Source organism: Dyadobacter jiangsuensis (assembly GCF_003014695.1).
Lineage (GTDB): Bacteria > Bacteroidota > Bacteroidia > Cytophagales > Spirosomataceae > Dyadobacter > Dyadobacter jiangsuensis.
The window spans coordinates 1-57671 of sequence record NZ_PYAS01000007.1 but is presented as its reverse complement, the minus strand read 5'-3'; the positions used below and the strand labels follow the sequence as shown (position 1 = coordinate 57671).

The window sequence follows — 57671 nt, the reverse complement described above, 5'->3', positions numbered from 1 at the left end:
GACAAAGTACAACTTTCGCTAACGAGCTATCTCATTGGTATTTGTATCGGACAGGTATTGTACGGCCCGCTGCTCGACCGCTTCGGTCGTAAGAAACCGTTGTACGCAGGGCTGATATTGTATGTGATAGCGTCGTTTGGTTGTGCGATGACGTCGTCGGTGGATGCGCTGATCGCCATGCGGTTTTTTCAGGCAATGGGAGGGTGTGTAGGCCTGGTGGCTTCGCAGGCGCTTGTGAGCGACCTTTTTCCTGCCGATAAGCGCGCGGAAGTTTTCTCGCTTATCACATTGGTTATTGCGGTTTCGCCTATGATCGCACCCACGGTGGGCGGTTACGTGACGGCTTCGATCGCCTGGTACTGGATCTTCGTGATCCTGGCCGGGATTGTCAGTCTGATTATCCTCGCTATCTACTTCTTCCTGCCCACCGGGCGCAGTGCCGATGCCACGGTTTCGCTCCGCCCCGAGGCCGTATTGGGAGGATATATTACCGTTATTTCGCAGCCCCAATTTTTGATATACACGCTCGCGGGTGGTTTGGCCACAGCCGCGCCATTCGCCTATATTTCAGGTTCTTCGGATGTGTTTATGAATATCTATAAAGTATCCGAGCAGCAATATGGCTGGATTTTTGCGTTCCTGGCCGTGGCGATGATCGGCTCCACCCAGCTGAATCACTTTTTACTCAAAAAATACACGAGCGAACAGATTATCCGCTTCACGCTCATTTACCAGAGCATTGTCGGGCTGTTTCTGATCGTTGGCGTGTACAATAACTGGTTCGGGCTTTTTTCGCTGATCGGGACGATGTTCGTTTTCCTCACCGGACAAGGCCTTACCGGCCCGAATGCTTCGGCGCTTTCGCTGGCTCCTTTCCGCAAGCACACAGGTAGCGCGTCCGCACTCATGGGTAGCTGGCGTATGGGCGCGGGCGCCGTTATCTCGGCGATCGTGAGTTTCCTGCATAACAATACCGCCATGCCGATGGTAGGCATGATGGCCTTCTGTGCCTTCGGAGGGTTGGTTATCCTTCACGCGGGCAACGTGGTGGTACGCCAGCGCGCCGCACGCCAGGATGTAGAGGACGAGATTTCGGTACTGCTCTAAGGCAATACCTTAATCGCGTTGAAAAGCATATCCATAAACGCGTCGCGGTCGATATCGTAAGCTACGGTCGCGTTCGGCTCCATTTGAAGGGTATTGTAAAAATCCACCACTGTCGCGCCGCGCGTAAGCTCCCCTTTTGTTTCCACATCGACATAGCAAGATTTTGTCTTGAAAATGCCTGGATTGATCAGCCACGCAATAGCGCAGGGGTCGTGCAGGGCGGCACCGCCGTTAAGTTCCACGCGGTTTTCGCGGTAGAAAATGGAAAAGAAATCCATCAGGTCGGCAGCTGCCTTGCCGGTCTGATTCCCCAATGCGCGTAAAAGCTCGATATCCTTCTGAAAAACAAGTGCCTTGTGTGTCACGTCGAGCCCGCACATGGTGATCGGGACGCCCGCTTTGAATACAATCGCGGCTGCCTCGGGATCCGCGTAGATATTGAACTCGGCAAGGGGCGTCATGTTGCCCCGGAATATCCCACCGCCCATGAGCGAAATGCGTTCGATTTTACTTTTGAGATGCGGGTAGGCGAGAAGAAATGTCGCGATGTTGGTCAGCGGGCCGGTGGGCACAATGGTAATGGGCGTTTCGGATGCTGCAAGTAGTGCTGCAATACCTTCCACGGCGCTTATCGGCTGGGCCTGCATAACAGGTGCCGGCAGGGAGGGGCCGTCGAGGCCGGTCTCGCCGTGTACATAGTCGGCAATGACGAGTTCCCGGAACAGCGGCTTGTCGGCTCCATGGTACACGGGAATGCCCGTCGCGCCGATGAGCGTCAGCACTTTCAGCGCATTTTGCAAAGTTTTGGCCTGGGTCTGGTTGCCGGCCGAAATAGTGACGGCCTTAATATCGAAATGTCCGCTTCCGTGCGCGAGCATGAGCATCAGCGCATCGTCGTGGCCGGGGTCGCAATCTATGATAACGGGGATTTTAGTCATGTTTAAAAAAGGATTCCAGTTCATGTTGATAAGGGGCTGAGCTTTGCGCGCCCATACGCGTAACGGAAATGGCCGCTGCCCGGCAAGCGAAACGACTAGCCTGTTCAAGTGATTGACCGTCGGCAAGCGCTTTCAGCAATGCGCCGTTGAAAACGTCCCCGGCGGCGGTAGAGTCCACTGCTTCTACGACAGGCGTAGCGATGATGCCTGTGAAACTGTCGCTGGCGAGGTAAATACCTTTGCTGCCGAGTGTGATAATGACGTTCTGCACGCCCTGCTCAAACAGGTATTGCGCCGCCTTTCGAAGTGTCTCTTCGCTTTCTACGGCAACGCCGGTAATGAGTTCGGTTTCGGTTTCGTTGGGGGTAATCAGGTATAGACCGTTGAGGAACCCGGAGTCCAGCTGCATGGCAGGCGCAGGATTGAGGACAGTGCGGATCTGCTTTTCAGCGCATTTCGTCAATGCCCAGCGCACTGTTTCTGCCGGGATTTCCAATTGAAGAAGAGCCATCCCTACATTTTCAAATGCGTTGTCCGGGATATCAACCGGTTGCAGGTCCATATTCGCGCCGGATGCGACAACGATCTCGTTTTGTCCCTGCGCATTGACGGTAATCAGCGCAACACCGGAGGCCAAGGTGGCCGATTCCGACACGAACCGCGTATCGATTCCCTCGTCTTTAAAACCTTCGAGCGCCTGTTTACCGAAAATATCATTTCCTGTTTTGGCCACAAAACGCACATCCGCACCGAGCCTCGCCGCGGCTACGGCCTGGTTGGCGCCTTTCCCGCCGGGGTTCATCAGAAATGTTCCGCCCAGCACAGTTTCGCCGGGTTTGGGGAAATGCTCCGTTTTGACCACCATGTCGGTATTGGAACTTCCGATAATCAGCACGCTCTGTCTCATTTCCGTTTTGCGATTGATTTTGTGTCGACCAGGATACCCAGTCCGTAATGATGCGGATAGTTGAACAGCTGCTGCCCGGTGGCCCTGGCAATGTCCTTAACGGCCTTGCGGACCTCGGGAAAGCTCTCGGTATCGTGAAAAACAACGCATTCGCTGTGCCGTGCGGCCCATAAGCCGCATTCGTAGGTCTCCTTGTAGTTGTGTACAATGTCGACGTGCGCGAAGTTATACCGCTGGTTATCGCGTACGATCCAGTCGCGGTAATCGGATTTCACCAGGTGGATATTGCCGTAGGGTTTCAGCCTTTCACGGGTCTGTTGAAAATGCTCCTGTTTGTTATTCGTGTGGATATCGCCTTCAAAGGTATCTACACCGGTAACCCGTTCGAAGAAATTGGAGAATACGACGGCCGAATAGCCAAACTCCACGCCGAATTCAATGCATTTTTCCCTCCCTATCCCAAAGCGGGTAATGATGTCTCCGATGATCATTTCGAGGCCTTTCCAGGCCGAAACGGCGTCGAGCAATTGCGCCGGCTGGGTCAGGCTGGCCGGTTTGTACGGCCGGATGTCTTCGAGGAAATGCTCGCGTATGTAAGTTCTCAATCCCATGGCTTTTCAGAATGTTGTCCTGCGCAAATTAATGCACCCTCATTTCTCTTCATAATGTGGAATGAAATAAAACCTGACGAATAGTTTTCATGTGTGTCTAAATTTCTTAGTGCATTTGTAGAAGAATTTTAAAGTTTTTTTTCGACTAAAAAACGGCTTTTGAACCATCCCCAAGGGCTATTTGCTTGATAATTACTGTACTTTTACCAAATACTAAATAATTTGTAGTATTAATTGGTATGATTTTGTACCACATTATGTGACGGATTTATTTTATATTTGATGTAGTATTGAATAACCTTATAACTATGCCTAGAATTTGTTCTATAATTCTATCTGTGTTGTTTTTCTGGGGAGGTATTCGGGGAGTAAGCGCGCAGGACAGCAGCGCGATCTTCACTAAGAGAGATTCTCCCATTGGTATCGTAAGTTTCGGAGCAGCAGTTACTTCCGGTGTGCTGGGTGCTGGCTGGTTTATCGACGGCTATATCAAAAAGACGGGTTCGGAACCATTCATTTTCCCGGTCGGCGACAACGGTGCATTGCGACCCTTTTCGGTAGGATCGGATCAGGCGATTGGCGCCTACTATGGGGTCAATCCGGCGGTAGCCATCACGAGTAACCCTGCCGGTGGCGATTACGGCGTATTGCCTGCTGGCGGGCCGTTCAATACCAGTACCATGGGAGAGGGGCTGGCAGCCATCAGTACCAGTGAGTACTGGGACATCAATGGCACTTCGCCGAGCCGCATTACACTTTCATGGAATGGCAATAGCGCAGTGAATGCGCTGGTTACCAACCGGGGGCTTTCCAAACTGACTATCGCCGGCTGGGACGGCACCAAATGGGTGAATTTGCCGGCAACCGTCGATGCTACCTCGCTTTTCGGACAAGCCAGCACGGAAACGTCCGGATCGCTCACCACTATTCTCGATGTTGTCCCCGACACTTACAATGTGTATACGCTGGCTGCCTTGCGCGACGGCGCCCTGCCCGTTGTGCTGGTAAGTTTTACGGCCGTCGCGCGTGAGCACACGAGCTATCTCGAATGGTATACATCCGAAGAGGTCAATAGCAGCCACTTTGATATCGAGCGCAGCGATGATGCGAAGTCCTGGCGGCAGATCGGCACGGTCGCAGCCCGGGGGGAGGGCGTTGCTACTCCATCGACACCATCGCAATATGTGTTTACCGACAAGAATCCCCAGGGCGGAAATAATTTCTACCGGCTAAAAATGGTGGACCGCGGGGACGAAGCCTTTGCGTACAGCCGTATCGTGAAAGTAACGATGGATGGGCAGCCCGACTGGGCCGTTTATCCTAATCCGGTCGCTGAAAAGTTGTTCTTTTCTTCCGATATCAGACAAAAACTTTCATCTGCACAGCTCACAGATGCTGGCGGACGAACGATTTATGCGTCGCATGAGGTTTCAGGCGACGGCATTGATGTAAGCCGGATGCCTGCCGGCCTTTACCTGCTGAAATTCTCCTTTACCGATGGGTTGTCAAAATCATATAAGGTGCTGATCAACAGATGATCGTGCGCTGAACGGAACGGAAAATACTAATTCAATGACTTATGGCTTATCTTGATCCTTATACCACACCACTAACGGCCAGCAAAGCGGCGCACCTCCTGAGAAGAGCTACTTTCGGGCCCACCCGGTCGGAAATCACCGCGTTCACCGGGCTGAATCCCGGTACGGCGGTAGACCAGTTGTTTGCGAATGTCGCCCTGACTGCCGACCCGCCGCCACCCATCGACCTCACACCTACCAGTCCTACTTATCAGCAAGCATTGACGAGTCTTCCGTTTAATGCGAACAAGAGCGGTGAGCATAGTGTCCAGCTGCGTTACTGGTGGATCGGGTTGATGATGCAGCAGAACGGGAAGCCGTCGATCCTGGAAAAAATAGCCTTTTTCTGGCAGAACCATTTTGTGGTTTCCCAGAATGTCATGGCCGACTACCGGCTGATGTACCGCTACGTCAAATTTCTACGCGATAACAGCCTGGGAAATTTCAAAACGATGGCGATCGGCATCACGAAAGACCCGGCCATGCTGATCTTTCAAAACGGAAATGGAAACAGCAAGGAGCATCCCAATGAAAACTATGCAAGGGAATTACAGGAGCTGTTCACGGTGGGGCAACACGATTACTACGGCAATCCAAACTATACGGAATCGGATGTGAAGGAAGCCGCGAAAGTACTGACGGGCTGGATGGTTTCTAACTACTACCTTCACGGAAGTACCAGTTTCGGGACGGTATTCGGCAAAGCGTACCACGACTCGTCGACTAAAACCTTCTCGGCGAAGTATGGAAATACGGTTATTGCCGGCCGCTCGGATGATACCGCAGGCGATGTGGAGCTTAATGAGCTGATCGACATGCTGCTGCGGCACCCCGAAGCACCGAAACACATTTGCCGGAAGTTGTACCGCTGGTTTGTAAACCAGAACGTGACACAGGATATCGAAGATAATGTGATTATACCGCTCGCGGCGTTCTTTTCGAGCGCTGAGAATAACTACAACATCAAGCCGGTAGTTGAAAAGCTGTTGAAGAGCCAGATATTCTTTGACGATCGGAACCTGGGAGCCAATATCAAAGCACCTACGGAATTTCTGATGGGAATGGGGCGGTTTTTTGAGCAACCTGTTCCGGATATGATGTCGGACACAGCCGCATTTACTACATACATACGCTTTTTCCTATGGGGAATGGGCGGAATGAATCTTGAACTTCTCAATCAGCCCCTTGTGTTTGGTTATCCACCCTATTATCAGGTGGGGTACTCCAAAAACTGGATCAACGGCTCGACGATCACCGCCCGGCGGGGTAACAGCGATACGATCGTTTTTCCGAGTCTTCAGATCAAACCGGGCTATATGCTGGGGATCGACTTTTTGAAATGGATACAGGCTATACAACCCAACTTTTCAAGTGTCGCCACCACTCCGTCCATTACGCCGGACGTTGTTTTGGCCGAGTTTTCGAAGAATCTCTTCGCACTCGAGCTGACGGATACGCAGAAGACCTTCCTTATCGATGCGGTATTGATGAATTACCTGCCAAGAATTGAATGGCAGTACGAGCTGAACAATTACCGCAATAATCCCGCGAGTACCAGCGCCCAAAAGGCTGTTCGCGACAGGTGTTCGACCCTCATGCGATATATGATCAGAATGGCCGAATACGATGTTTTTTAATCGAGCAATTTTATGAAAAGAAGAGATTTTCTCGCATCCGCGTCAGCCATGACTTTACCTGTAATGGTAAACGGATTTGGCATAACCAGTTTAAGCAGCCGTTCATCGCTCGTGCAATCGCTTATGAACACCGCTGCTGTCAATACGGACCGTATCCTGGTAATTATTTACCTGAATGGTGGTAACGACGGGCTCAACACCGTCATACCGCTTCAATATTATTCCAAATATCAGAGTATCCGAAGCAATATCGCCATTCCGCAAGCTAAGGTGCTGACGCTTTCGGGTATGCCGGAGGCCGGTCTTCACCCGGTGATGACGGGTATGCGCGACATGTATAATAACGGCGAGCTGGCGATCATCAATTCGGTTGCATACCCGAATCCTAATCAATCGCACCACCGGTCGTCCGATATCTGGATGACTGCCGTGGATGCCGATCAGTATGTCAATAGCGGGTGGGCCGGACGCTACCTCAATAATCGCTTTCCCGGATATCCTCAAAACTATCCGAACGATACGATGAAGGATCCGCTGGCTTTGCAGATAGGCGTGCTGAATTCCACCAGCTTGCTGGGGCCGCAAAGCCCGATGAATATTTCGGTGGAAAACATTACCAATTTCTACAACCTGATGAACGGCGGTCGGGGAATGTCGACGACCGACCTGCCTTGCTGTGACGCGGGCGCCATGATCCAGCACGTGCGGCAGCAGCAGTTGCTTTCCACGGGGTATTCGGGCCAGATTAAGAAGGCGTACGATCTGGGAAGTACCAAAGCGACCTATCCGACACCCGGTGCTACGTCGGACCTTTCCGAGCAACTCAAAATCGTGGCCAGGCTGATACACGGTGGCATGCAGACCAAGATCTATTTCGTGGAGCTGGGCGGTTTTGATACCCATGGCGATCAGGTTACGGCCAGTGATACAACAATTGGTCTGCACGCCAATTTGCTGAGAAAGCTTTCCGAAGGCGTGGCGGCATTTCAGAACGACTTGAAGTTGCAGGGCACGGCCGATAAAGTGGTGGGAATGACTTTCTCGGACTTTGGGCGACGTGCCAATTCCAATGCATCCCGCGGTACCGACCACGGCGTTGCGGCTCCGATGTTTGTTTTCGGGAAAGGTGTCAAAAGACAAATGGTAGGTGTCGTGCCCGACTTGAACAATGATCTTGATCCCAAGACTACATCGCCCGGTAATGAGAACCAGGAAGTGAAGATGCAGGTGGATTTCAGAAGGGTGTATTCTGATATTCTTCGTGACTGGTTCGGTACGGAGGGTTCGACAACCGACTCATTGTTATTCAGAAACTACAAAACAACCTCGCTGTTTTCAAATGTAATCGAGACAACTGCTTCGGGAGCCTGGCCCGACCGCTCGATATGGTCGGCGGGACGGCCGCCGGGTGTAGGCGATTATGTTAAGGTGAATGCAGGTCATATCATAGCATTAGGGCAGAATATTACTGTCCGGAACATTCAGGTAGAGGGTGGCGGAGAGCTGAATATCCTCGGAAATTATACCATTAACACCACAGGATAAGCAAGAAACTTGCCTGTTGCCTGATTGAAAGTGCCGGAGAACGTTGATTTCTTCCGGCACTTTTTGCTTATTTTACGCTGTCTCAAACGATATCATTCATGAAAAAACTGGTTTGTTACGCGTTTATCGCAACGGTCCTGCTCATGCAGGCGTGTCAGAAAAAATCAGAAAAAGCAGAAGTTACTATGCCGCCGATTAGTGAAGTATTTGCCCGTTATTATGAAGAAAGGCTTCCGCTTTATCCCCTGGAAGCGACTATGAACGGCGACAACCGCTACAACGACAAGATGTCGGACGACCTGTCCCAGGCAGGAAAATCCCGGATGATCACTTTTTACCGAAAATACCAGGACGAGCTCGCCAAGTACGACCGCGGCAAGCTGACCCCGGAGGAGAAGGTGAGCTGGGACCTGATCGAGTGGGAATGCGGCATTAACCTGGAAGGCCTGAAGTATCCTGTGGAACTAATGCCGATCAACCAGATTTTCTCCACCCACCTGATGATCGGGCAAATGGCGAGCGGCAGCAGTTTGCAGCCGTTTAAAACCGTGAAAGATTATGATAACTGGCTGAAACGGGTGGACGGCTTTGTTGTGTGGTGCGATACGGCTGTGGCGAATATGCGCGATGGAATCAAGCAGGGCTATGTATTGCCTGCGCCGCTGATCAAAAAAGTGATCCCGCAGTTTGCCGACATGGACCACGGGCCTGTGAAGGACCATCTTTTTTATTCACCTGTCAAAAATTTCCCCAAGGACTTTTCCGACGAGGATAAGGCGAGGCTCGAAAAGGAATATGCGGCGATGGTCGAGTCGAAAGTCATTCCGACGTTCCAGAAAATGCATGTTTTCATGGAAAAGGAATACCTTCCTGCCGGCCGGATGACCGATGGTTTCGCGGCGCTACCGAATGGTAAGGCTTTGTATAACTATTATATTAAATACTATACTACCACTGATCTGACCGCGGAGGAGATCCATCAGATCGGATTGAAGGAGGTAGCGCGTATTTCGGCTGAAATGGAAAAGGTGAAGGCGCAGGTAGGCTACCAGGGCGATCTCAAATCCTTCTTCAATGCCGTGCGGGGCAACAAGAAACTCATGCCTTTCACCAAAGCTGAACAGGTAATCGCGCATTTCAACGAGATTCATGAGCGGATGAAGCCGAACCTGACCAAGCTCTTTGAACTTACGCCTAAAACGCCGTTTGAAGTCCGGAGGACGGAGGCATTCCGGGAAGCATCGGCTTCTGCGGAATACAATCCGGGGTTGCCCGACGGCTCACGCCCCGGGATTTTCTATGTGCCGGTGCCGGACGCCAAAGAATACAACATCGTTTCGGACGAAAGCCTTTTTCTGCACGAAGCCATTCCGGGGCACCATTATCAGATCTCACTGCAGCAGGAAAATACCGCCCTGCCCGAGTTCCGGAAAAATCTTTGGTACAGTGCCTATGGCGAAGGCTGGGCGTTGTATACCGAGTCGTTGGGTAAGGAGCTGGGGCTCTACACCGATCCATATCAGTATTTCGGGATGCTGAGCGCCGAAATGCACCGTGCTATCCGCCTTGTGGTAGATACCGGCCTGCATTCCAAAGGCTGGACGCGCGACCAGGCGATTAAATACTCGCTGGATCATGAAGCGGAATCGGAGGAGAGCATTACGGCGGAAGTGGAGCGCTACATGGCGGGCGCGGGGCAGGCATTGTCGTACAAGATCGGCCAGCTGAAAATCCGGGAATTGCGTTCGAAGGCAGAGAAGGAAATGGGGCCGAAGTTTGATATCCGGGCCTTCCACAAGCTGGTGCTGGAATCGGGCTGTGTACCGCTCAAACTGCTCGAAGATAAAGCGAATGCATGGATAACAACAGGTAAGTAAGTTTTTTGCGGACACCCGACCGGCGAAAGAGCAATGTCTGAACGGCATTGCTCTTTTTGTTTGGTTAAAAGCAAATAATTGGACAGGAGCAGTATAGAACAGGACAGTTCGTTGATCCTGAATTGGTATTATCGCTTCAATAAATGTGCATTTTTTTAGTTAAATTTATATAACAGGTAAAAAATGTCACAGAACCTGAACCCAAGATGATGTATTTAAGGACTAGTTTTTTGCTGCTGACCGGAGCGGTTGTAGTTGCTTTGGGCGTCCAGTCGTGCAACAACAAGCAGGGGAGTGCCACGGAAGAAAAGCTGCCCGAGCAGGTGAGTTACAACTTCGATATCCGGCCGATTCTTTCCGACAAATGCCTGGCCTGTCATGGCCCTGATGCGAATAAGCGAGAAGCAGGCCTGCGCCTCGATGACCCAGTGAGCGCATTCGCCGCATTGAAGGATAACCCCAAAGCGCACGCGCTGGTGGCGGGTAAGCCTGATCATTCCGCCGTTTACCTCCGCATTACCACCGAGGATACGACCCTCCGGATGCCGCCGCCCGCCTCCAACCTCAAATTATCCCAACGCGAGATCGACCTGATTGGTAAATGGATTAAGCAAGGTGCGAAATATGAAAAACACTGGGCATTTGTAGCTCCCCAAAAACCGAAGGTGCCGGAGGTAGACCATAAAGAATGGGCCCAAAACGATATCGACTATTTCATTCTTGAAAAACAGGAGCAGAAAGGGCTGGAACCTAGCGCCGAAGCCGATAAAGAGCGCTTATTGAAACGCCTGAGCCTCGACCTGAACGGCCTGCCGCCGAGCTTGCAGCTGATGGACGAGTTCCTGGCCGACAACAGTCCGAATGCGTACGAAAAGGTGGTCGACAAATTGCTTGCTAACCCGACCTACGGTGAAAAAATGGCGATCCACTGGCTCGATCTCGCCCGCTATGCCGATTCGCACGGCTATCAGGACGATGGCTACCGTACCCAATGGCCCTGGCGCGATTGGGTAATTCACGCCTTCAACAAAAACATGCATTACAATGATTTTGTGACGTGGCAACTGGCCGGCGACCTGCTTCCCAATTCTTCCAAGGAACAACTCCTGGCCACAGGCTTCAACCGCAATCACAAGATTACGGAGGAGGGCGGGGTGATCCCCGAAGAATACCGCATTATGTACGTGACCGACCGCAACGACCTGTTTGGCAAAGGGCTGCTTGGCGTTACGCTCGAATGCGCGCATTGCCACGACCACAAGTACGATCCGTTCTCGCAAAAGGAATACTACCAGATGTTCGCATTCTTTAATAATGTGAATGAGGTCGGTATTGAGTCGGTGATTGGCGGGCCGGAGACTTATGCCAAGAAGCCGCTGATGGAAATCAGCAACGACGAGGTCAAGAACATCCTGACGTTCATTAATAAACCCGATACCAACCGGCTGATCGTATCGGTCATGGGTGATCTGGACACGTTGCGCAAGACTTACGTCCTCAAACGCGGGGCATACGACGCGCCGGGCGAGGAAGTGCAGGCCGGGACGCCGAATGCAATCCTTCCATTTGACAAAAAATATCCTAAAAACCGGCTGGGCCTTTCACAGTGGCTGTTCGATAAACGGAACCCGCTGACGGCGAGGGTGTATGTGAACATCCTCTGGCAGGAGTTCTTTGGAAAGGGTATTGTCAAAACCTCCGGAGATTTCGGTATGCAGGGGGAGTTGCCGACCCACCCGAAACTGCTCGACTGGCTGGCAGTGGATTTCATGGAGCATAACTGGGATGTCAAACGGTTTGTGAAGCAAATGGTAATGTCGGCCACCTACCGGCAGTCGGCGGTGGTGACCAAGGAACATCTCGCACGGGACCCGGATAATGTGTACCTCGCACGCGGGCCGCGCTACCGCATACACGCGGAGTTTGTGAAAGACCTCGTGCTTGCCAGCAGCGGGCTGCTCAACCGCACCATCGGAGGGCCGAGCGTGAAGCCTTACCAGCCTGCGGGCTTGTGGGAAGGTGCTACTTCGGGGCGCGGGTTGCTTTCGGTCTATAACCAGGATCATGGCGCGAGTCTTTACCGACGCGGCATGTATACGCTTATCAAACGCACGGTGCCGCCTCCTACGATGGCAATTTTCGATGCCAGTAACCGGGACTTGTGCGAAGTGAGGCGTCTGAAAACCAATACCCCCTTGCAGGCATTGATGATGATGAACGACCCGACGGTGCTGGAAGCCTCGCGTGTGCTGGCGGCGAAGCTGTTGCAGGAAAAAACCACTACCGAGGACAAAATTACCAGGGCATTCAGGCAGATTGTTTGCCGGAAACCGAGCCAGAAGGAGCTGGAAGTGCTTACCGGGTACTATGCGAAGGAACTGAAAGAAATTCAGCCTAAAACGGCCGAGAGGATGATCTCGGTAGGAGAGTACCCGCTCACCAAAAACGTGGATAAAAAGGCGCTGGCGTCACTGATGCGCGTCATTTCCACGATTTACAATTTGGAAGAAACCATCACCAAATCATAAACGAAAGCCGGCATTGACGGCAACGGATGACCATGGAAAAGGAAATCATTGAACACGGGTTCAGTTTCAACAGAAGGCGCTTCCTGTCCACGATGAGCCTCGGCATTGGGAGTGTGGCATTGGGCTCGCTGCTCATGCCCGATCTGCTGAAAGGCGGCGGATTCGAAGAAGAAGGGCTTGCGCCGGGTATCCCTCATTTCGCCCCCAAAGCCAAGCGGGTAATTTATTTATTCCAAAACGGCGCACCCTCGCAACAGGAGCTTTTCGATTACAAACCGAAGCTGCGCGAAATGTTCGGGCAGGAAATTCCGCCTTCCGTGCGCGGAACGCAGCGGCTCACGGGCATGACGGCCAACCAGGCGTCGTTTCCACTCGTCGGGTCGTTTGTGGATTTCAAACAATATGGCCAGTCGCAGGCTTGGGTGAGCAATCTCATGCCTTATACCTCCAAGATCGTGGACGACCTATGCTTCGTGCGCTCGATGTATACCGAGGCGATCAACCATGACCCTGCATTGACATTTCTGCAAACCGGATCACAGCAGGGCAACCGGCCGAGCATGGGTTCCTGGCTGAGTTATGGATTAGGTAATGAGAATAAAAACCTGCCGAACTTCACGGTGCTACTCTCGCGGGGCGTCGGTAACGGGCAAGGGGTGTATTCCAAATTATGGTCGAATGGCTTCCTCGACTCGGTGCACCAGGGCGTGCAGTTCAGCAAAGGGGAAGATCCGGTGCTTTACCTGCGCGACCCCGAAGGAATGGACCGGAAAGAGCGCCGCGACATGCTCGACAAGCTTTCGGAATTGAATGAAATATCGTACCAGGAATTCGGGGATCCGGAGATTGCGGCGAAAATCAAACAATATGAAATGGCTTACCGTATGCAAACGGCGGTGCCGGAGGTAATGGATCTGTCCAAAGAGTCGGATGATATTATCAAGCTGTATGGCCCCGAATGCCTCGTGCCGGGTACGTACGCGGCCAACTGCCTGCTCGCACGTAAGCTGTCGGAAAACGGCGTGCGATTTGTACAGCTCTACCACCAGGGTTGGGACCAGCATGGGAACCTGCCTTATGAAATCACCAAACAGGCCATGGATGTCGATCAGGCATCTGCCGCATTGGTAACCGATTTGAAACAGAGGGGATTGCTGGATGAAACGCTCGTGATCTGGGGCGGAGAGTTTGGCCGTACGAGCTATACCCAGGGTAAGCTCACGCCCGAAAATTACGGTCGCGATCACCACCCGCGCTGCTTCACGATCTGGATGGCAGGCGGCGGTATCAAACCGGGTATTGTGTACGGCGAAACCGACGAGCTCGGCTACAACATTGCCAAAGACCCCGTGCATGTGCACGATTTCCAGGCTACGATCCTGCATCAGCTAGGCCTGAACCACGAGAAGCTGATATTCAAGCACCTCGGTCGCCGCTACCGGCTCACCGACGTCTCGGGCAAGGTGGTCCGGGATATTATCAGCTGATTTTTAGGAAGTTGTTTATCATTGGTCAATTTTTGGTGGAATTATAAATGCATTTGAAACTCAGGGTTTTCGCGGAACAGTTACTGGTTGCTTCCAATATTTTCATATTGTTTTTACTGCTCTTCGAAAGCAAACTCGTGATCCCGGCGTGGCTGCAAACCATCGGCCGGATGCACCCGCTCATCCTGCACTTCCCGATCGTAATCCTGCTGCTGGCAATGCTGCTCGAATTCTTCCGTTTCAAACCGGAATATGTCGGCAATGCATTTTACCGTAACTTTTTGCAGGGATTGCTGCTGATCGGGGCACTTTTCGCGGCGGTGACGGTGATTATGGGTCTGTTTCTGTCGAGAGAGGAAGGTTATGAAGGCGCTACTTTGACCTATCACAAGTGGACGGGAGCGGGGATTTTCTTTTTTGCATCCCTCATTTACTGGATCAGGAATGCCGGATGGTACAAATCGATAGCGGCCAAGGCAGGTGCATTGCTGACCGTAATCGCCCTCGTATTGACCGGCCACTACGGTGCTGCGCTCACCCATGGTAGCAACTTCATTTGGGAACCCATTTCCAATAAAAAGGAAATCGCCGAGGTACCGTTGGAAAAGGCGGTTGTTTATACCAATGTGATTAAACCCATTCTGGAACAAAAGTGTACAAGCTGCCATAATCCTGAGAAACTCAAAGGCGAGCTCATTCTGACCGACCCGCAGTCGATCATGAAAGGGGGGGAATCGGGTAAGCTCCTTGTTCCCGGCAACCCGCAAATGAGCCTTTTGCTGCAACGCGTGCATTTGCCGATGGAAGAGAAAAAACACATGCCGCCGTCGGGAAAGGCGCAGCTTACTTTGCAGGAAATCTCGCTGCTCACCTTATGGGTGAAACAAAAAGCCGATTTCCAAAAGAAACTGACCGATTTGCCCGCTTCCGACTCGCTGCGAATGCTCGCTACCGCGTTCCTGCAACCGCATACGCAGGAAGAGGAATACGCTTTCCCGGCCGTAGACGAGGACAAAGTGAAGGCGCTCAATACCGACTACCGGACCATATTACCGCTCGCACGCGAGTCCCCTGCATTGGCGGTGAACATTTACAATGCCGCGGCGTACAATGTGAGCCAGCTGGATGAGCTGGGCGACATCCGCAAACAGGTTATTTCATTGAACCTGAATAAAATGCCGGTCAAAGATGCCGATCTGAAAACCATTGCCAAATTCGAAAACCTCCGCAAGCTCGACCTCAACTTTACAGATGTCAGCGCGGTAGGTTTGAAAGAACTCTCCGGTTTGAAGCACTTGCAAAACCTTACCTTATCCGGTACGAAGCTCGGTTTGAACGATTTGAAAGGGTTGTTACCGCAATTGAAAAGTGTCAAAACGGTTGCCGTTTGGGATACCAAACTGTCGGCTGCGGATGTACAACAATTGCAGGCTGCTAACAAAAGCATGAACATCATTGGAGGTTTTAAAGACGATGGTAAGAACCCGTTGAAACTCAATCCGCCGCAAATGAAGAATGCCTCGCCGATTTTCGCGCAGTCGCTCGTGGTGGACATTCAGCACCCGATCAAGGGCGTGGATGTGCGTTTCACGATGGATGGTTCGGAGCCGGATAGCATTAAATCACCGTTGATGGATCACAAAACTGTGATTAACAGCAATACCACCATTCGTGCCAAGGCCTACAAAAATGGCTGGTACGGCAGTGACATGATCACTTTCGATTACTATAAGAGTGCATACCAACCCGATAGCGGCACATTACTGGCCCCGCTGAACCGCGTGCACCAGGCCGAGGGGGTGAAGACGTTCTTTGATCATAAACTGGGTGTTATCGGTGCCAATAATCCTGCCTGGGCTAATAACTGGGCGGGGGTCAGGGACAATGACATGGCTTTCGTGTCGGAATTTAAGAAGCCCGTAACACTGTCGTCGCTTGGCGTACGCTACATGGTGGAAGAGGATACGGGCATTTTTCCGCCTGAACTGGTTGAAATATGGGGTGGTACCACGCGTGAGAATATGAAGTTGCTCACGAAGTTCAAGGCGCCGATGCCGGTGAAAGGGGAGCGGGCGTCGCTGCGCAGCGTGGCGGGATCGTTTTCGCCGCAGCAGGTTTCTTATATTAAAATCGTGGCTAAACCGCTCAGCAAAATACCTGCGTGGCACCGCAACAAAGACAAGCGCGCATTGTTGCTCGTGGATGAAATGTTCCTGAATTGATTACGCTTTGCCGAGCCTGCGCCACATTTCCGCGCAGGCGCGCGCATTGTGGTAAGGACATTTCCAGAAGTTGATCTTGTCGCCTTTTACCGGTGTGCCGTCCTCCTTGACGGTGCCGAACCATTCGCCCTTGTCGTTGTCGACGAATTCGTTGACGATGTAATCCCAGCTTTTCTCGGCTTTTGTTTTAAACTGCGGGTCTTTCGTCAGCTGGTAAGCATTGTAGAAACCGACAAGCTGCTCCGCCGCAACCCACCAGCTGCGGTCGGTTTGGGTATGCTTCGTTTCGGGATCGTATTCGTAGTTCAATGCGCCGTCCTTTCCGAGTCCTTTGGAAGCCGCCGTCGCCATGGCGATGGACTTCTTTTTCATCCGCGCTATCAGCTTTTCGTCGTGTAATATCTCCGCTGTTTCGAAAAGTAGCCACGAGGCCTCGATATCGTGCCCGAATGAAACAATTTGGTCTTTGGCTTTCCATTGCTCGTCGAAGAACAGCTGCATGGTTTCAGTCTTCGGGTTCACGATATGCGTGATGATCGCGTCGAGCATGCCTGCCGTCTGCTTTTTGAGTTTTGCATCCGGCCACACGCTGTACAGGTTGGTATAGGCTTCTACCAAATGCAAATGCGTGTTCATGCTCTTGTTCCAGGGGCTTTTGCTCAGGATGTAATCGTCCGTCGTCGACCAGTCACGGGCGAATGCCTCGCGGTAACCGCCATTTACGGGGTCGAACGCGTGTTTTTCAATTATTTCAAAAAGGGATTGCGCTTTTTCCAGGGCTGGTTTGAAATGGGTAACCCGGTAGTATTCGGCTAACCCGTACATGGCAAATGCGTTACCGTAGATCTGCTTTTTCGTTTCGAGCGGTGAGCCATCCGCATTCACCGACCAATATACCCCGCCATATTCGGGATCGAAGAAACTTTTGACCAACTGCTGATAAGCCCGGTCGGCGAGTGTCAGGTATTTGGTCTCTTTCAATAACCGGTGTGCCAGCGAAAACGTCCACAGAAGCCGCCCGGTAAGTACTACCGATCGTGCGGAATCTTTCACCGGCTGGTTTTCATAATTAACCCGTCCATAAAACCCGCCCTTCTCCGGATCCGGCCCATACTTTTCCCAATAGTCGAGAATCGCGATAAATTCTTTCTTAAATGCTTCAGGCGTAAATGCGGCCATGGTTCTGGGTTGGTTTTTTCAGGAAAAAGCAACCCGGAGCAGGTTCATACTGTTTGGTTATTTTTCGTCAATTTTTACAGTTCTTTCGGGCAGGTTCCAGCCCTCCACAGAAACAACCGGCGTCAGCCCGTTTTTGGCGGTATATTCAAGCAAAACAGTCTTGCTTTCGCCGGGCAATACGGAGACATAGTTGTCGTCGTAGAATACAGGCAGGATGCGCTGTTTCGTGGTCGGATCAACCAATGCGATGCGGTTGAAGAATGCGAGCGGCGCGTTGACGGGGTTTTTGAGGGTTACCTCCACTTTGCCGTTGGAAACGATGCGGGCCGTTGTGGTAGCCTTCGATTCCGGCATGGTTTGCAGGCCGCTGTAATTCCCGGATGCATCGGGCAGCCAGTACAGATTGTCGCTAACGGGCTTTTTGTCCAGGTTCAGCAAGCGCAGGGAAAGGAACATCCCTTCCTTCTTCGCCATTTCTCTGATCTCGCGGTTGATATCAATGATCTTGCGAGTGGTTGAAGGACCTATTTCCACGAAAACCTGGGTGAGATTTTTGACGTTACCTTTCATGTCGATGGCATTGATGACGAGCATCAGGTCGTACTGGTGCCTGAACGTGTTGTTGACGATCGCTACGGCGGTATCTGCCGGGTTGTACATGACGTGCAATGGTTCGCTGCCGGAATGCAGGCCGTAGAGGCAGGCATTTGGATCAAGGTAGTAGTCGTACATCTGCCCACGAAGCGACGTCCATGGATTTTGGGTTTTCCAAATGATCACGCCGGTGTACCAGTCCCACATGCGCGCGCTGAAACCTTCCATCAATGCACGGTACTGGTCAAAGTTGACGAGCTGGGCTTTCTTCCCGAAGTCGCGCATATCCGTGGCCTTGCCGTAAGGCTCGATAGCGCCGTCGTAGCCAATGTATTTATGGTATTGCCAAACCGAATCCACTTTTTCGCGACGTGTTTCTGCCGAGTATGCAGGGGCAATGCGGTTGGCTTCGGGTAAAAATCTTTCGAGCGAGTGATGGTCCCCTACGCCCACAGAGCCGATTTCAGAATTGAAAGGCCAGGTGCGGTAATTCCAGAAGCGGGTCAGCGGCTGAATGCCGTAAGGGCCGTCGCCATTGCCGCCCAGCGCGTTGAACGACATGTCGTCGGAGTTGGAATAATCCACAAACCAGCGTGTTCCGTCGAGGGCGGGCAGGATGGAATCGCGCAGCGGCGTCATGATGTCTACCGGCAGGGTAATCTCGTTTCCGCCACACCAGATAGCCAGCGAGGGGAAGTTGCGGATCATTTTGATCTGATCGGCTGCCGATTCGAGGAACAGGTTGTGGTCGTCCGGGTATTTGCGGCGCGTCCATTGATCGTCGGCCTTGGCAGGATCGATCCAGCGGCCGTTGCAGTCGCCGGAGCCCCAGAAATCCTGCATGACCAGTATTCCATAACGGTCGCAGGCTTCGTAGAATTCGGGTCGTTCGGTTAATGCGCCGCCCCAGATCCGCAGCAGGTTCAGGTTCATATCGCGGTGGAAGCGTACTTCTGCATTGTAGCGCTCATCCGAAAACCGGAGCATGGCGTCGGAAATGATCCAGTTGCCGCCCTTGATGAACACTTTCTGGCCATTCACGGATATTTGTTTGCTGCGGGTGGTCGTGTTCCATTCGGTTTGTATTTCCCGGACGCCTACTTTCAGCGTTTCGGTATCGGAGACTTTCCCGGTTTGCGTGAATTGCATTTTGAGATCATACAAATCCTGTGCACCATAGCCATTCGGCCACCACAGTTTCGGGTTTTTCAGACTCAGGTCGGGCAATTTTACCTCCACCGTCGAATGCGGCTGGATGGTAACCTCTTTCGAAACCTTGTTGCCATCCAAAATATAATGCAAAATGCCCTTCTGTGGTGTTGTGCCCGCATTTTCCAGCTCGGCGCTTACCTTAATAGTTGCCGGCTGCTGGGTGGCACCGGGTATTCTTTTGCCGGGTACAAGGGTGATTACGTGCGGGTTTTTGATGTTGACTTTGCCGGTTTTTTCGATGGTGACCTTGTCCCAGATGCCGGTGTTGCGGTCGCGGACGGGCTGGATCCAGTCCCAACCGGCCACGTACTGGTGCGCCACATTCCGCGCGATGGTACCATCGCCGCCTTGGCCGCCGTTCGGATTACCTACCGGGTCCGGCGGGTACACGATCACCGCAAGCCGGTTTTTACCTTGTTTGCGCAGCTGGCCTGTAATGTTGTAAGTCTGCCGCAGGAACATACCCGAATGCAGTTTGGCATTCAGTTTTTTGCCATTCAAAAACACGTCGCAGCTGTAATTCACGCCACGCAAATGCAGCCAGGCCTCCTGCCCGGGCTCCACCTTTTCCTCAAAATCTTTGACGAACCAGTAAGTGTAGTAATCTCTACCCGTATTGTAAATATCCGGAATCTGCTTGTTGTTCATTCCGAAAAATGGATCGGGAACCTGCTTGTTTTCCAGCATGGTAGTGAGCACGGTGCCGGGTACAACAGCCGGTTGCCAACCGTTGAGGGCGAAATCGGGAGAGGAAATAGCAGTGCCGGTATCTTTCATTTTCGAGACCGGGATGCATTTCCAGTCGTCGCGGAGTTCGTATCGCTGGGCGTTGGCGTTGATCGTCCACAGGCAGACGACGGATAGGAGGAGGGTTCGCAGGTTAGTCATAGAAAACAGAATTTGTCGTTATCGGCGATACGGCAAATATATCTGATCCAAATGCCTCCAAACAAGGAAGGATATTGCATTAATTAAAATATTAACGAATGTTCTTCTTATTTTTAAATTTAAATAAAAATTATATTTGGAACCTGCTGAAACAAAAAAGCCTGACGCTTTCAGCATCAGGCTTGCGGGAAGAGAGCGGTTGGTTAATCACCCTGGTTTTCTTCCTGCCACTCGTGGTTATCGCCACCGAGGCTGTAATAGTTGTTTTCTTCATCTTCCCTTCCAATTTCCTCGTCGTCATCGTCATATTCTGAACCGGGGACGTCGAGATCGTCGCCGGTCAGGTCGTCTTCAAACGATTTTTCGTTCCATTCGTCGGCGTCCAGGTCGAGAGCACGCTTGACGCGGGAGATATCTTCGGGATCAATATCCGGGTCAATAAGTCCCTGACGGTAAATGTCTTCGCCTGCTGGATAATTTCCGGGAAGATCATCATCATATAGTTCGTCGTCTTCATCGTATGGGCCCATAGCTGTAATGGTTAAATGTACTAAAATCGGGTAGTCGTTTTGGGTATTGGTTAAAAAAGCGTTCCCGTACGCTTTTACCTAAAATAAGTGTTTTCACCCAATTTTACGATTGCATGCAAAGAAAATTAATCCGGTCAACCGGAGCCCTGGCAGTTTTGGCCGCTACGACGGCCGCACTGTTCGGTTACCGAAACGAGGCCCCCCTTAAATCACCCCTCTACGTGCCTGTTGAAGCCAAAGAACTGAAACTGCCGGCTGGCTTCTCGGCTACCGTGCTGGCTACCGACCTGGGCGCTACCCGGCATATGGTAGTGGGTAAAAACGGCGACATGTATGTGAAGCTCTCCAAACTGAAAGATGGCAAGGGTATTTACCGCCTGCGCGACACCAATGGCGACGGCGCCATCGACGAGCAGAAACTTTTCGGCGATTATCCCGGTACGGGCATTGCCATCAAAGACGGTTTTTTGTACAGCTCTTCCAACAAAGGCGTTTTCAGATATAAGCTGAATGAAAAGGACGAAATCATCGATTTTGACAAGCCGGAGAGCATTATCAGCGGACTTACCGACCATGGACGCGACAATGCAAAGCCTCTTGCCCTGGATAACAAAGGCAACATTTACGTAACCGTAGGCTCCTATAACGACAACTGCCGTGCGGCAGGCTCTGCGAAAGGTATGTCGCCCTGCTCGATCCTCGATTCGGCAGGCGGGATCTGGCGTTTCAAGGCCGGACAGCTCAATCAGCAGTTTTCCGACGGTACGCGTTATGCCACGGGCGTGAAAAACGCAGTGGGGATCGATTGGGACAATAAAACCAATGCCTTATATGCGACTACGCACGGCCGCGGGAAGTTCGATGATATGTACCCGCAATATTATACTCCGAAGCACAGCGCCGAGCTGCCATCCGAAACGCTTTATCGTCTGAAAGAGGGCGACGATGCGGGTTGGCCGTACATTTATTACGACCATTTCCAGAACAAGAAAATGCTTGCGCCTGAATATGGTGGTGACGGAAAGAAGACGGGCGGAGAAAAGGCGATCAATCCAATCGTAGCTTTCCCGGCGCATTTGGGACCGAATGCATTGATGTTCTACACGGGCAATATGTTCCCGGCGCGGTACCGCAACGGGGCTTTCATTGCGTTCCACAGCCAGTCATCAGAACTGAAAAAAGGCTACCTCGTGGCATTTGTACCGTTTGTGAATGGCAAACCGGGTAAATGGGAGATTTTTGCCGATAATTTCGCAGGTACCGACCTCGCCAAACCCACCGGCCCGATTCAGCACCGCCCATGCGGGCTCGCACAGGGGCCCGATGGCGCGCTGTACGTGACCGACGACCTCAATGGGACTATTTTTAAAATTGCTTATAAGAAAAAGTAAGCTGGAAGTATAAATAAAAACGGGATTGTCAGCACGACAATCCCGTTTTTATTCTTACCCCAAGTAAGAATTAGGCTTTGGATAATGTAGCAAACGGCCGTACCGGAAATGTACCCACGCCTTTGAACTTCGGCGGCACTGCGCTGAAAAGGTAGCCTGATACCGGCAGTTTTTCCAGGTTACAAAGATGCTCGACGATCAGGATTTCGGCGCCTAGCAAGATGGTGTGTACCGGGCGGCTGTTGCCGCGGGTGTCGTCGATGTTGTGGCTGTCGATTCCTACCAATTTTACACCGCAGTCGCGCAGGTATTCGGCCGCTTCACGCGTAAGGAACGGGTGGTTTTCGAAATAGGCTTCCGTATTCCAGTTTTTCGACCAGCCTGTGTTTACAATAACAGCCTTGTTCCGGATTTCCAGGTTTTGGAAAAATTCAATCCCTATTTCCAGCGCGTCCGTTGCATTGATCGTGATCGCATCCAGGTTTGCAAAAGCCTCCAACTCAACCTCCGAAAGATCTTTTCCATGGGCATAGCGGTGAAAGGGGCAGTCGATATAAGTGCCCGTGTTGCTCACCATTTCGATTTTGCCGATCTGGAACGAGGTACCTTCCTCGTATTTGCCGATAGAATCTTCGCGGCTTAGAAAATCACAGATGACCGGTGCCGGAAGGCCTTTGTAGGTAATCAATCCATCGAAAATAGTATGGCTCAGGTCAACGAGCAGTTCCGGCGAAGGCAAGTTTACGGGCTGGCGTTTGTGTTTTTCCTGAATGTAAAACTTGTTGAGGATGTCAACTTTTCCAACCATCAACAGCCGCAGGTCTTTGATGATGTAGTCAGCCAGCTCTGCATCGGTGATTGTTTCTCCGGCAATATCGAGTCGGAAATCCTGTCCCTGAATGCCTCCGCCGTTGGTAAATTCAATGGCAAAATCGAAAACTACTCTGTGATCCATAGGTGATTATTGTGTGTCTTAGAAATTGGTATCCGGCTTTGCCAGTTCCACGTCTTTGATCCAGATATTGCGGTAATATACATCGTGGCCTTCTGATTGCAATTTCAGGCCGCCGGGAGTATCGGTAATGCCCTTGCCGCCGTCATTACCGCCATCGATTCCTGAGTTTTTGCCGCCCCAAACCTGGCTAATCTTCTGATTGGTATGTACTTTTTTACCATTGAAATAGACGGTTACCATAGGCTGCTCTACCAGTTTTCCATCCTTGAAACGCGCCGCACGGAACAGAATATCATACGAATTCCACTTTCCGATGCCATTGTAGGCATAGTAAGGTGATTTCGACTCATTGATCACCGCACCCATCCCGTGGGAAGTCGTATCTCCGTCGAGCACCTGGATTTCGTAACGGTTTTGCAGGTAAACACCGCTGTTGCCGCCTGGTTTGGTGATTAGAAATTCCACATGCGCGCGGAAATCCTTGAATTGCTTTTTGGTAACAATATCCGCCGAACCATACAAGCCTCCCGCGGATGCCGGATCATTACAGTTGATGACGGTGCCTTTGTCGACTGGGTCATTCACAACCGTCCATTTGATCGGTGGCTTAGCTGCAAAGCGTGGACCTTCCCAGTAAATCCATTTTTCATCCAGCATCTTGCGGCTGCCGTCAAGGTATACTTCTGCGCCTTTGGGGGCTTTTACGCCGACGCCCACTTGCGCGTATGCGAGACCGGTGAATGCAAGGGCGAGCACCTGGCCGAGGAAGATGCTTTTCAGCTTCGGGAAATTTCGGTTCATGTTGTTTTCGTTTTTTATGCAGGATATAAGGGTTGGAAATTTTAGAATTTACTCACTGGGCGGCTACAACTTCTCTTCAAACAGCTTCAAAATGCGCTTGTACTCGTCGGTCCACGACGATGCTTCCACAAATCCATGGTCCTCCATGGGGTAAGAAGCGAGCTCCCAGTTGTTTTTGCCCAGTTCAATCAGCCGTTGCGAGAGACGCACCACGTCCTGGTAATGCACATTCACGTCCACCATTCCGTGGCAGATCAGCAGGTTGTTTTTCAAACCGGCCGCATGGTAAATGGGGGAGCTTTTGCGGTAAGCCAGGCTATCGGCTTGCGGCTCGTTGAGGATATTGGCCGTGTACGACTGGTTGTATGCGGCCCAGTCGGTAACGGGGCGCAATGCAGCACCGGCCGTGAACACATCGGGGGTCGTAAACAATGCCATCAATGTAATGAACCCGCCATAGGAGCCGCCGTAAATACCGATCTTTTTGGGGTCGACACCGTAGGTTTTCACTAGCCATTGTGCGCCGTCGGTGTGGTCGGTGAGATCCTTGCCGCCCATGAAGCGGTAAATGCCTGTGCGCCAGTCGCGGCCATAGCCTGAGCTCGCGCGGTAATCCATGTCGAGCACGGTGTAACCTTTGTCGGTGAGGAGGTTATGGAACATATATTCCCTGAAATACTGGCTCCACCATTTATGGGCATTCTGCAAGTAGCCCGCTCCATGGACAAAAATGACCGCCTTGCCGTTCGATTGCTTCGGTTCGTAAACCCGGGCATAAATGTCCTGGCCGTCACCGGCGTTGATGGTCACGACCTTCGCTTCGCGCCACGGGTAGGAGAAAAACTCGGCGGAAACGGAACGGGTAATCTGAACCGGTTTCACGTTTTTTTCGGTCGTATGATCCAGCAAATAGAGCTCCCACGGCGCGGTGCTTTGAGAAAAGCGGATCGCAAGGGTCTTTTCGTCAGGCGAAAGCGTCATCTCGTGCGCGCCGGGCGTGTGCGTGAGGCGCGTACGAGCGCCTCCGGTTACGGGCATGCGGTACACGTGCTGCTCGCCGGGGTGTACTTCGTTGGTAATGAGGTAGAAAGTCTTTTTATCTTTCGAAAGTACCACATTCTGCACCTCAAACTTCCCGGAAGTCAGCGCGATTTTCTTCCCGGTGGCAATATTAAACGCATACAAATGTGAGTAACCTGTGGCTTCGCTCTGGAAGTAGATCGTCTGATCGTCGAGCCAGCCTATTTCCCCGGCGCTTTGCGGATACCCGCCCACGCCCGGTCCGCCGATCCACGCTTCATCACGCTGGCGGTCGAGGAGTTTGAGGGAAAGCGTCGCCGGGTCGAAAGACATGATCCAGCGGTCTTTGCTATCGAGCGAACGGATTACCACCACGGCATGCTGCCCGTTATCCGACCAGAATGGTCCGTGGAAGATCACCTTCCGTTCCTTTTTCTTCCAGGCGGTATCGAGTTTGGGGTAGTCTTTGAGGTAGTCCGGCTTGTCGTAGATGCCTGGAATATCCGCTGTCGACACCTTCCTGGCGGTGTCTTTTTTTACATCATATACCCAAAACTCGTTCTCGGAAGCAGGTGCCCCGACTTTCGTCCGGGCCGGGATATCCTCAGTGAACCCGCTCTCCGTTACGTAATTCGGCACAATCGTCGATTTGGCGCTTTTGTCCATTTGCACCAGCCCGTACGTAACGAACCGTCCGTCGGGGCTCGCCTGTGGATTTGTTACGTTTTTATCGCCGAGGTAAATTTCCTTCGGCCTGGCTGGTTTGTCGGCCTCGGTAACCTTCTTGCCTGCGTCTTTCTTGTCTTTTCTTTCTTTCAAAACCTCAAACATAGCCAGCTGATCGGCTTTCAGGAATTTCTCCTGCCCGCCGGGTTGGCTCTCCGGCTTTTTGGTGCCTGATTTGAAATCGGTCAGCTGGCTGACAAGTCCGGAAGTGAGTGAAATGCTGAAAAGGTTATTGGTCCGCTCGAAGATGACGGCGGTTTCATCGCCGCTGAATACGGGGCTGGTTTCGCGTTCGGTCGTATTGGTAAGCTGGCGGATCGCGAAATCCTTGTAATTTACGATAAAAATGTCGCCGTTCTTTTCGTAGAGGCGCATCGAACGGGCGCGGTTATAAATACCGTTTTTGCCGGGCATACGCCTTCGATCGGCCGGGGCCACTTTGCTGATTTTCTTGCCTGCAAGCGAATAGGCATACAGTGAATCGGAAGGGTTTTTGTCGGGATTCCAATTGAAATACACCGTTTTCGAATCATCGCCCCAGGTGATGTCGCTCGGAGATGTCCCGATCCACATTTTCGGGTCCCGCATGATTTTCTCGACGGTCAGCGGAGCGAGGGATTGGGCTTGCAGGTAATTGGTATAAAGGAGTGATGTGAAAAGAAAGAGCTTATTAAAGTGGTTCATGTTCGAGTTTTTGAAATGCAATGCTGTTAGTTGCTATGAGCAACCTTTTCTTCCTGATAAGGAATGGCTTTAATGAGGCGCGTGTTGTTAAGTTCTTCAATGATCACCATATCCTCCGCCGGAATAATGCCTCGTTTGATCCAGTTGCTAACCGTTTGTGTATTAGGGATGTTAAAGCGCCTGCAATATTCGGCTACGGTCACCCAATCGTGCAGTTCGTAAATTTTACCATCCTTCGATAGATAGTTCTGGGCTTTTTCCAAAGTTTCCCTTGCCGCTTGGAGCAGCACTTCGAGCTCGTCCGGACCTGATTCTGTGAATGTTTTCATATGCATGATATTGCTACCTTTTCCTTTTTTCTAACTCTTCGAGCACCTGCATTAACTTTGATATTACGTCCAACACTTGGTCGATCTGTTCAGTTGTCATCTGATGCTGAAAATCGCGCAAGTATTGTCGGAGCGAAGCGATCCGCATGCGAACCTCCATTTCGTTCATAGTGTGCAAATTTTTTGAAGCAATATACAAAATGTTACGTTTCGTAACGGAATGCGAAGCAAGATTTGTCCAGTATTAAAATGGATATGCTATTTTTGGGCGTATCCTTAATCCAATGACTTTCATACGCTCCTTCATTCTCTATACGGCTGCGATTTTCGTGGCCTTTGCCTGCACGCGCCCGCATGGCCCCGCCCCTGAAAAAGGCGTCTCGTTCGCCCTCAATCAATACCGCAAGCAGCATATCGACAGCATTCAGTACCATATCGAACTGGATATCCCGGCAGGTAAGGCGGGAAAAATCATAGGAAAAGAGACCGTTGCATTTCGCCTGAATGCACTCGATTCGGCGCTTGTGCTTGATTTTAATGTGGATGCCAGTCATTTGCAGGAGGTGCGCGTGGGTGGCGAAAAAGTCGATTATCAGTTTGTCAATGAACATATTGTCATCGACGCAAAGCATTTGAATAAGGGCAAAAATGAGGTCGGGATTGATTTTATCGCCGGAGATTTGTCGCTGAACAGGAGTGAAGATTACTTGTATACGCTTTTTGTTCCCGACCGCGCTTCGACTTGTTTTCCCTTGTTCGACCAGCCGAACCTGAAAGCTTCTTATCAGCTGACTTTGAAAACGCCGGAAGATTGGGAGGCTGTTTCAAACGGTAAGCTGCGTGCTAAAACCGTCGAAAATAGCAAGAATGTGTACCGATTCGGCGAGACGAAGCCGGTGAGCTCGTACCTCTTCGCATTCGCTGCGGGTAAGTTTTTCAAGGAAACGCGTGTGGTGGATGGCCGCGAAATGACGATGTACTACCGCGAAACCGATACCACGAAAGTAAACCGCAACCGTGACGAAGTTTTTCAGCTCCACGAGAAATCGCTGGCCTGGCTGGGAGACTACACGAATATTGATTACCCGTTTGGGAAATTTGATTTTGTACTGCTGCCGTCGTTCCAGTATGGAGGAATGGAGCATCCGGGTGCTATTTTTTACAATGAGCCGGCCCTTTTTCTGGATGAAAATGCATCGGTGAACCGGCGCATGGCCCGCGCGAGTGTGATCGCACATGAGTCGGCGCACATGTGGTTTGGCGACCTGGTTACGATGGACTGGTTTAACGACGTGTGGCTGAAAGAGGTGTTCGCAAACTTTATGGCCGCCAAGATTGTCCATCCCAGTTTCCCGGAGATCAACCACGAGCTGCGTTTTTTGCTGGCGCATTATCCCAATGCCTATGAAGTAGACCGCACGGCCGGTACCAACCCGATTTTACAGCAGTTGGGGAACCTCAAAAATGCCGGGACCCTCTACGGAGCTATCATTTATATGAAAGCACCGATTGTAATGCGACAGTTGGAGCGGAAGATCGGGGAGAAAATGATGCAGGAAAGTCTGCGCGAATATTTGAAAACGTTCTCCTTCGGAAATGCCCGTTGGGACGATCTGATCGGCATTATCGACAAGCGTTCACCGGAAGATATTACTGCTTGGAGCAATGTTTGGGTGAAAACGCCCGGCATGCCGGAGTACGTTAGCGAGTCGGGCAAGCTGGCGCAGCAGAAAGATTCGGTTTCAGGGCGCGTGTGGGAGCAACCTCTGGTTTTGAAGACCCTGCAAAACGGGCAGCTGGTTTTTCCCAATAATGACGGGACGGGGTATGGCTATTTTAAAATGGATACCGCTTCCAAAGCGTGGTTCTTTACACATTACGGCAATGCGGAAGTGTCCGATCCGGTTTTCAAAGGGGCTATGCTGGTGAATAGCTGGGAAGGGCTGTTGCGCGGCGACGGCCCGGGGCCGGAGAAGCTGGTGAATTACATTTTGAATGCATTACCCAAAGAACAAAATCCGCTTTTGGTTGACTTTTTGCTCGGTAACCTTCAAAGTGACTGGTGGGTATTCCTGAACGCAGACCAACGGGTCGCCTATCAGACACGTGCTGAAAGCGAAATTTGGGCACTTTTGAACAGTACCAAAGACAAAGGCATTCAGACATCCTATTTCCGGGCATTCAAATCGCTGGCGCTGACGGACGACGGCTGGCAAAAAATGCAAGGGCTCTGGACCGGCAAACTGGAAGTGAAGGGCCTGGTACTCTCGGAGGAAGACAAAATTTCCCTGGCTTACGAGCTGGCATTGAAGGGAAAAGGGGATGGGAAAGCTATCCTGAAAAGCCAGTTGAATGCGACGAAGAATCCCGACCGGAAGGCACGAATGCAGTTTGTGATACCCGCGTTGAGCGCAAGCGAGGCGGAACGCGATGCGTTTTTTGAGACATTAAAAAAGGAGGAAAACCGAGAAAAGGAGGCCTGGGTGCTGGATGCCCTAACCTACCTGCACCATCCGCTGCGGGCCCAAAGCGCATTGAAATACCTGCGGCCATCGCTCGACCTTTTGCAGGAAATCCAGCTTACGGGCGATATTTTCTTTCCGACGCGTTGGTTGCATAACACGTTTGCCGGGCATTCGTCGCGAGAAGCCGCGCAGATCGCGCAGAGTTTTTTGAAAGAGCACCCTGATTATCCCTATTTCCTGAAAAACAAAATACTGCAGGCGACCGATCTGCTCGATCGCTCCGTAAAACTGTCGACTACTTATGCCCAAAAAGAGCATTCCCCTGCATTATCTCAGCAATGAGTCGGCCCTGGGCATTTCCCTGCACCGCATCGACCGGATGAACCGGGTGAATGCGCCGCATATGGACGCGCACCGCGACGATCACGGGAATTTCTTCTTCCAGGAAGACGGCCATGCGCGGCTGATGGTCGATTTTCGGGAGGTTGAGCTGAGAGGCAGCGGGGTGTTTTGCATTATGCCGGGGCAGGTGCATTATCCGCTCGAAACGGAAGGTTCGTATGGCTGGTTTCTGGGCGTGGATATGAGCTTGCTCGACGATCACCACCGCGCCGTAGTGGAGGAATATGCCTTGCATGGTTTCCCGATCAGTCTGGACCAGGAACAAGCTGACTTGCTGACGCGAAGCCTCCATCTGCTGCTGGGATTTTACGAGGCGCCCGCACAGTATGGACATCCGGTGATGCAATCGATGCTGAAAACGTGCCTGGGCATTTTTACTTCGCTTTTTGAAAAGGAGATTTTGCAGCGGACCGTACATACGCGTCCGTCGGTCATTACTTCGCAGTTTCGCAAACTTTTATCGCAACACTTCAAAACTGTGAAAAGTCCCTCGGAATACGCGGGGATGCTCAGCATCACTTCGTCCTATCTGAACGAGGTTGTAAAAGAAACGTCCGGGCAGCCCGTGAGCCACTGGATTCAAAACGAAGTGATGATGGAGGCTAAAAGACTGCTTTATTACACCGATTTGAGCATTAAAGAAATTGCATTCGGGTTGGGTTACGAAGACCATACCTACTTTTCACGACTGTTTAGAAAGGTTGCGGGTAAATCGGCCGGGCAGTTCAGGGAGGAGTTCCGGAATTTATAGTTTCCGGAAAAACCGCGATTTGTCCAATGATTACCCCTCTTTTGCCCTTTATTTCCTTCGCGCGGGCGTGTTGTTTTGTAAAGTAAAATTTCGGCTGGATCGTCAGCCATGGAACAACACCATCCAATCGCAAGAAAAATGAACATCATCAAACAGAAAGCGCTGCACTTGCTCGAAAATGCCTTTGGAAAAACAGGAACTGTACTTGCGATACGGGCCTGGGAACCTGCTACCTTTTTTGAAGTGGACGTCCATTTTCCCGAAATGGACATGAGTGGCTGGAAACGTGTCCAGCATATTAAAGTTCGGGTCGGAGATGGAATTTACCGCGATTATACGCCCGCCGGCTGGGATGAGGATATCCGTACCTGCACCTTATACATCAACGCCGAACAGGACGGTCCCGGCGCGCAATGGATACGCTCGCTGCGCACAGGCGACCGCATTACATACGTGGGCGTGGGCGCGACCATGCACCGGCCTACCTATGGGGGAGAAATGGTCGTTCTGGGGGATATGAGCAGCATTGGCCATTACCTGGCTCTGCAGCAGCTGGCCGGTACGCGTAAAATCAGCGGCGCGATCACGATCGCCCACGAAAATCACCGCGAGGAGTTTAAAGAATATTTCAACTGGAATATCCAGCCGGTGAAGAAGAACGGTGACGGAGGACTGCATTCGATGCTCAAATGGACCAGCGACAGGCAGCTGGCCAATTCGAACATCTATATTTCAGGGCATATCCCCACCTGCATCCGTTTGCGGAAAGAGCTCAAAAAAAGGAATGACTCGCCGCTAGGGATCCAGGTGCAGGGATTTTGGTCTTAATCAATCGAAAATTCCATTCATGGCCGTGAGGATCACGGGTTTGCCGTCCGTGACGATGATCGTGTGCTCGTGCTGCGCCACATACCCGCCGCGCGAGCCTACGAGCGTCCAGCCGTCGCGCTCGGTAGCCGCGTTTGTGGAGGCGGTTGAAATGAACGTTTCGATAGCCACCACACTGTTTTTGCGGAAGCGGGTCGTATTGTACCGATCGTAGAAGTTGGCAATTTCATGCGGTTCCTCGTGCAGGCTGCGCCCAACGCCGTGGCCCGCCAGGTTTCTGATCACCTTGTAGCCGGAGCGTTTGGCTTCGGTTTCGATCAGCCGTCCGATGTCGGCAATCCTTACGCCGCCCTTGATTTGACTGAGTGCTTTGCTCAGGATCCGTTTCGAAGCATTCACCAGCTTGTTGTGCCCGTGAATATCTTCGCCCAAAACGAACGAACCGCCGTTATCGGACCAGAACCCATTCAATTCGGCCGAAACGTCGATATTTACCAAATCGCCTTCTTGCAGGACCTTTGTTTCGGAAGGTACGCCGTGCGCTACCTCGTTGTTGACACTAATGCAGGTCCAGCCCGGAAAGCCATAGGTAAGCTTCGGGGCGGATTTCGCGCCGAGGCTATTCAGCATTTCTCCGCCGAAATCGTCGAGTTCCTTGGCCGTCATACCGGGCTTCGCATGCTCACGCATAGCACGTAAAGTAGTAGCTACCGCACGGCTGGCTTCCTGCATGCCGGTCAGTTCGGATTCTTTTGAAATAGACATGATGATGTGTCCGTCTTACTTTGTAATATTTTCTACCGCTATTTCCTCATAAACACCATCCCATAATGCAATACGCTTTTCGAGGGAGGCGATCGTGGCCTGTTCTGCTTCTTGCCAGAACGCCTCGTTCTTTTCGCAGAGGTTAGCGGTCATGCGAAGCGCGAGGTGGCTGTGGTGGTCGCCGTCGACTTCGATATGGCGTTCAAGGTAGTATTTAAAAATGGAAATACTGTCGGGGAAATTGCGGTGGATATCCTCGATAATCGACATGAACATGCCCGGAATGAGATCCTCCCGCCCGAAGGTAAAAATGGCTGCTTGCAGGTAATCCTTGCGCGTGCTGATGGTATCGAAAGTGAAACGGACAAATTCACGGGCTTTTTCGGGTGTTCCTGCTGTATCGAATGCTTTTTCAAAGTCGCCCGTCTCGCGCAGGGTGGTGATAAACCGCCCAATTTCAGTGGTGTCGGCGCCGCATTGGGCCATGGCATCGAGGTAGAGTTCGAAATGGCTTTTGAAATTTCCCTCGCTATCCACATCTGATTCTTCTCCGGCTACGATCTCGTTGATAAGATTGCGGGTTTCGCCATCTCCGGTCGGAAACCAGGGTACAGATGTGCAGGTAAGGCTGTTCTGGAGTGATTTTAGCAACGACATAAAATCCCAGACCGCGTACACATGGTATTTCATGAATACTTTAAGGTCCTCGATGTCATTGATAACCGAATAAACTTTGTGCTGGATAATCTGCTGCCGCAGGGGCTCGATGTTCTGCTGGATTCTGGTAATGTGGTCGTTCATTATTTGCGTAGTTCTTTCTTCTAAACTGTTGTTTGAAAATCTTTGTTCGAATTTTTTGCAAATAAAGGGAATCCTGGAAAGTGGTCGCTTGGGATTTACTGAAAATACCATGCAGGTGATTTTAGGGCACCAGCATGGTATGGGGAGGGCTACTTCCCTTGCGGCGAATACTTCACAAGATCGATCCCGATGCCATTAGGGTCCTGGATCGCGAAATGCCTGTCGCCCCAGGGCTCGTCACGGATATCGATTTTGATCGGTACGCCTTTGTTTTGGAGTTCTTTGTAAAGTTTGTCGACGTCGTCTACCTCGATGGTCAGATACATGCCTTGTCCCTGAAATGCGTTGTGAAACAAGGGCTGTTGCGAAGGATGTTCGGGCAGGAGGAAGCTGAGCTCCGACGCACCGCCCGGCGTGTGGAGCAGCAGGTAAAACTCGTTTTCGAATGTGACCCCAAAGCCAAGTGTCTGGGTGTAAAATGCTTTGGTTTCAGCCAGTTTGGAAGTGACAATACCTGCGTTCAGTTTCATTTTGTCTTTAGTTTGAGTGGATGGACTGGTTTGGGAGAATGCATTGGCACAGATGCAGACCAATACGAATAGTGAAAGGAGCCGTTTCATCATGCTGTTCGTTTTGTTGATGATGCAAATATCGGCCCGGACAGCGAGGCAGGATTGTAAAAAACGGACAAAGTCACCTTCCGAATGCTTTGCCGGGCGTCACGCCGTAAAGATTTTTGAACTCCTTGATGAAATGGGCCTGGTCGTAATAACCGTTGTCGTAAAACAACTTGTTCTCGCGGAGGCTTTGCTGGGAGGGCTTGGCACGGAGGATATTCTGGAAACGCACCACCTGGCTGAACGTTTTGGCCGAGTCGCCGATGTAATATTCGAAGAGCCGTCGGAGTTGGCGTGGACTGAGCCCGGTGTCGAGGTCTTTTTCGACATTCAACACACCGAAATTTTGGAGGATCATGGCTAATGCCCCATACAAACGGGGATCGTGATTGAAATTAACGTCCGCTATCCAATGCAGGAAATAATCGTCAAGCCTGCGCTTGATCTCTGCCAGAGGTAACTCCGGCTCAAATGCCGTGGCAATGAATTGCGCTGTGCCGGGTATTACAACGCCCAGGTTTTCGAAGCGATTGCTCAGTTCGGAAGCATTGATTTTGAATAGTTGCGGAAACATCGAGGGTAAAAAACGTATGCCCACGTAGTCAAAACTGTTTTCGAGCGGAAACTCTGTGTACTTTTTGCAGAAGCCCATTACAAAATTTTCGGCGGGATTATGCAGCTCGAAGAAGATATCGATACAGCCATCGGCGACCACGCGGTAGAGAAAAGGTTCATTCAGCGGGGCAGTGGTACGCAATTGCCAATAGCAGTAAATAAAGCCCTGCAATGCGCTATCCGGAAGAAATTCCTGGTACGTAACCCGCTCCGCCGACTGCTTCACGGTCGGTTGAATTGGCATATACAGCCCGCGAATATCTGGGGTTTTATACATCCGGGTAAGGGATTTTTACTTTTTCTTCTGCGACGCCTCGTGAGACCGAGATTGACGTATGTTAATCATAGCTACCGGCATTGTTTTTTAAAGGATATGAGAAAAAACGAACAATACTATGAGCAACAGGACCTTAGTAGATGCCTACATCAAAGAGCTGGAAGCAGAGTATACTTCGACCCGCAAATGCCTGGAAAGGTTTCCGGTGGCATTATTTAGCTACAAGCCGCACCCTACTTCCATGGAGATGGGCTACCTCGCGCTTTTGGTGGCTGAAATTCCCCTTTGGATCACTTTTATGGTTGAGGAGGGCGAAGTTGATTTTGCCACTTACAAACGATTCGAGTTCTCTACCAGCAAGGAATTGCTTGACCACTATGAGGAAGTTTTCAAGGGCGCCCAAAAATCGCTTGCGGGCATTACCGATGATGAACTCGATGCCCCGTTTTATCTCAAACGGCAGGGCCAGGTACTATTTACCCAGCCCAAACGTGAGGGAGTCGGCTCTACGATCAATCACTGGGTGCACCACCGTGGCCAGCTCACCGTGTACATGCGGCTGAACGAAATTGCCGTTCCTTCTATTTACGGGCCCTCCGCCGACGACCGTACATTCTGATCAACGCGGGGGACCGAAGCGGTCGAACTGTTCTTTTTTCAGTTCTTCGAGAATCTCCTTCGTCGATTCGAAACTGGTGTGCTGGAAGGCACGCAGCCCGAGTGTTTTGGCCATATTGGCGAACATAATGCGATCGTCGAAATACACGCATTGGCTCGGTGTTGCCTGTGCGATCCCCATGGCAAGCTCGAATATCCGCGGATCGGGCTTGCGCATTTTTACTTCGCAGGAAGAAATGAATGCATCGAAGCAAGTATGCAGTTTGAACTTCTGAATGCGGTAATCGTTCAGTTCTTTACCTTCATTATTGATGGAAATGATGCGGAAACCGCAATCCTTTTTCCATTCTTTGAGCCACGCCAGCATGCCGGGCAGCTCCACCGACTGCGAATACATGAATTCTTTGAAATCTTCCCGGACGAAGTCGCGCGGGTGATTGAATATCACGGTGTCGAGGTACTGATCGAGATTCACACTCCCGATTTCGTAGACATTGAAGATGAAATTATGGAGTTGGTCCATTTCCTTATAATTGAGGCCGAATTTCTCCGCCGCCAGAAGACGGGATTCATGGCCCCATCCATTACTCAAAAGGACGCCGCCAATGTCGAAAAAGAGGATTTTGAGATCGCTGATCTGCATGATAGATAGTAAAGTGTAAAGGTTCGGGAGTAAAGATGCGCGGATAATTCGTGATTTCCATCCGGCGAGGTGACAGATTAGCGCCCAGGTGATGTTTTGTAGATGATATATAACAATTTTGTTGACATTTGCATCTATATTTGTATTCTATAATCTACTCAAAGTTCCTTGATCATGATGAATGAAACTGTAAAACTTTACGAACGCATTGTTATGAATATTGGAGAACTCATTGAGGTTTCGGGGTATCGGAATGATTACCTGGCCGGCAAGTTGGGATTGACGACCGTCAACTTCTCAGCCAAGAAAAAACGGAAGACCTTCACATTGGAGGAGATCAGAAAACTGGCTTATATTATCGATAATGATGATGTGCAGGACTATTTGTTGGCTCTCGAAATGGACGCGCGGCAAGGCGAGGAGACCATTACCCATGAAGAATTTTCTAAGCTGATGGGATGGAAATAGTCTATAAAAACTCATTTATCAGGGAATTTACACGACTACCAACCAATGTTCAACGGGCTACCCAGGCTATAATCAATAAGTTGGAATGGGCCAGCACTTTGGAAGCGGCAGGTGTCGACTACGTCCGTATTCGGGGGCAGAAAGTCGGTCATCATTATTATCGGATTCGTATCGGTCAATATCGAATGGGTGTTGAATACATTGCGCCAGACATCATCATCATAACGATAGGTGTTCGTGGCGATGTTTACAAAACATTTCCACCAAAGTAAAAGCCGGTACGAGTTCGGACTGGTACCGGCTTTTAGCCTCTAACTCTGTGTTGCTTTACCGTCTTCCCCCGCGGAAGCCACCACCACTAAAACCACCCCGGCTAAATCCCCCGCCGCCGCCATTAAAAGTTCTGCCTCCAAAAGATCCATACGACCGGGATGGGGCGCTGAACGAATTACTCCGGGGCATCGACCGGTAGCTTTGCGCATTTATCGAGCGCGGAGCTGAACGCATACCCTGGCCTCTGTCGAACAGGTAGGACCGGGAGCCGGTCGACGGATTGAAGTGTCTCGCTGCCGAACCGATGAATGCGGTTCTCGGCGAATACATATAATTCCGTGGGGCGATGGTGTGGTAGTAGTGGTCGTACTGGCGGTACAGGTGCGGGTAATACCGGTAGGCGCCTCCGAAGAACCATCTCGAAAAGCCCAATGACGGCATTGCGTAAACCATTGGATAGCCACCCAGGCCGAAATAGAAGCCGGAACCATAGCCATACAAGCCAGGATACCACATCGGCGAACCGTACCAGTAAGGATAGCCAAACCAGTAGGAATAAGGGCTGCCGTAGTTGACCACCTTGTCGCCGGTGGGCGCGGGGTAGCTGTAACCTCCCTGCGACGCGTATTCTTGCGAAGCCTGGTTAAGTTCCTGCATGGCCTGCGGATTTTGTTTCAGCTCGTCCTGATAGGCGGCCAGTTCCTCTTTGTTTTGGGCCTCCATCTGGTCATGAATGCCCGCGAGGTCGTTGCGTACGTCGGCCGGGTTGTCCTTGAAACGCTCACCCAATCGGGTCACCAGGTCGGAGTGGTCGTTCAGGAGCGATAACACGTCCGGCATTTCTTCCAGGGTTTTAAATGCGTGCTGGGCATCGGGGTCCAGCAACGCGATCATGCTCTGGAAGGATGAGCTTGCTTCTTCGTTGAGGTTGTCGACTGCCACCAGGTCGCCATGGTGGTTGTTATACAACTTCCAGGCAGCTTCTTTCAGCTCGGGGGAGGGGTTCACATTCGCCAGCATACCGTCGATCGTCTCGTGCGAAGTTTTACGCGGAAGCATTGCCAGTTTATGCATCAGGTCGGGATACCGGCTGACTTCGTAAAACCAGTTTTGTTTCTTTTGAGCGTAATTTTGAATGATTTGCTGGAATCCCGCGCTGCTTTTTTCCCGGATCCCGGCAAGCTTGCCAAGCACATCGGGGTATTGGGTAGCTACGAGGATATCATTGCGGACGTCGTCATTGTAAGGTGCAATGGCTTTGAGCAGGCTTTGGTCAGTGACAATGTTTTGTTGCGCATTACTAACCATTTGATCATCCTGGCCGTAGCCTGTGAGGCTGGCGGCGGAGAGCAGAATAGCGGCGAAATATTGAAGCGTTTTCATGACACAGGGAAGCTTTTCATTAACTTCTTAACTCCTTTATTGATCTGTTTTTCAAGCCGGTTTGGATTGCTCACATCACCGGAAATCGCTTTTTGCCAGATAATATCCCCGGTTTTGGTATCCACCACGTCGAGGATGAGCGTACCGTCGGTGGCGGTGGTGGAATAGGGGTAACCGCCGTAACCATAGCCGCCGAAACCACCATAATAAGGATATCCCCAGCCGTAGCGGCCCCAGCCCATCATCGGGTAAGCGCCAAATGGATAAGCCCCGCCACCGTAGTAGTTCTTGCGTACGCGCTGCGTATAGGTGTGGAATTGCAGGAGCAGGTCAGGGTGCTGGGTGTTGCGCGTGAGCCCCCGGCTTTCCAGCGCCTTATCGAAAGCAATCTGAATGCGGTGACGCGATAAAGAGCTGGCGTACATCGGATTCTGATTGGTTTTCATGTCGGGGACAATCCAGTTATAAGTTAATGCCTTGCCGGAAGTCGGCTGTTGGGGACTTTGCGCGAGCACCACACTGCCCAGCACAGTCAGCATTCCCAACAAAATCAGATTCTTTTTCATGTCAATGAGTCACTTTAAAGGGCTTTCCGGGAGCCTCCCGGAAAGCCCGGGTTTACTACAATCCAATTGCGAAATATTGGGTTTCATCGTTGCCGGGATAAAGCCCTTCGATCATCACCCCGCCTTTTTTGCCTTGCAGCATTTTCACTGCTTCACGGGCATTGGCAACCGGTGTTTTATCAATTTTGGTAATCACAAAACCTTCCTCCATATCGGTACCCTGGCGGATTTTGCCTGCATTGATGGCCGTTACCTGTGCACCGGCACCGATTCCGTATTCTTTTTTCTGCTGGTTGGTCAGGTCTTTCAGTTCGATACCCAGTTGCTCCATCACAGCGGAAGACGAACGGTCGGCTATCGAAGGTTCGGAAATGCCTTTCAATGTCACGGAAACCACTTTGTCGACGCCGTCGCGATTCACATTGACAGTTACTTTGTCGGATGGTTTATGTTGGGCGATGGCTTCCTGCAATTGCGGTACGCTGGTAATGTCGTGGCCGTCGATTTTGGTAATCACGTCACCTATTTTGATGCCGGCTTCTTTGGCCGCACTTTCATCCGCGAAATTCTCGATGCGCACGCCCTCGTCCACTTTCAGGTCAAATGATTTGACTTTCGCCGCATCCACTTCGCTGATCCCTACACCCAGGTACCCGCGCTGTACGGAGCCGAACTTGGAAATGTCCTCCACCACTTTGTGCGCAATGCTCGAAGGAACGGCGAACGAATAACCTGCAAATGAGCCTGTCTGGCTGGCAATGGCAGTATTGATGCCGATGAGGTTACCATTCAAGTCCACCAACGCACCACCGGAGTTACCGGGATTCACAGCCGCGTCGGTCTGGATGAACGACTCGATGGGAGCTTTGGCATTCTCGCCGAGGATATTAATGCTGCGTCCTTTCGCGCTCACAATGCCCGCGGTGACAGTCGACGTCAGGTTGTAGGGGTTACCCACCGCCAATACCCATTGTCCTACTTCGACATTCTCGGAGTTACCGAACGACAATGCCGGCAGATTCTTCGCGTCGATCTTGATCAGCGCGATGTCGGTGTTCGGGTCGCTGCCTATTACCTTGGCTTTGTAGGTATGCTTGTCGGCGAGGGTCACTTCCAACGTTTCCGCGCCTTGAATCACGTGGTTGTTGGTCACGATATAGCCGTCGGGATTGATGATCACGCCCGAACCGGTGGCTTGGGGTTTCTCCATTTTACCCTCGGGCGCTTGCTGACCGAACGGGCTGCGGCCGCCAAAGAAATCCCTGAACTCTTCCGGTATTTGCATTTGACTCACTGTTCGTTCAGGCTTCAAGGTTGATTTAATATGTACCACTGCCGCGGTGGCTTTTTTGGAGGCAAATGAAAAGTCGGCGGGGATCATCGCGGTGGCGCCGTTGGCGGCAGCCCCCGACTTGGCATCCAGCCGGGCTTTAACAAACGGGGTCGCGTTATTGACCCACGTTGAAATCGTATCTGGTTTGCCAAAATGTTCGTAGGTAGCATAGGAGGTTCCGCCCAATAATGCGGATGCGAAAGCTACTGCTGCAAGTTTTCTGAAATTCCGGGTTGTTGTCATCGCTATTAAATTGATTAAGTGTATTCAAATTTCAGTAGCGATCCTGTTGCAATTCTGTGTGAATTCTGAAGACAATTTGTAGTTGCATATTTTTTTGAAATGCATAAAAAAAGGAGGATCAGAAACCCTCCCTTTATTCACTACTAGCCATGAAAAATCTTGAATATCGTTACCAGGTCACCGTGAGAATGTGCCATGGACCGTCGGTTTCGTAAGTAAGCGTCTGCCCATTCACCTGGCAGATCGTCTTCGCCAGCGCTAGTCCGAGCCCCAGTGAGGCCGAATGGGTGCCTTCTTTCCGGAAGCGTTCGAACATTAGTTCGGGGTCGATATGGATAGGGGCACCCGTGTTGCGGACTACCAGCTTGCCCGCATTGAGGGCAATATCGATCGTTCCCCCGTTTACATTATAGCGTATCGCATTGGTCAGCAAATTATTGACCAGTACTTCCGCCAATGCCGGGTGCATCACTGGACCCGTCGGCTCGATCGCCGTCTTCACCGTAATACCCCGCTGCTCGATCAGGTCTTCCAGATCGCGGAGTTTCCGGTTGATGATCGGAACCAGGCTGATCGGCTCGGTACCGGCCAGAAACTGCCGGTTTTCAATCTTGGTAAGCAATAATAATGCCTGGTTCAGTTTCGCAAGCCGGTTGGCTGCCTCGCTGATCTCCGAAAGTGCCACGAGCTGCGATTCTTTCAGGCTCTCATCCTGGAACAGTCCCTCGATTTTGGACAAAATCACCGCCAGTGGCGTCTGTATTTCGTGCGAGGCGTTCTCGGTAAACTCTTTCAGGTTCTGGTAGGTGGCGGCGAGGCGGTCGGTAAAATGCGTTACCGACTGGTTCAACTGCTCAAATTCGACGGTGTGCTGTTTGGGAAAGGTAAGCACCTCGTGCTTTTCGACCTGATACGAATCCAATGCGCGCAATGTCTTGTAAAAAGGCCGCCATAACCGGCGTGAAAGCCAGCTGTTGAGCAACAGGAGCGATATAAGTAACAAGGCTACAATGAACGTAACCGTCATGACCACCGCTTCCAATAGCTGCTGTCGCTGAGCCAGTAACTTGCTGATCGTCACACGGTACCAGGCGCCTTCCACGCGTTCGTAGAAGATCAGCTGCCGGTAGGGTTGGTATTCGTTTTCAAACTCATTGAACAATTTTCGCTCTACCAGCGCCATTTGGCCGGGATATCGAACCTGGTCGAGTTGCAGGCTGTCGCCGAGTTGGAGGATGTATACCGGCAGCTCATTGATGTGCCGCAGCTGCCAGCTCACTTTTGCTTTGCTGCGCATGAGCTCCTTGTTTACTTCCCGGTCGATCAGGTAATCTACTGAAAAATAGAACAATACGGCGCCTAGTGTGAGCACGCACAGCGATGTGACGATCTGGTATTTGAGAATGCGTTCCAGGAGTTTCATTGCTCGCTGAATTTATAGCCCACGCCGTAAATGGATTTCAGGTAATCGGGGCAGCCTTTGTCCATCAGCTTCTTTCTCAGGTTTTTAATATGTGTGTATATAAAGTCAAAATTGTCCATTAAATCCGCATCGTCGCCCCAGAGGTGCTCAGCGATCGATTCCTTGGTGAGCACGCGGTTTTTGTTGGCGATCAGGTACACGAGCAGGTCGTATTCCTTGCGGGTAAGCACGATTTCCTGCTGATCGACCAATACCAAATGCTCCTGCGGATCAATCTGGATTTTGCCGAACCGTATTTGCTGGCTACCCTGAAAACTCCGCCGGCGTATGACCGCCTGCACGCGCGCGTTGAGCTCCGAAAGGTGGAATGGCTTGGTGAGGTAGTCGTCCGAGCCCAGGTTAAGGCCGGTAATGCGGTCGTCGAGCGAATTTTTAGCGGAAATGATGATAATGCCGGTCTCCGGGAAGTTACGTTTCAGCTCCCGAACCGCGTCGAGGCCGTCGCCATCGGGCAGCATCAGGTCCACCAGCACACAATCGTAGCGGTAAATATTGATCTTCTCTACCGCCGTCCGATAGTCTGCTGCCCATTCGCAAATGAAGTTTTCGCGCTGAAAATAGTTCTGAATGCTGGTGGCCAGCGCTTTTTCGTCTTCAATGAGCAGCAGTTTCATAGCATTGTTGTTTGTGCAAATGAAACTACAAATTTTGGAGGAAATCTGAAGTCGGCGAGTTACTTCACTGTCCGTTTGGCCCAGTTGAAAATGGTGGAGTACACTTCGTCGCGCACCGGCTGTTTCGAAAGGATCAGGTCGTGCATGCCTCCCTGGACTGCCTGGATGCTGTATTGGCCTACGATGTTCTGGCTTAGGCGAGCTATCTCCTCGACATTCAGCACGGCGTCGCCGGTGAAGAAAACGTCGCTCCATTTCTTCTCGTCGATGGATTTGGTCGAATGCAGCACCAGTACCGGTTTGTTGATGGTAATGCCTTGTGTAAGCCGTTCCTGCGCATTGTACACAGCTCGTATCCAGCCGAGATTAACCGGCGGGGCAACAAATGGTTTCAAGCCCAGGCTATACGACCATTCACCATGCGCTGTTATGTGCAGGCTTTCGCCATAAAGCGGGTTAATGCCGAGGTCGAATGTCGTTTCCGGGTGTTTTTCAGCCCTCTTTAACAGGAGAGGTAATGCTGTTTTTTTAAGGCCAGATTTGATATTTAATGCAAACATCGGGCTGTTGAGCAGCACCGCATCGAATTTTTCCTTGCCCGCGCGCTCACTTGCGTAGAGCGAAATGGTTAGTCCACCCAAAGAATGCCCGCTCAAAAGTACCTTTTCATTGCCTTCCCCTTTGATGACCGCCAGAGCGGTGTCGATATCGGCATAATACTCGGAAAGGTCCCGGATGTTGTTGATTTTTTGATGGCTGAGCCACGAACGCCCATATTTCCGGAGATCGATCGCGTAAAAGTTGAAACCTTCTTTGATGTACCGCTCGGCCATTTCCTCCTGGAAGAAATAGTCGTTGAAACCGTGGACGTACAGCACTGCCTTGGTGCTCTTATCAGGTGTGGTTTTACGCACGAGGGTGCAGGTCACGCTGCCTTCGTAATCGGAAGGCTGGACGATCGTCGCCTGTTTAAAGCCTTTGCCCATCAAATCCGCAAAATAAGTAACCTGCGCGTCGGCGGCGCTGGCAGAAATCGTGAAGAGGAGTGAGAGCAGGAGGCTGTTTTTCATGGAAATATGTAAAAATCAGGCATAAATATAAAGGCTGTAACGCCAGACGGCAAATCGCTTGGGGCAACTTGGCGATTATTCGATCTTTTTCAGTTCGGCGCCGCGGTCGGGTTGGAGATTTACTTTGCCAAACTCGGCATTGGTATTGTTCTCGATGGTGAAGCCCCTGGCCATGTCTACTTCAATGGTCAGCGCGTCGGTGGTGAAATTGAAAATGTGCCCGCCCGATTTATGATCGTCCGCCAGATAATGCAAATGAAACCCCGGCACATTGGTACGGGCGAGGTAGGGTGGCAGCAGGAAGCCGCTGCAAATACCAGTCGTGTTTTTTAACTCAAATACGACCTGGTTGTGTTTCAAATGTTCGGGTAGGGAGGTGTACGGTTTGCTGGCCGGTTTTTCAGCTCTCGTGGTCATGGTAGGGAAGGTGGCCGAAATTCGTAATGCATAAATGCCGTTCGGATTGAGCATATGCCTGATTTGCTCCTGCACTTTCTCGTAGGTGAGCCCGGGGCCGTTCAACCGGATTATGGTATCGGCTTTGAAGAACTTGACGAATGCCGCGGAAGTGCTGTCGGAATCGGGTACTTCTTTCACAGAGCCGTCATAGCTGATTTTGTAAACGTGCCCTTTGTCGATCAGCAGCTCGCCATCGACCCGGTTGAAGGTGCCGACGCCGAAATCGCCTTTCTTTTTCAATTGCCCGATCGTCAGGTCGCCGTCGAAAACGCCTGCCATGAGTGCGTCGATGATTGAATATTGGTACATGAAATCCTGGTCGGGAGCAGATTTGGGCCGGTTTTTGATTGATTGTGCGATGGCGTTGAATGCGAAAACGCCGGAGAGAAGTGCTGCCAGGGTACCGCGGAATATGCTATTGTAAAATGCGGAAAGACGAATCATGCTAAGAAAGGGTTTGGGATTGGTTACAAATGACGGCATACGACCGAATCTTTGCAATGCAGACGGTGACATTCTATTCAAAGGTATTTATAGCATCTGGCCGGGGATATTTTGGAGAATAGCAGGGAAAGCGGGTAGGTAGTTGACAATGCGGGAAAAAAAGATCAATTTAAAAACTGCTAATATTCCTTTACCAATCACCAATTAATACTGAAAATGAAAAGGTTTTTACTCCCGTTACTCGTTCCCGCGCTCGCACATGCGCAACTCGCACCACCCGTGATGTCGGACAAGGCCAAAAAGATCCACGCGGCCGCATTGACCATCGACACCCACGCCGATGTGCCTATTAATATGATGAAACCCGGCTTCGATGTGGCTGTGGAGCATGATTTTGAGAAGGACCGCTCACAAATCGATTTCCCGCGGATGATCCGGGGAGGAATGGACGGGATGTTTTTCGCCGTGTACCTCGGGCAAGGTAAGCGCACCGAGGAAGCCAACGCCGAAGCCAAGAAAAAGGCGCTGGCGATTTTTGACAAAATCCATGAGGCTGTAAAAGCCAACCCGCAAACCGCCGGTCTTGCCACGACATCCAAAGATGCTTACCGTTTGCAGAAGGAAGGCAAACGCGCCGTGTTCATCGGTATGGAAAATGGCTGGCCGGTAGGGAAGGACCTGACGAACCTGAAACTCTACTACGATCTCGGTCTGCGCTACATTACGCTCTCGCATTCGCTGAACAACGACATTTGTGATTCTTCCACGGACGGCGACGGCCCGGAATTCAACGGACTGAGCGCATTTGGCGAGGAAGTGGTAAAGGAAATGAACCGCCTCGGCATAATGGTCGATATTTCGCACGTTTCCGATTCTACTTTTTTTGATGTGATCAAACTCACGAAGGCGCCGGTGATCGCCTCGCATTCGTCGTGCCGCGCATTGTGCGATGTGCCGCGGAATATGACCGACGATATGATTAAAACGCTTGCCAAAAACGGCGGGGTGATCCAGATCAATTTTGTGCCCGGTTTTGTGAAGAAGCCCTCGGAACCGCACGAGATGTCGCTGAAAGCACTAAGGCTCAAAATCCGCCAGACCGACCTTTCGGACGCGGATAAAAAGGCATTGCGGGACGAAATGAAGGCGATCAATGAAAAATATAAGTCGGATATGCCGACCGTACAGGATGCGGTAAACCATATCGAACACGTGATCAAACTCACGAGCGTGGACCACGTGGGCATTGGTATGGACATGGACGGAGGCGGCGAGGTGATCGGCTTGCAGGACGTGAGCCAGATCGGCGCGATTACCGAAGAACTGGTCAAAAGAGGCTATTCGGCGAAGGATATTGAAAAAATATGGGGCGGCAACATCATGCGCGTTCTGGATCAGGTAGAAAAGGCCGCAGGCAATATCTGATTTGCCTTCAAGTGGCGCTCCCGGCGGTACGGAGGGGACAAAAAATATATACATTTTAATAAATAGTTTAATAAAATTGTAAATCTTACGTCCTCGAACAGATTACACATTTTAATTGAAGAGTAGCAAATGGCTAAGTCAACCGGAAAGAAAAAAACAAACGCAACCGTCGACCCTGCCGAGGACGCCGGCACCCCTGTGGCGGCCCAGTCGGTGAATGCGGTGGAAACCATTAGCCGTTTTTCAGACTTCGATATACACCTGTTCCGTCAGGGAAAGCACTTCAAGCTTTACGAGAAGCTGGGTTCGCATGTGATGGAGGTTAATGGGGTAGTAGGGACGTATTTCGCGGTGTGGGCGCCCAATGCGACCTATCTGTCGGTGATCGGGAATTTCAACGGCTGGAACCACGGCAGCCATTCGCTGGCTCCGCGCTGGGATAGCTCCGGTATCTGGGAAGGCTGGATTCCGAACGTTGGGGTAGGGGAAGTTTACAAATACTACATTATCTCGCAAAACGGACAGCATCTCGAAAAGTCGGACCCGTTTGCGCTCTGGTGCGAGGTAGCGCCGCGCACGGCTTCCATTGTATGGGATACCTGGTACGAGTGGAATGATGCCGAATGGATGAAAATCCGTAAGGAAAAAAACAAGCTGAATGCGCCGATTTCGGTATACGAAGTGCATTTGGGCTCCTGGCAGCGCGATCCGTCCAATCCCGAAAGGCATTTGACCTATAAGGAAATCGCGGAAAGCCTGGTCCCTTACGTGAAGGAAATGGGCTTCACGCACGTGGAATTAATGCCGATTATGGAACACCCGTACGCACCGTCGTGGGGGTATCAGATCACCGGCTATTTTTCCTGCTCGTCGCGCATGGGTACGCCGCAGGAACTGATGTACCTCGTGGATCAGCTGCACCAGGCGGGAATCGGCGTGTATATGGACTGGGTACCTTCGCACTTCCCGGGCGACGCCCACGGGCTTTTCCGCTTCGACGGCACGGCCTTGTACGAGCACGAAGATCCGCGGAAAGGCTACCATCCCGACTGGAAGAGCTATATTTTCAACTACGGAAGAAATGAAGTACGGTCATTCCTGATCAGTAATGCCGTTTTCTGGCTCGACCGCTATCACTCCGACGGCTTGCGTGTGGATGCGGTGGCATCGATGCTCTATCTCGACTACTCCCGCAAGCACGGCGAATGGATCCCGAACGAGTTTGGCGGCCGTGAGAACCTGGAAGCGATTTCATTGCTGCGGGAAATGAATGTGGCCGTGTACACCGAGTTCCCCGATATTCAGACCATTGCTGAGGAATCGACCGCATTTCCCGGCGTATCGCGCCCTGTGTTCGTAGGCGGGTTGGGTTTTGGCATGAAATGGATGATGGGTTGGATGAACGATACTCTGAAGTATTTCGAGAAAGATCCGGCGTTCCGCAAATGGCACCAGGATCAGCTTACATTTAGCCTGGTGTACGCATTTTCCGAGAACTTCATGCTGCCATTCTCGCACGACGAGGTGGTTTACGGCAAGAAATCGCTCATTAACAAAATGCCCGGCGACGAATGGCAACGGTTCGCGAACTTGCGCCTGATGTTCACCTATATGTACACGCACCCGGGTACGAAGCTGATGTTTATGGGGGGCGAATTCGGGCAGACTTCCGAATGGAACTTCCAGCAAAGCCTCGACTGGCATTTGTTGGAACACGCGCCGCACAAAGGCATCCGCGAATGCGTGATCGCGCTCAACAAGCTGTATAAAGAAGAGCCTGCATTGTTCGACTATTCTTTCTCGCATGATGGTTTCGAATGGATTGATACCCAGGACCGCGAAAACTCGGTACTTGTTTACGCCCGCAAATCAACCGACCCGGCACGTAACCTGATCATCGCGCTGAACCTCACGCCGGTACCCCGCAAAGCTTACCGCGTAGGCGTGGCCTCGGAAGGAACCTGGCAGGAGATATTCAACTCGGATGCGGCGCAGTTTGGCGGCAGCGGAATTATCAATTACGAGCCCGTTACTGCGGAGGCTCACCAATGGCATGGAAAAGCCCAATCGCTGATCCTGGATCTGCCTCCGCTGGGTGCGGTGGTGCTCAGGAAAGAGCCCCCAAAGCGGAAATAGTTTGATAGAGGAGCAACGGTAAAGTCGCAGAAAGGTGTCTACCGTTTACTTAATTCGTAGATGATCTTGAGGCAGAGGCTGGGGTCTCTGCCTTATTTTTTTACCTTTGCCGTTCAAAACATCACGATCAAATGAAAAGCATTCGATTCATAGTACTTTTTGTTTTTTTAGGTTTATCAGAAGCTTTTTCTCAGGACATATCCCGCGTTACTTCCGGCATCGATGTTGGCCTGGGCTATCAGGACAAGGTTTGGGTGCCTTCCGCTACCTATCATCAGGAGTTGAGTCTCAGTAACTTTCCCTGGTTCAGGATAGGCTGGGGCGTGCGGGCCTGGGGCTATTACGCCGGCCGTACAGACATGCTTCCTAAGTCGAGTGCACTCAACGCCGATACCCTCAAATTCGGGAAAATCACCGCCAATGGCGCCAGCTTCCTGGTGGGGGCCAATTTCAGGCTGTGGAAGTTTGATATTGGCGCCAATACGGACCTTTTCGGTGTTGCATTCGGCTTGAAGCGCAGTGCTTTGTACGAGGGAGGGGGACTTTATGGAGAAGGCGGTGCGCATTATAACACCTACATTAAAAGCGGTCCCGCTACGCTGAATGCCCTGCCGCTTTTTATGGATAAGCAAAATGGGCAATCCGAAGCGTACATCCGCTTCTGGATTACCGACCAGATCGGCCTGAAAGTGGCTTATGTGCATGGTCGCGTCACGTACGCGTCGCCCGACAAGCTGATCAACGGCCAGACGCGCTATTCGACCACCTACGGCGTGCCTTATGTGGCACTGTCGTTCCCGTTGTATAACTAAGTAACCCACACACCGAAATATGGCTGAGAATCTGACCGATTCGCATAAATACAATCTCTGGAAAAACCGGCTGGTTAGCAATGGGCTGGATATCCATCGGATCGACGAACTTTATACCCGTCGCAACGGTCATGGGGAAGTGCTATTCTCGCTCCTGTACACCGACGCAACAACGCCGGAAGGCAACAAAATACCGCCGATCTGCTTCCTGAAAGGCGAAGTAGTAAGTGTGCTGGTGTGCTTTATTGATGTAGTGACCAGAGAAAAGTATCTGCTCCTTGTGCAGCAGCGCCGCATTTGCGATGGTTCGATGACCTACGAGCACCCCGCAGGCATGCTCGATAGCGAAAGCGACGCAGCGTCGGTAGCCGCGCGGGAAGTATTTGAAGAAACCGGCATCGTCGTTGAGAAATCCCAGCTGATCAGCGTCAACAGCGAGCCATTCTACCCCTCGACAGGTACCAGTGACGAAGCGATGTACATGTTCTACTGCGAACTGGAACTCACGTCCGAGGCCATCCAGTCGTATCATGACAACGTGCAGGGCCTGCTTTCGGACCATGAGTACATTAAGACTTTCGTCGTGCCATTCGAAGAAGGCCACAAGCTCATCACGAATGTAAACGGGATATTACTCGATTATCTTTACCTGAAAAGTGTGGGCGACTGGGACTTGCTGAAAAAGTTATGATTTCTGCGGGATAAATTTGAAAACAAATCGGGTACGAATTGCTCGAAATTCAAAATAGGAGCTATATTTGCACCCCGTTACCGGCCCAACGGCCAACCATGCTCCCGTAGTTCAATGGATAGAATAATGGTTTCCGGTACCATCGATAGGGGTTCGAATCCCTTCGGGAGCACCCTAAGGGACAAGTCCGAATTGAATGGATTTGTCCCATTTTTTTTGCCTTGTAACTTGTTAGAAATCTGGTAGATAAGATCGATGCCTTCATTTAGCCTCGGGGTTCGAACTTCAGTTCCGTCAAACACTAAATTTTCAGGGAAGATCGAACCCACTAGCTGTCTTTTTTCTTCTAAAGTTCCTGATTCATAGATTGTTGATAGGTGTTCGAGTCCCGTGAGGGTTTTCTTCAACAACTTTGTAACTTCTTCTTGATCAGCCGAGAAATTGTTGAGGCTTTTTTCTAAATCTGAGACTTGCCTGGTGCATGTTTCTTTCACCAATTGAAAATCTTCTGCACTCAGGATGCCGTCAACCATTTTAAGACGGGCATTTTGCATTCGCTCATTAATTTTATCTAGCTCTTGAAGTAAATCACGCCTTTCTTTGTTTCTTCTCTGAGCTTCTTCCTTAAATCGCGCCAATACCAGATCTGAATAGATTTTCATTCTTCCCGGGCGGGGGATTAACTTTTTGAGCTGTGCTCTAAATCTTTCATTTACCTGCTCAGCTTTAAAGCGCACGCCACATGGTGCTTTGCAATGATAGTAGTGATAATAGTATTTTTTCCCCTTAGAAGCGCTCCCAGAAAGCTTTCGGTTACACTCGGGGCAGATAAGAAATCCTCTGAGCGGTAATTCGTCTGTTGAGACAATCTTTGGTTTGTTAAAAGGATTTTTTTTCCTTCCGCAAAGTATATCCTGCACCCTATCGAACGTCGCCGGCGACACAATGGGTTCATGAAGACCTCGGACGCAGTAGGCCTTCTCATCCTCAAACTGAGGTATTAATATTTTACCGCAATACACAGGATTTCTTATCGCCAGCCAAAAATTATTCTTGCTGCACCGGAGGCCTCGTTTGACTGCCATTTTCCAAACTTGTTCAGAATTGAATCTGCCTGTTGCTAATTCTTCGAACATCCATTTTAGAATGTGCGCTTTTTCTTCATCGGGAACTATAGTTTTGCGGCCATCAGCCGCCGTCACGTTCCGGTAACCCATCGGCGCTGTCGCTACCCATCTTCCTTCCTTCTTAGCGCGCCGCATGCCATGAAAAACGTTGAGCGCCCGGCGGTCATTTTCGACTTCCGGAGCAGCTAAATAAAATGCAAGCATCATCTTGTTTTCGGGGACCCCTAAATCCAACGGCTGTTCAATAGCCTGCGGATCTATACCAAGCTTTCGAAGAAGGCCAATCATTTGATATGCATCCCCGGCATTTCTGCTAAATCGGTCCCATTTTGTAAACAGTATATGATCGATGTTTGATCGTTTATTGGACTTAAGCCGACCCAACAATATTTGCCATTGTGGCCTTAGAAATGTTTTGGCGGAATGATCTTCAAAGATGACGTCGACGACCTCAATTTGGTTAATTCGGCACCAATTTCGGAGTCGCTCCTCCTGATCTCTTTGTGAATAGCCCTTTTCTGCTTGTTCATCGGTACTGACTCTGACATATAGAATAGCTCTGGGCATAGTATTGATTATTTTGTTGATGAATTGCGCTTCGAATCAGAAGCTTTACGAAAATACTGATTAATAGCCAATGTAACCAGGTGTTGCATCGACTCGAGCATCTTTTCTGCTTGCTCGATAGTTATATCTTCGCCGTTATCTTTCAGGTATTTGACGGCACTGACGACTTGGTCATTGTTAAGTTCACCTCGTTTCCCCATTTCCTCGCTCTTTTCTCCAAGCCTTAATATAGGTCTGTGAAAACGGGGAACAAGCACCCTTTCGATTTTCGAATGGGTCAACGCGGGGATGAACATTCTGAAGAATAGCTTCGTCATTAGCCCTTGGCCTGTGTGGCACAAGAAGTGGAGTATCCTACTGGCAACGGAACAAATGTCGCATCAGATCTTTGTTGATCTAGAATCGATACCTAAGTTAAATGGTTGAAAATGAGAAACAAATTTGAGTGTTGAGACCAAGTAGTGTACGCAAATACGGTCGTTAAAGTGAAATATCCGTGTCTTGTCAAAATCTGGTATTCTAGTCTTCCAGGGAACGTTTGGGTTCACTATAGGTGCAGCAGTACACCTTAATTTGTACTTTTCTTTCCCTCAAGGGTCCACATGTATGTGGACAAATCTTATCTTAAAAATGTGCTATGTTTGTTTTCGGCGAAATTAATCATCGGTGTCGACACCGGCACTTCGATCACCGGCCCAATCACCACTGCAAATGCAGCTCCGTAATTAATAATCAATTTGTGCCCTTGCCCTGAACAGCCGTAATTGTTGCCAAAATTATATCCAACGAGTCAAGACTCCCATTTTCAACGCCTTTTTCAAAATCTTGCCCATCCTGCGCCATTGTATTGGTCAAATGTGCATAGCAGACAACATTTGCGTTCCTGGCCATCGCAAATGCATACAGGGCAGCAGCTTCCATTTCCACGCAGATAACGCCTTGCGTTTTTGCGTAGTCGATGGCCGTTTGCGTTTCCCGGTAGGGCGCATCGGTCGTCCAGCTTCTCCCGGGCTCGACCATCAAGCCTGTCGTCAAAAAATGCTCCTTTAATGGCTGTTTAAGCTTTTCTTTCAACTGCGAGTGGTGATCGGATGGAATGTAATGATAGCTGGTACCTTCATCTCTGATTGATTGTTCGATAAGTATAAATTTTGCCAGTCGTTCGGGAGCTTGAATTATACCTGCCGAAGTAACACTGATCAGCAGCTCGCATCCGGAAACAAACATCTGCTCGGCAAGAAGAACTGCGTAGGATGCGCCAACTGCGCAGCCAATAATCCCAAATTGAACGCCTTGAAAGGTGGCATCATAAAGTTTGGAATGATAGCATGCCCAATATGGATTCCGCTTGCATAGTTCATTTTTTAACAGGTAGGTTACGATATCCCCATCCGGATCTAGCACGCACACCGAAGGAATATTTCCAAAGGGAATGTCTTTTTGTCTCCGCGCTTCACGAAGCAGGTTTTCAGCCAGAAAAACCGATGGTTGAACATGTGCTTTATTTTTAACAATAGGTGGATTTACTGGTAAATTGAAATTGGACATCGGTTTAATACGGTTTCGCTAGCTGATAAATGTGGTGTGTCTACCTAGATCTTAGGATCCGCGCGTGTAAAAAAAGGGCAATTAGTGGGTTGAATTAGCGCTGATAAATTGCGTTACCGCCGGACCCATATCGTAAACTTTTGCATCGGGGACATGCTTTTTAAGCAGGCTTGCCGCTGTGGCGGACCGGTAACCTGAACCGCAATGGATTAGTACCGGCTTGTCAGTTGGTATTTCGCCGATCCGTTTCTGCATTTCCTGTAATGGTATATTAATGCTATTTTCAAATACAGGCTGGTTTTTAGTTTCTTTGGAAGTACGAACATCTAAAATGGTGTATTTGTTTTCTTCGGGCCGGAAGGAGCTTTTGTCGAATGCTGCCAGCTGGCTACCATCAGCAGCATCATAAAGCACTATCCCCAATACATTTGCCTCATATCCGATAGAAGCAGCTTTTTTCAATGCAGTCTGCAAACTAGCGTCGTCGGATGCGATTAGGTAAAACTTCGATTCCGGTGCGACCAGCGTGCCCAGCCAGGTTTCCATCGATCCTGAAGCGGGTATGTTGATTGAGCCGGCAATGTAGGATGCCTGAAATGCCTGTGCGCTGCGGGCGTCTACGATCAATGCGCCGTCTTTCGGCTGGTAATTTTTTGACAGCTGCTTAATTACGGCCAGGCTTGGCTGGAATGCCGACGCGCCGTGGTTGTTCAGTTGCACGTCGTGGGCGAAATATTTGGGAATAAAGGGCTGGTCACTCAGCAGCACTTCCACAAACTCAGCCTTTGTCCGTTTTTCGAATGCATAGTTGTTCTTCTTTTCATAGCCAATTGTCGAGCTGGGAGCTTTACGGATCGATTTGCCGCAAAGTGATCCTGCTCCATGCGATGGGTAGACGATCACATCGTCGCTTAGTTTTGCGAATTTCTCATGGATGGTATCGTACATCATTTCTGCTAGATGCCTGCGCTGTTTATCACTTTCCGGTGAATAATCAAGCAGGTCGGGTCGGCCTACATCGCCTAGGAACAATGAATCGCCGCTGAATACGATCTTGTCTTTGTCTTTTTCATAAAGCACCACGGCGATGTGATCCGGGGCATGTCCTGGCGTGTATAGCGAGCGCAAGCCAACCTTATCCGATAACTTGATAAGTTGGCCTTCATCGAAAGCTGTCAACGGATATTTGGATTTTGTCAGGCTGCTGGCATAGATAGGCACATTCAATTTCTGGTGTATTTCCAAATGTGAGCTGACAAAATCAGCATGCGGGTGTGTTTCGATAACGCCAACAATAGCCGCACCATGCTTTTTTGCAAAGTCATAATAAAGCTGCGGGTTGCGCTGCGGATCAATCAATATCACCCTTTTTCCAGACAGTACCGCATATGAAAAATGGGCTAAGCCTTTATCCTCAAATTGCTCGACGATGTATTCCGCAGTAGTAATCAGTGTTCTCGCCACAACTTTAAAGTTGATGGCTATAGAAGCCAGGCTTAGGCTTGCCATATTTCGTACAAAATCTCTTCTTTCCATTGCTATGCCAGTTGAAATTTCTGGTATTGAGTAAACGATTGTGTTTGTGCGAGCCGAGTGCCAGCGATGCAAAAGTATATCAAATCTTCAATTATTCAATAACTCTATTGAATAATTGATTGGAGCTTTTACCTTTGTAAGGTTATTCTTTCGAAATATGAAAAAGCAAGAGTTCAAATCTAGGATTTACACGGAGTTGGCAATGCTTGCCAAAGCGATGTCTAATCCGCACCGTTTGCAGATCATCGACCTGCTCGCACAAGGCAGCCGGACAGTGGAAGAGATCGCCGACCAACTTTCGATTAGCATTGCCAACACTTCGCAACATCTGCAGGTGTTGAAAGGAGCCAATTTGGTGGCCGTCGATAAGCAAGGACATTATGCCCATTACCGCCTGGCAAATGATCAGGTGCTAGGTAGCTGGCATGGTTTGCGCGACCTGGGCATCAACCGGATGGCTGAGATAGACCGGACACTTCGCGAATTCAGAGAAGAGCGCGACAGTTTCGCGAGCGTCTCGATCAACGAGCTGCTGGAAAAAATTAATCTAGACAATGTATTGATTTTGGACGTTAGGCCACATAAGGAATATAATGCAGGACACATTTCCGGAGCAATATCTATTCCGATCGACGAGCTGCCGCAACAGTTGGCAAACTGGCCAAAAGATAAGGAAACGATCGTCTATTGTCGGGGCCCTTTTTGTGTATTTGCTGATGATGCCGTTCAAATGCTATCCCAGAAGGGCATTCCGGTCAGGCGATTGGAAGAAGGTTTCCCCGACTGGAAGCTTCGCAACCTGCCTGTTGGTGTCTAGGCATAAACGGTGAGGTTTGTATCGTCTAAAGAAAGCGCCAGTACCTGGCGCTATTTTTAAACACCATTATTCAAGTAATACATTGAATTATTGATTAATATATGAAGGCAACAAAAATTACAGCTGATGAATTGAAGGAAAAGTTCGAAAAGAAATCCAATGTGATAGTTCTCGATGTGCGTCCACAGCAGCAACGAGATGACTGGCAGATTTCTGGGAGCATTTACAAAGACATATATGATCGTTTGCAACAAGGCGACTCGACCGTTTTCGACGATATGGATTTGCCCAAAGAGGCGACAATCGTGACCGTTTGTGCAGCCGGTCGATCAAGTCAGCTCGCAGCAGATATTTTGGCAGACAAAGGTTATTATGCTCAATCACTGGAAGGCGGCATGAAAGCCTGGAACTATGCCTGGAACACTGCAGAAGCTTCTGATGATACTCTTACTATCATTCAGGTGAGGCGGGTCGCTAAGGGTTGTCTTTCTTATATAATCGGCTCAGGAAAAAGCGCAATGGTTATCGATGCGTCTCTTGATCCGGAGGTTTATTTTTCGCTTGCAAGCACCCGTGATTGGAATATTATTTACGTATCCGATACGCATATTCATGCTGACTACATTTCAAGGTCGATTGAGCTAGTGAAAGTTACGGGCGCTACGCACCTGTTTACTGAAAATGCGGACGTTGACTATCCATTCGTACCACTCGCCGATGGGCAGCAATTAAGATTGGGGGATGCGTACATTAAAGCGATCCACACACCGGGGCACACGCCAGAAAGCATTAGCTATTTGATCGACGAAAGCTACCTGCTTACTGGTGATACCCTGTTTGTTGACGGCGTAGGAAGGCCGGACCTAAAAGCGGATGCAGTGCAGACGCGCCGGAAAGCACAACAGTTGTTTGTTTCCCTTTCAAAGATAAAAGGCCTTCCGAATGACCCGTTGATCCTACCGGCGCATACCTCTCATGCCATAGACTTCGATAACGTTATTATTGGCAATAAGCTCTCTGGACTTGTCCATCAGATCGAGCTTCTTAATATTCAAGAGCAGCAGTTTGTCGCGTCAATCGTAGAGCGCATTCCGCAAACGCCAGCCAATTATTTGCAAATTTCCGCGATTAACAAGGCCGGACAGCATGACGGAATAGACCCGGCAGATTTAGAAGCTGGTGCGAACCGATGTGCGATAGCTTGATCTGGGATCAAATACAACGTCCACATGGAAACTCGACTAGGTTTGAAGGAAAACTTGAGGCAATTTTCGCTGCTCGTATTGGTAAACATGCTCGTTGGAGGAATGGTCGGGCTGGAAAGAACCGTTCTCCCGCTGGTCGGGACGGAAGAATTCGGCATCGATTCGGACATTGTAATCTTCTCCTTTATCATCGCTTTTGGCATTGTAAAAGCGTTTACTAATTTGATTTCGGGTGTGCTGGCCGACCAATACACCCGGAAGCAAGTTTTGGTGGCCGGGTGGCTTGTTGGGCTGCCAGTACCATTTCTACTTGCCTGGGGCCCAAGCTGGAACTGGATCGTGGTCGCCAACGTGCTACTCGGCATTAGTCAGGGACTTGCTTGGTCGATGACTGTGAATATGAAGATTGACCTGGTAGGGCCTGAAAAGAGAGGTCTTGCCATGGGGCTCAATGAAGCAGCAGGTTATGGGGCGGTGGGAATTACTGCGCTGCTTACCGGCTATCTCGCATCTAACTACGGACTTAGGCCGCAACCGTTTTACATTGGTATTGTTTATACGTTGCTGGGTCTGGCGTTATCGATTCGGCTTGTAAAAGACACGCGAACATTCACCCTGCTGGAAGCCTCAAAAAATCTAGTAATAGATAAGCAATCGCCGCGGCAGAAGCCGGGATTGTGGGCCGTCTTCAAGCAGGTGTCGTTCAATAATAAAAACCTGTTTTCAGTTTCGCAGGCGGGTATGATAAACAATTTAAATGACGGTATGTCTTGGGGGGTATTTCCCGTACTATTTGTATCAGCGGGCGTGGGATTAGAGGGCGTTGGTTGGATAAAGGCAGTGTATCCGTTTGTTTGGGGTGTTGGTCAAATCGTCACCGGGCCGCTGGCTGACAGAATTGGAAGAAAGCCACTCATTGTCTGGGGGATGGTCGTTCAGGCTTTTGGGCATGTAATTATCGGTATTGAGTACTTCCCCCCACTGGTGTCGGGCTTATCTGGTTCCGTAATGCTAGGAATAGGAACTGCGATGGTTTATCCTTCACTACTTGCAGCGGTTGGGGATGCGTCTGCGCCTGAATGGCGGGCTTCCGCATTGGGTGTGTACCGGTTCTGGCGGGATATTGGCTACGCGGTGGGAGCCCTGATAGCAGGCGTCGTCGCATCCTGGTTTGGATTAGTTTGGGCTGTGCATTTGGCGGGACTACTCACATTGGCGTCAGGAATTTTCGTCTGGTCCGCAATGACTGAACCTAATCGATTGTCGCGTTGAGGGCCGGGCTCAATTCAGAGGCGAGATCTTCATTAACAGCGCCTCAAGCGCACGTGCAAAACGACGTATTTATGTGGACAGAACCTTATCTTGAAAAGGTGCGCCGTTGCATTAAAGCTAGTTCTTACCGCTAACCTTGGTTATATGGCATTGATCGGCTTTGAAAACATAGTTTTCCTGAACGACAACTTCATTGCCTCGTTTGCCAATAAACCGAAAATTATCTTGTTGATTTTCCAGCTTGGCCTGGTAGTTGTCATCCAGGACGACGTAGTATCCCTCAAGGAAATCGGCATTTCCTTTGATGCGAATGGTATCTGAATTTGACAACCGAATTGTAAAGGATTCAGTCAGCAGAGCTCCCGGTACGTAAAGCGTCGTGGCCCGAAATTCTTCCGTACAAATCACCCCTTGCTGGGGCTGCTCGTCATTGCAGCCAGATAAGGATATTGCTAAGAATGATATAAGGCGTACCATAGAAATTGGCGTGGACATGATGTTGTTGTTGGGGTAAATATTTCTTAGACATAATTGGGGACCTAACCGTTGCAAATTGCTTGAATACCTAAGAGCATCTGGGGCTGACTAAAAAGGCCCGAGTCAATTTGGCTGTAAATAGGCTTTTTGGATTTTTGAGACTGATAGAAGCCTGGTTAAATTAACAAGGGGTCA

At 50.6% G+C, this 57671-nt stretch carries 48 protein-coding genes, 1 tRNA gene and 1 pseudogene (1 of these 50 running past the window's edge); 23 read left to right on the top strand and 27 right to left on the bottom strand.

Annotation, left to right across the window (positions count from 1 at the left end):
* Positions 1–1107: the 3' portion of a multidrug effflux MFS transporter gene (locus tag CLV60_RS15470; RefSeq protein WP_106596284.1), read on the top strand. 126 nt of this gene lie to the left of the window's left edge; the window shows 1107 of its 1233 coding nt (coding positions 127–1233); the start codon falls outside the window, past its left edge; its stop codon occupies positions 1105–1107.
* Here the strand turns inward: CLV60_RS15470 and CLV60_RS15465 are convergent.
* The 3 genes from CLV60_RS15465 to CLV60_RS15455 are packed head-to-tail and all read right to left on the bottom strand — an operon-like array spanning position 1104 to position 3557.
* Positions 1104–2045, bottom strand: a complete 942-nt coding sequence (locus CLV60_RS15465) for a nucleoside hydrolase (RefSeq protein ID WP_106596283.1) — start codon at positions 2043–2045, stop codon at positions 1104–1106. The two genes, CLV60_RS15470 and CLV60_RS15465, sit on opposite strands and share 4 nt — an antisense overlap.
* On the bottom strand, positions 2038–2952 hold the full coding sequence (gene rbsK, locus CLV60_RS15460) for a ribokinase (RefSeq protein ID WP_106596282.1): 915 nt from the start codon (positions 2950–2952) through the stop codon (positions 2038–2040). Before rbsK ends, CLV60_RS15465 begins: the two co-directional genes overlap by 8 nt.
* Complete coding sequence (locus tag CLV60_RS15455; protein ID WP_211302243.1) at positions 2949–3557, bottom strand: class I SAM-dependent methyltransferase; 609 nt, start codon at positions 3555–3557, stop codon at positions 2949–2951. Before CLV60_RS15455 ends, rbsK begins: the two co-directional genes overlap by 4 nt.
* A 314-nt stretch (positions 3558–3871) precedes the next feature.
* On the opposite strand from CLV60_RS15455, the gene CLV60_RS15450 reads away from it, so the two are divergent.
* The 7 genes from CLV60_RS15450 to CLV60_RS15420 all read left to right on the top strand — a co-directional run bounded on the left by CLV60_RS15450 (position 3872) and on the right by CLV60_RS15420 (position 16436).
* Entirely contained in the window at positions 3872–5101 is a 1230-nt protein-coding gene (locus CLV60_RS15450; RefSeq protein ID WP_106596280.1) for a T9SS type A sorting domain-containing protein, read from the top strand.
* A gap of 41 nt (positions 5102–5142) precedes the next feature.
* Complete coding sequence (locus CLV60_RS15445; protein ID WP_106596279.1) at positions 5143–6777, top strand: DUF1800 domain-containing protein; 1635 nt, start codon at positions 5143–5145, stop codon at positions 6775–6777.
* Between the two features lie 12 nt (positions 6778–6789).
* A complete protein-coding gene (locus tag CLV60_RS15440; RefSeq protein WP_229210985.1) occupies positions 6790–8322 on the top strand; it encodes a DUF1501 domain-containing protein in 1533 nt (510 codons plus the stop codon).
* A 98-nt stretch (positions 8323–8420) separates the two neighbouring features.
* A complete protein-coding gene (locus tag CLV60_RS15435) occupies positions 8421–10199 on the top strand; it encodes a DUF885 domain-containing protein (RefSeq protein WP_106596278.1) in 1779 nt (592 codons plus the stop codon).
* 209 nt (positions 10200–10408) lie between these two features.
* Complete coding sequence (locus CLV60_RS15430) at positions 10409–12727, top strand: PSD1 and planctomycete cytochrome C domain-containing protein (RefSeq protein ID WP_106596277.1); 2319 nt, start codon at positions 10409–10411, stop codon at positions 12725–12727.
* A gap of 32 nt (positions 12728–12759) precedes the next feature.
* Positions 12760–14214 carry a DUF1501 domain-containing protein gene (locus CLV60_RS15425; RefSeq protein ID WP_106596541.1) on the top strand — a complete coding sequence of 485 codons (1455 nt, stop codon included), beginning with the start codon at positions 12760–12762 and terminating at the stop codon, positions 14212–14214.
* 47 nt (positions 14215–14261) lie between these two features.
* A complete protein-coding gene (locus CLV60_RS15420; protein ID WP_106596276.1) occupies positions 14262–16436 on the top strand; it encodes a c-type cytochrome domain-containing protein in 2175 nt (724 codons plus the stop codon).
* On the opposite strand, the gene CLV60_RS15415 is transcribed toward CLV60_RS15420, so the two are convergent.
* From CLV60_RS15415 to CLV60_RS15405, 3 genes are all read right to left on the bottom strand, one after another.
* Complete coding sequence (locus CLV60_RS15415; protein ID WP_106596275.1) at positions 16437–17615, bottom strand: AGE family epimerase/isomerase; 1179 nt, start codon at positions 17613–17615, stop codon at positions 16437–16439. It lies immediately after the preceding gene.
* A gap of 57 nt (positions 17616–17672) precedes the next feature.
* Positions 17673–20309, bottom strand: coding sequence for a glycoside hydrolase family 2 protein (locus CLV60_RS15410; protein ID WP_106596274.1), 2637 nt, complete (start codon positions 20307–20309; stop codon positions 17673–17675).
* 203 nt (positions 20310–20512) lie between these two features.
* Positions 20513–20839: a hypothetical protein gene (locus CLV60_RS15405; protein ID WP_106596273.1), complete on the bottom strand. Its 327-nt coding sequence runs from the start codon at positions 20837–20839 to the stop codon at positions 20513–20515.
* A 113-nt stretch (positions 20840–20952) separates the two neighbouring features.
* Between CLV60_RS15405 and CLV60_RS15400 the strand changes: the two genes are divergently transcribed.
* Positions 20953–22230, top strand: coding sequence for a PQQ-dependent sugar dehydrogenase (locus CLV60_RS15400; protein WP_106596272.1), 1278 nt, complete (start codon positions 20953–20955; stop codon positions 22228–22230).
* A 70-nt stretch (positions 22231–22300) separates the two neighbouring features.
* Here CLV60_RS15400 and CLV60_RS15395 read toward each other — a convergent pair whose 3' ends face one another.
* The 4 genes from CLV60_RS15395 to CLV60_RS15380 all read right to left on the bottom strand — a co-directional run bounded on the left by CLV60_RS15395 (position 22301) and on the right by CLV60_RS15380 (position 26745).
* Positions 22301–23185: a cyclase family protein gene (locus tag CLV60_RS15395; RefSeq protein ID WP_106596271.1), complete on the bottom strand. Its 885-nt coding sequence runs from the start codon at positions 23183–23185 to the stop codon at positions 22301–22303.
* 18 nt (positions 23186–23203) lie between these two features.
* Entirely contained in the window at positions 23204–23986 is a 783-nt protein-coding gene (locus CLV60_RS15390; protein ID WP_106596270.1) for a 3-keto-disaccharide hydrolase, read from the bottom strand.
* Positions 23987–24049: 63 nt separating this feature from the next.
* On the bottom strand, positions 24050–26416 hold the full coding sequence (locus CLV60_RS15385) for a S9 family peptidase (RefSeq protein ID WP_106596269.1): 2367 nt from the start codon (positions 26414–26416) through the stop codon (positions 24050–24052).
* A gap of 26 nt (positions 26417–26442) precedes the next feature.
* Positions 26443–26745, bottom strand: coding sequence for a helix-turn-helix domain-containing protein (locus tag CLV60_RS15380; RefSeq protein WP_146151555.1), 303 nt, complete (start codon positions 26743–26745; stop codon positions 26443–26445).
* 284 nt (positions 26746–27029) lie between these two features.
* Between CLV60_RS15380 and CLV60_RS15375 the strand changes: the two genes are divergently transcribed.
* The 3 genes from CLV60_RS15375 to CLV60_RS15365 all read left to right on the top strand — a co-directional run bounded on the left by CLV60_RS15375 (position 27030) and on the right by CLV60_RS15365 (position 31191).
* Positions 27030–29552 (top strand): M1 family metallopeptidase, encoded by a 2523-nt coding sequence (locus tag CLV60_RS15375; RefSeq protein ID WP_106596267.1) that lies wholly within the window; start codon positions 27030–27032, stop codon positions 29550–29552.
* On the top strand, positions 29512–30363 hold the full coding sequence (locus CLV60_RS15370) for an AraC family transcriptional regulator (RefSeq protein WP_106596266.1): 852 nt from the start codon (positions 29512–29514) through the stop codon (positions 30361–30363). The genes CLV60_RS15375 and CLV60_RS15370 overlap by 41 nt, the downstream gene beginning before the upstream one ends.
* 138 nt (positions 30364–30501) lie before the next feature.
* Positions 30502–31191: a ferredoxin reductase domain-containing protein gene (locus tag CLV60_RS15365; protein WP_106596265.1), complete on the top strand. Its 690-nt coding sequence runs from the start codon at positions 30502–30504 to the stop codon at positions 31189–31191.
* On the opposite strand, the gene map is transcribed toward CLV60_RS15365, so the two are convergent.
* The 4 genes from map to CLV60_RS15345 all read right to left on the bottom strand — a co-directional run bounded on the left by map (position 31192) and on the right by CLV60_RS15345 (position 34266).
* Positions 31192–31956 carry a type I methionyl aminopeptidase gene (gene map / locus CLV60_RS15360; protein ID WP_106596264.1) on the bottom strand — a complete coding sequence of 255 codons (765 nt, stop codon included), beginning with the start codon at positions 31954–31956 and terminating at the stop codon, positions 31192–31194.
* 15 nt (positions 31957–31971) lie between these two features.
* A complete protein-coding gene (locus CLV60_RS15355) occupies positions 31972–32757 on the bottom strand; it encodes a DUF3050 domain-containing protein (protein ID WP_106596263.1) in 786 nt (261 codons plus the stop codon).
* Positions 32758–32906: 149 nt separating this feature from the next.
* Positions 32907–33287: a VOC family protein gene (locus tag CLV60_RS15350; RefSeq protein WP_106596262.1), complete on the bottom strand. Its 381-nt coding sequence runs from the start codon at positions 33285–33287 to the stop codon at positions 32907–32909.
* A gap of 163 nt (positions 33288–33450) precedes the next feature.
* Positions 33451–34266 carry an AraC family transcriptional regulator gene (locus tag CLV60_RS15345; RefSeq protein ID WP_106596261.1) on the bottom strand — a complete coding sequence of 272 codons (816 nt, stop codon included), beginning with the start codon at positions 34264–34266 and terminating at the stop codon, positions 33451–33453.
* Positions 34267–34384: 118 nt separating this feature from the next.
* Here CLV60_RS15345 and CLV60_RS15340 point away from each other — a divergent pair, with 118 nt between their 5' ends.
* Positions 34385–34885 carry a DinB family protein gene (locus CLV60_RS15340; protein WP_106596260.1) on the top strand — a complete coding sequence of 167 codons (501 nt, stop codon included), beginning with the start codon at positions 34385–34387 and terminating at the stop codon, positions 34883–34885.
* Here the strand turns inward: CLV60_RS15340 and CLV60_RS15335 are convergent, their stop codons facing one another.
* The gene (locus CLV60_RS15335) at positions 34886–35527 is read right to left on the bottom strand and encodes an HAD family hydrolase (RefSeq protein WP_106596259.1); all 642 of its coding nucleotides are present in this window, start codon (positions 35525–35527) and stop codon (positions 34886–34888) included.
* Between the two features lie 174 nt (positions 35528–35701).
* Here CLV60_RS15335 and CLV60_RS15330 point away from each other — a divergent pair, with 174 nt between their 5' ends.
* Together CLV60_RS15330 and CLV60_RS15325 are read left to right on the top strand one after the other, a co-directional pair.
* Positions 35702–35995 (top strand): hypothetical protein, encoded by a 294-nt coding sequence (locus tag CLV60_RS15330; RefSeq protein ID WP_106596258.1) that lies wholly within the window; start codon positions 35702–35704, stop codon positions 35993–35995.
* On the top strand, positions 35986–36267 hold the full coding sequence (locus tag CLV60_RS15325) for a type II toxin-antitoxin system RelE family toxin (protein WP_106596257.1): 282 nt from the start codon (positions 35986–35988) through the stop codon (positions 36265–36267). Before CLV60_RS15330 ends, CLV60_RS15325 begins: the two co-directional genes overlap by 10 nt.
* A 55-nt stretch (positions 36268–36322) precedes the next feature.
* Here the strand turns inward: CLV60_RS15325 and CLV60_RS15320 are convergent, their stop codons facing one another.
* The 7 genes from CLV60_RS15320 to budA form a co-directional block, all read right to left on the bottom strand.
* A complete protein-coding gene (locus tag CLV60_RS15320; RefSeq protein WP_106596256.1) occupies positions 36323–37651 on the bottom strand; it encodes a hypothetical protein in 1329 nt (442 codons plus the stop codon).
* Positions 37648–38217, bottom strand: coding sequence for a DUF4136 domain-containing protein (locus CLV60_RS15315; RefSeq protein WP_106596255.1), 570 nt, complete (start codon positions 38215–38217; stop codon positions 37648–37650). The genes CLV60_RS15320 and CLV60_RS15315 overlap by 4 nt, the downstream gene beginning before the upstream one ends.
* Before the next feature lie 55 nt (positions 38218–38272).
* A complete protein-coding gene (locus CLV60_RS15310; protein WP_229210984.1) occupies positions 38273–39793 on the bottom strand; it encodes a Do family serine endopeptidase in 1521 nt (506 codons plus the stop codon).
* 169 nt (positions 39794–39962) lie between these two features.
* Complete coding sequence (locus CLV60_RS15305; RefSeq protein WP_106596254.1) at positions 39963–41216, bottom strand: sensor histidine kinase; 1254 nt, start codon at positions 41214–41216, stop codon at positions 39963–39965.
* Positions 41213–41890, bottom strand: a complete 678-nt coding sequence (locus tag CLV60_RS15300; protein WP_106596253.1) for a response regulator transcription factor — start codon at positions 41888–41890, stop codon at positions 41213–41215. Before CLV60_RS15300 ends, CLV60_RS15305 begins: the two co-directional genes overlap by 4 nt.
* A gap of 59 nt (positions 41891–41949) precedes the next feature.
* Positions 41950–42960: an alpha/beta hydrolase gene (locus CLV60_RS15295; protein ID WP_106596252.1), complete on the bottom strand. Its 1011-nt coding sequence runs from the start codon at positions 42958–42960 to the stop codon at positions 41950–41952.
* Positions 42961–43035: 75 nt separating this feature from the next.
* Entirely contained in the window at positions 43036–43863 is an 828-nt protein-coding gene (gene budA, locus CLV60_RS15290; RefSeq protein WP_106596539.1) for an acetolactate decarboxylase, read from the bottom strand.
* Between the two features lie 216 nt (positions 43864–44079).
* On the opposite strand from budA, the gene CLV60_RS15285 reads away from it, so the two are divergent.
* The 5 genes from CLV60_RS15285 to CLV60_RS15265 all read left to right on the top strand — a co-directional run bounded on the left by CLV60_RS15285 (position 44080) and on the right by CLV60_RS15265 (position 49099).
* Positions 44080–45288, top strand: coding sequence for a dipeptidase (locus CLV60_RS15285; RefSeq protein WP_106596251.1), 1209 nt, complete (start codon positions 44080–44082; stop codon positions 45286–45288).
* A 129-nt stretch (positions 45289–45417) separates the two neighbouring features.
* Positions 45418–47424 (top strand): 1,4-alpha-glucan branching protein GlgB, encoded by a 2007-nt coding sequence (glgB, locus tag CLV60_RS15280; protein ID WP_106596250.1) that lies wholly within the window; start codon positions 45418–45420, stop codon positions 47422–47424.
* Positions 47425–47555: 131 nt separating this feature from the next.
* Entirely contained in the window at positions 47556–48236 is a 681-nt protein-coding gene (locus CLV60_RS15275; protein WP_106596249.1) for a hypothetical protein, read from the top strand.
* Positions 48237–48255: 19 nt separating this feature from the next.
* Positions 48256–48927, top strand: coding sequence for an NUDIX hydrolase (locus CLV60_RS15270; RefSeq protein ID WP_106596248.1), 672 nt, complete (start codon positions 48256–48258; stop codon positions 48925–48927).
* 100 nt (positions 48928–49027) lie between these two features.
* Positions 49028–49099: transfer RNA gene (locus tag CLV60_RS15265), tRNA-Arg, on the top strand.
* A 586-nt stretch (positions 49100–49685) separates the two neighbouring features.
* Here the strand turns inward: CLV60_RS15265 and CLV60_RS34700 are convergent.
* From CLV60_RS34700 to CLV60_RS15245, 4 genes and pseudogenes are all read right to left on the bottom strand, one after another.
* A pseudogene (locus tag CLV60_RS34700) lies at positions 49686–50621 on the bottom strand (recombinase family protein); the annotation flags it as partial.
* 8 nt (positions 50622–50629) lie between these two features.
* Entirely contained in the window at positions 50630–50938 is a 309-nt protein-coding gene (locus tag CLV60_RS34695) for a hypothetical protein (RefSeq protein ID WP_229210983.1), read from the bottom strand.
* Positions 50939–51353: 415 nt separating this feature from the next.
* Positions 51354–52169, bottom strand: a complete 816-nt coding sequence (locus CLV60_RS15250) for a nucleoside phosphorylase (RefSeq protein WP_106596247.1) — start codon at positions 52167–52169, stop codon at positions 51354–51356.
* A gap of 81 nt (positions 52170–52250) precedes the next feature.
* Complete coding sequence (locus tag CLV60_RS15245) at positions 52251–53633, bottom strand: MBL fold metallo-hydrolase (protein ID WP_229210982.1); 1383 nt, start codon at positions 53631–53633, stop codon at positions 52251–52253.
* A gap of 229 nt (positions 53634–53862) precedes the next feature.
* Between CLV60_RS15245 and CLV60_RS15240 the strand changes: the two genes are divergently transcribed.
* The 3 genes from CLV60_RS15240 (at position 53863) to CLV60_RS15230 (ending at position 56999) form a co-directional block, all read left to right on the top strand.
* Positions 53863–54522 carry an ArsR/SmtB family transcription factor gene (locus CLV60_RS15240; protein WP_106596245.1) on the top strand — a complete coding sequence of 220 codons (660 nt, stop codon included), beginning with the start codon at positions 53863–53865 and terminating at the stop codon, positions 54520–54522.
* Positions 54523–54623: 101 nt separating this feature from the next.
* A complete protein-coding gene (locus CLV60_RS15235) occupies positions 54624–55727 on the top strand; it encodes an MBL fold metallo-hydrolase (protein WP_106596244.1) in 1104 nt (367 codons plus the stop codon).
* Between the two features lie 24 nt (positions 55728–55751).
* Entirely contained in the window at positions 55752–56999 is a 1248-nt protein-coding gene (locus CLV60_RS15230) for an MFS transporter (RefSeq protein WP_106596243.1), read from the top strand.
* A gap of 117 nt (positions 57000–57116) precedes the next feature.
* Here CLV60_RS15230 and CLV60_RS34135 read toward each other — a convergent pair whose 3' ends face one another.
* Positions 57117–57494 carry a hypothetical protein gene (locus tag CLV60_RS34135; protein WP_146151554.1) on the bottom strand — a complete coding sequence of 126 codons (378 nt, stop codon included), beginning with the start codon at positions 57492–57494 and terminating at the stop codon, positions 57117–57119.
* Between the last annotated feature and the right edge of the window lie 177 nt (positions 57495–57671).

Excerpts from the sequence above, each read along its gene's own strand:
- CLV60_RS15465 (WP_106596283.1), bottom strand. The coding sequence starts at position 2,045 with ATGACTAAAATCCCCGTTATCATAGATTGCGACCCCGGCCACGACGAT.
- rbsK (WP_106596282.1), bottom strand. The coding sequence starts at position 2,952 with ATGAGACAGAGCGTGCTGATTATCGGAAGTTCCAATACCGACATGGTG.
- CLV60_RS15450 (WP_106596280.1), top strand. The coding sequence starts at position 3,872 with ATGCCTAGAATTTGTTCTATAATTCTATCTGTGTTGTTTTTCTGGGGA.
- CLV60_RS15445 (WP_106596279.1), top strand. The coding sequence starts at position 5,143 with ATGGCTTATCTTGATCCTTATACCACACCACTAACGGCCAGCAAAGCG.
- CLV60_RS15440 (WP_229210985.1), top strand. The coding sequence starts at position 6,790 with ATGAAAAGAAGAGATTTTCTCGCATCCGCGTCAGCCATGACTTTACCT.
- CLV60_RS15435 (WP_106596278.1), top strand. The coding sequence starts at position 8,421 with ATGAAAAAACTGGTTTGTTACGCGTTTATCGCAACGGTCCTGCTCATG.
- CLV60_RS15430 (WP_106596277.1), top strand. The coding sequence starts at position 10,409 with ATGTATTTAAGGACTAGTTTTTTGCTGCTGACCGGAGCGGTTGTAGTT.
- CLV60_RS15425 (WP_106596541.1), top strand. The coding sequence starts at position 12,760 with ATGGAAAAGGAAATCATTGAACACGGGTTCAGTTTCAACAGAAGGCGC.
- CLV60_RS15420 (WP_106596276.1), top strand. The coding sequence starts at position 14,262 with ATGCATTTGAAACTCAGGGTTTTCGCGGAACAGTTACTGGTTGCTTCC.
- CLV60_RS15415 (WP_106596275.1), bottom strand. The coding sequence starts at position 17,615 with ATGGCCGCATTTACGCCTGAAGCATTTAAGAAAGAATTTATCGCGATT.
- CLV60_RS15410 (WP_106596274.1), bottom strand. The coding sequence starts at position 20,309 with ATGACTAACCTGCGAACCCTCCTCCTATCCGTCGTCTGCCTGTGGACG.
- CLV60_RS15405 (WP_106596273.1), bottom strand. The coding sequence starts at position 20,839 with ATGGGCCCATACGATGAAGACGACGAACTATATGATGATGATCTTCCC.
- CLV60_RS15400 (WP_106596272.1), top strand. The coding sequence starts at position 20,953 with ATGCAAAGAAAATTAATCCGGTCAACCGGAGCCCTGGCAGTTTTGGCC.
- CLV60_RS15395 (WP_106596271.1), bottom strand. The coding sequence starts at position 23,185 with ATGGATCACAGAGTAGTTTTCGATTTTGCCATTGAATTTACCAACGGC.
- CLV60_RS15390 (WP_106596270.1), bottom strand. The coding sequence starts at position 23,986 with ATGAACCGAAATTTCCCGAAGCTGAAAAGCATCTTCCTCGGCCAGGTG.
- CLV60_RS15385 (WP_106596269.1), bottom strand. The coding sequence starts at position 26,416 with ATGAACCACTTTAATAAGCTCTTTCTTTTCACATCACTCCTTTATACC.
- CLV60_RS15380 (WP_146151555.1), bottom strand. The coding sequence starts at position 26,745 with ATGAAAACATTCACAGAATCAGGTCCGGACGAGCTCGAAGTGCTGCTC.
- CLV60_RS15375 (WP_106596267.1), top strand. The coding sequence starts at position 27,030 with ATGACTTTCATACGCTCCTTCATTCTCTATACGGCTGCGATTTTCGTG.
- CLV60_RS15370 (WP_106596266.1), top strand. The coding sequence starts at position 29,512 with ATGCCCAAAAAGAGCATTCCCCTGCATTATCTCAGCAATGAGTCGGCC.
- CLV60_RS15365 (WP_106596265.1), top strand. The coding sequence starts at position 30,502 with ATGAACATCATCAAACAGAAAGCGCTGCACTTGCTCGAAAATGCCTTT.
- map (WP_106596264.1), bottom strand. The coding sequence starts at position 31,956 with ATGTCTATTTCAAAAGAATCCGAACTGACCGGCATGCAGGAAGCCAGC.
- CLV60_RS15355 (WP_106596263.1), bottom strand. The coding sequence starts at position 32,757 with ATGAACGACCACATTACCAGAATCCAGCAGAACATCGAGCCCCTGCGG.
- CLV60_RS15350 (WP_106596262.1), bottom strand. The coding sequence starts at position 33,287 with ATGAAACTGAACGCAGGTATTGTCACTTCCAAACTGGCTGAAACCAAA.
- CLV60_RS15345 (WP_106596261.1), bottom strand. The coding sequence starts at position 34,266 with ATGTATAAAACCCCAGATATTCGCGGGCTGTATATGCCAATTCAACCG.
- CLV60_RS15340 (WP_106596260.1), top strand. The coding sequence starts at position 34,385 with ATGAGCAACAGGACCTTAGTAGATGCCTACATCAAAGAGCTGGAAGCA.
- CLV60_RS15335 (WP_106596259.1), bottom strand. The coding sequence starts at position 35,527 with ATGCAGATCAGCGATCTCAAAATCCTCTTTTTCGACATTGGCGGCGTC.
- CLV60_RS15330 (WP_106596258.1), top strand. The coding sequence starts at position 35,702 with ATGATGAATGAAACTGTAAAACTTTACGAACGCATTGTTATGAATATT.
- CLV60_RS15325 (WP_106596257.1), top strand. The coding sequence starts at position 35,986 with ATGGAAATAGTCTATAAAAACTCATTTATCAGGGAATTTACACGACTA.
- CLV60_RS15320 (WP_106596256.1), bottom strand. The coding sequence starts at position 37,651 with ATGAAAACGCTTCAATATTTCGCCGCTATTCTGCTCTCCGCCGCCAGC.
- CLV60_RS15315 (WP_106596255.1), bottom strand. The coding sequence starts at position 38,217 with ATGAAAAAGAATCTGATTTTGTTGGGAATGCTGACTGTGCTGGGCAGT.
- CLV60_RS15310 (WP_229210984.1), bottom strand. The coding sequence starts at position 39,793 with ATGACAACAACCCGGAATTTCAGAAAACTTGCAGCAGTAGCTTTCGCA.
- CLV60_RS15305 (WP_106596254.1), bottom strand. The coding sequence starts at position 41,216 with ATGAAACTCCTGGAACGCATTCTCAAATACCAGATCGTCACATCGCTG.
- CLV60_RS15300 (WP_106596253.1), bottom strand. The coding sequence starts at position 41,890 with ATGAAACTGCTGCTCATTGAAGACGAAAAAGCGCTGGCCACCAGCATT.
- CLV60_RS15295 (WP_106596252.1), bottom strand. The coding sequence starts at position 42,960 with ATGAAAAACAGCCTCCTGCTCTCACTCCTCTTCACGATTTCTGCCAGC.
- budA (WP_106596539.1), bottom strand. The coding sequence starts at position 43,863 with ATGATTCGTCTTTCCGCATTTTACAATAGCATATTCCGCGGTACCCTG.
- CLV60_RS15285 (WP_106596251.1), top strand. The coding sequence starts at position 44,080 with ATGAAAAGGTTTTTACTCCCGTTACTCGTTCCCGCGCTCGCACATGCG.
- glgB (WP_106596250.1), top strand. The coding sequence starts at position 45,418 with ATGGCTAAGTCAACCGGAAAGAAAAAAACAAACGCAACCGTCGACCCT.
- CLV60_RS15275 (WP_106596249.1), top strand. The coding sequence starts at position 47,556 with ATGAAAAGCATTCGATTCATAGTACTTTTTGTTTTTTTAGGTTTATCA.
- CLV60_RS15270 (WP_106596248.1), top strand. The coding sequence starts at position 48,256 with ATGGCTGAGAATCTGACCGATTCGCATAAATACAATCTCTGGAAAAAC.
- CLV60_RS34695 (WP_229210983.1), bottom strand. The coding sequence starts at position 50,938 with ATGACGAAGCTATTCTTCAGAATGTTCATCCCCGCGTTGACCCATTCG.
- CLV60_RS15250 (WP_106596247.1), bottom strand. The coding sequence starts at position 52,169 with ATGTCCAATTTCAATTTACCAGTAAATCCACCTATTGTTAAAAATAAA.
- CLV60_RS15240 (WP_106596245.1), top strand. The coding sequence starts at position 53,863 with ATGAAAAAGCAAGAGTTCAAATCTAGGATTTACACGGAGTTGGCAATG.
- CLV60_RS15235 (WP_106596244.1), top strand. The coding sequence starts at position 54,624 with ATGAAGGCAACAAAAATTACAGCTGATGAATTGAAGGAAAAGTTCGAA.
- CLV60_RS15230 (WP_106596243.1), top strand. The coding sequence starts at position 55,752 with ATGGAAACTCGACTAGGTTTGAAGGAAAACTTGAGGCAATTTTCGCTG.
- CLV60_RS34135 (WP_146151554.1), bottom strand. The coding sequence starts at position 57,494 with ATGTCCACGCCAATTTCTATGGTACGCCTTATATCATTCTTAGCAATA.